A 54,637-nucleotide genomic window follows, 5' to 3' on the forward strand; every position below is an offset into this window, starting at 1 on the left:
CGTACTCAATGCCTATTTATTTGAAGATAGGATGCAGGTACGTATCCTTACAGAAGAGTGGATGGAGGATTATAATAAGCTACGGCCTCATGAGGCGCTTAACAACCAAACTCCACTAGCCCGGAAGATGCAAGGACAAAATAGCACCTAGTTTTTCTTTTCAGGCTCCAGGGTTTATAGGTCAAAACAAAAAAGTAATTTTAAGTAGTTAGGTTTGCCCCAGTCCGATAATAGGGAGGGTTACAGTGCATTTCTAATGATCACAATTGATATTTGGAAGTTTTTGGACTTAGATTCATATTCATTTATGTACGAAAATGATGACACGGAGCAAGGGCTTGTCGATGGAATGTCAAGAATGAATGAAGCGTTCAGTTACTTAACCGAAAAAGGCAATTTGTGATTCAAAATAGCGAACCTGATTTGGATTGCTCTGAAAGCGCGGTCACAAATGTGATCAATTTCGCTTTGGTTTGAGAATACTTTGAATGAATTACAAATTGGTAAAAAAATCCAATTATAAATCATGGCTGCATTTCTGTCTGAGAAATAATACTCTTAGCGATAATTTGGGTATCAAAATCTGTAATTAGGGCAACAATAGCAGTTTTTGCATCTTCTATTAGCGTATGTGTCAGTTTAATAGGTCTATCGACAACTGCCCCAAATTCTGGAAAGCGATCGCAAAAAGCTTTATCCGCTTTTCCTTCTGAATGGACGAGTTTATGTCTTAATTCAAAAAAAGGGAGGGCTGCATTTATTTTTGTCTCATCAATATCCAGTCCTAGCTTTTTACCCATCTTCAAAATTAAATCTTTTGTTTTTTTCTCATTCTCGAGCTGTCTGAAAATCGATGATGCTATAGACTCTAGAATTTTTGAATAGTTACCAAGTTCTATAATTTCTTTTGAAGTATATGTTCTATTATGTTCTCCTAGCAACCTATCACTATTTACCCCCTTTTTAGTTGCCGCTTTTAAGACTTCTTGAAAGTACGTAGTTGTTGCTTCATAAATGCTTTTAATAAATGCTGAACGAATAGATGCTTTAAGATGGTTAACAGCGAGTTTTCTTCGATGATCTGAATTTGCACCAGTTGAGAATCTTTTATGTTTTGATGGATCAACATAGTCAAACAAGAAATCTGTTAGATCAGTTTTTGTTCTTCCATTTATTACACACGACTTAATTATATCAACAAACTCCAAGTCAGAATCTAAATGGGATGAGTTATTTAGAAATTTAATGAAAAATTTGCTCTTCATTATAATGGTTTAAAAGGGTGATTTTTTTACTTCAAAGCATAGATTAAAAGCGAATGCCGTGACGCTGAAGATGATTTGCTCTAATGTCCATCATGATATTAGTGGCAGCTTCTTCATTATCTGCTTTCACCTTTATGGAAATTTAATTTTCCATTTGTCGCATCGAACGAAATAGCATTATTAAACATGCTTACAAAGTCCAATTCATAGCTCTCTGGAACCTCTACAGGTGGCAATTCTGGTTGGTTATTTTTAAACCCAAAACGATAAATTTTCATAGTATTTTTTTCCAAAAAAACAGATTGAATAGAATTAATACAAGAGGAAATTTCCCCATTTTTAATAGGATAGTTACTAATAGAGTGCTAATTTCCTGAGGCCAAAGAAACATTTAACCAAATTGGATTCGAACCCAATTACCTTGTAAATCAACAATATCTGAAAATCGCCAAAACGACCCAAAACAACAAAACCCGCTCTCAGAGCGGGTTTTCATTTGTTTGTAGAACAACCTGGATTCGAACCAAGACTAACAGAGTCAGAGTCTGGTGTGCTACCGTTACACTATTGTTCTATCTAACCTTTAGATTTGGGTTGCAAATATAGCGGGATTTTTACAAAAGCGGAGGATTTTTTTGCTCCGCCAGCACTTTTTCCTTCTGCTCTTCGGGAACCAGCAGGGTAAGCGTGGTACCCGTGTTGCCCGATTGGATTTCCAGCTTCGCTTTAATCAGCTCGGCGCGCTGGTACATACTCTGCAGGCCCAGCCCGCTCGAGCCGTTGGCGCCCGGCGTATGCGAAAAGCCTTTGCCATTGTCGGTGATAATCATTTTAAACAGCTTTTCGCTGCAGGTAATGCCGATATGCAGGTGTGTGGCTTCCGAGTGCTTGATCGTATTTTGGATCGCTTCCTGCGCAATGCGGATCACCATCAGTTCCTTCTCGCCCGAAAGCTGGTCGTGGTAGCCGGTGGCCGCCAGGTTGCAGATGATGCCCCTGGAAGCGTTGATCCACTTTACCTCGCGGTTCATGAATTCCAGCAGGCCTTTGTTCTTAAGGTAATCGGTATTGAGCGAGTGGCTGATGTTGCGGGTATCCACGATCAGGTTATCGAGCATGCTGCCAGCCTGCTCGAGCAAAGGCAGCTGTTCGGGTACGGCTTGTTTGCCGATCATCCTTAAGGTCATGCGGGTAAGGCTGAGCATCTGGCTGATGTTGTCGTGGATCTCTACGGAGATCAGGCTCATGGTACGGTCCCGCTCCTTCACCTGGGCTTGCAGCAGCTCATTGGCCTGCCGGTTCTGTTTGTTCTTCTGCACAATCAGGGTAATGATCAGGAAAAAGGCAAAAACCACCATCAGCAAGGTGATGGTGACGAAAAAGGGCACCAGGCTATCATCATTCATTGATGCTTTTCATTTTGGGGTATAACAGAAACACAAGACCGAAAGACAGGTAGGTAAGGATGGCTACAAAAACAAGGCTGATATTAAGGATCGGTATTTTTTCTGTGATCCCCTTTCTGAAATAATCATATAAACCCCAGCAAGAAAGTGTACCACACCAGTTAAAAACAAAAATGCAGGGAATCCAGAAATGAACCTGCTCGTGCAATCTTATCGTAGTATTGGGGAGCAGCAGCCGGTAAAAGGAATAAAGCGACATACAGACGACGCTGATACATTCCAGGAAAATATAAAGCGTATTCAAGGTGGCCAGCGGCTGGTACCAGATAGAATTGGCTACGCCCGTCAGGATAACGATCGCTGCAATTAAATAGCCTATATGGTGCTTGCGGAAAACATCAATGCTGTAGTTAAAATACATACTGATGAAGGCAAAACCGACAAACCGGGTTACCGCATAAACCGGCATATTGTTATGATACCTGACCGAAGCATATCTTGCTACCAGCTCCGTTAGCAAGCCAGACCATACCAGGATACAGATAAAGCGGGAGGCTTTATCTACTTTTTTATACCGGAAAGCCAATAGAACTGCGAGACAAATCAATAACCCAAAGTACACTGGTATAAGGACCTTGTATAGATGGTGTGTAATACTCATCTCGCCTTTTAATGAAGATACATATCTGATGCCGTGCCAACAACCTCGCAAGCGGTGGGGCACGGAATAGCCTGGTCGACAACCATGTTACCCGGAGCAAAAATGTAATTGCTTTCTCCATTAAAGCCGGCGAGAATAACGGTCAGCTTCCCCGACTTGTAGCCGCAGTTCACACCCTGGTTGCCGGTGTTGATATAAGTAAGCGTGTGCGCCAGCATGATCTTCACTTTCTTGATCGACGGGTTAGACAGGTATTCCCGTATCGCATCGGCATCCATAATAAAGGACTGCACATTCATATTATTGTCGGCATCGGCATTGATGCTGGACAGGTAGCTTCCCAGCATTTTGTTAGCTGTATCTACAGAGATAAAAAACGGGTTGGATCCACCGCCCGGGGTACCGGCGACCGCAGCATTGGCGGCAGAAGGGGAGGGATTGGCAGACGCTCCCTGGGCCAGTCCCTTTGAGGACAGAGCGCAGCAAGCTAAAAGGAACAGGAGGCTTTTAAGAGATAAATGTTTCATCGGACTATTATTGTAACGGTTAAAAAAAGGTAATAACTATTTAATGATGTATGGGCAGCGCCATCGTATCGATGGTAACCAGGCCCGACTTGATAGCGAAAACAGCCAGACCCACCCTGCTGTTCACCCCCAGCTTACGGAAAAGGCTGTCGCGGTAACCTTCTACGCTTTTCTGTGTGGTTTTCATCAATGAGGCGATCTGGAAATATGTGAGATCGCTGATACAATGTTTCATGAACTGCAGCTCGCGTTCGGTAATGCGGGGCTCTTTCTTTTTATCCTTGACCACCACGGCCATTTTCTCCACGAAGAAGTCGCTGTAGTACATACCTTGCTCCTTAATGGCTACCAAGGCTCTTTTGATCTCTTCAGGGTCACAGTCTTTGGAAAGGTAGCCGTTGGCGCCATAGCGGATCATTTTACATACATACAATTCATCCATAAAGGTAGTAAGTACAAGTATTTTTATGCCTTCCCAGCGTTCTTTAAGCATCTGAACGGTTTCGAAGCCATTCATCACGGGCATGTTGATGTCGAGGATCGCCACGTCCGGCTTGGTTTCCAGGGCTTCGATCGCATCAATCAGCTCTTTTCCGTTCGCAGCCTGTACCACGACTTCGATACCACCCAGGCCGGTCAGGAACGCAGCCACTGTTTTACGCACGGTGGTATGGTCGTCGGCGAAGGCCACCAGGATTTTCCTGCCCTCTGCATTGTCTTTCTGTATCATTCGGGAAAATGTTTACTTGGTTAAAAATGTAAAAATAGAGCGTTTCCGGCTAACTTTTTACAGGCAAAAACCTGTAACAAATCGAGAGATTATCCATAACAAACTAGGGGCAATAATAGTGTCCCTGTGGGCCCGGCAGCCGAGCGGGCAAAATGTTTTGCAATATGTCCGGATCCAAAGAAAAAATGTCTCTGATCCGCACGACAACTATTCTGTTCCCGGATCGTTGAAAGAAGCAAACGGAGGATCATGAATCGTGTCAAATGGTTGCTGCCGCTGCTTTTCCTGCTGGCAGCCTGCTCGGATAGGGGGACAGGAAAAGAAGCGCAAAGCCCCGCCGATACCGGCACTACAGTGCCGGAAGATGTGGTGCCCGAATCCCTTAAGCCGGCTGCCGTCGATTCTGCCGATAGTCCCGGTTAATGGGAGGCGGCGAAAAATTCATGCGAAAAAGTTAATTATTAAGTTTTTCCCTGAAAAATTACCAGGTAAAAGCCTTTTCCTTTATCTTTACGCAGCCAATCTCAGATTAGATATTATCTAATATAACCTTCTTTTCCCTGGTATATCCTTTTCTGCGATAAGCTACCCGCTCAGTTGCTAAAGTACACATTATGTCTATTGATCATTTTGAAAAGGTGCTTTAGCTTTGCATTCAGAATACAAGAGGAACAAAAGCGGTTGACGTACCGCAAAATTCCCATCAAATAGGTGCCATAGTTTTGGTGTTTGGTTTATAAGCTACCTTTCCAGGTAGCTTTTTTGTTTTTCCGGGAGCTTCCCCACTTGCATGATGAATTTTGGCCCTGTATTATAAAAATAACCTGAATAAATCACAGGTTTTTACCTGTAGTTTATATGCATATCCTGTTTTACATTTGTCTTGGATACAAATTATAAGCAAAACCAAACGCCGAAACGAAGGAGCATTGTTACAATGCTCCTTTTTTCATGCCCGGCGTATATGCGCCAGCTACGCAAAAAACCGCATCAAGTGAAAACCTTGGGAATTACAGTAGGCGCGTGGAATAATGTTATGAAGATTTCAGCCATAAACGAAAGGGTAAGATAGCATCATCCGGGCCGGCATTGCTTATACCAGTTGTGAAGGGTTGGCAGATGATGGAATAAAAAAGCAGGCAGCGGAGCTGCCTGCTTTTTTATAGAAATTATACGGTATCAGATCACTGCGAGCGAACGGCCGCTCAGCAACAGCGCAATAATAATGCCGCCCACGATGATGCGGTAAATACCAAACAGCTTGAACCCGTTTTTGCTCAGGAAAGAGATAAAGGTGCGGATAGCGATCATGGCAACGATAAACGCTACGACATTGCCTACAGCGAGCAGCTTGATCTGTTCTCCTGTAAAGGTGGCGCCTTCCGCTTTATAGAAATCGTACATCTTCTTGGCTGTTGCGGCAAACATGGTAGGTACCGCCAGGAAGAATGAAAATTCGGCTGCCGCCTTGCGGGTAAGCTTCTGCGACATACCGCCCACGATGGTCGCGGCCGAGCGGGACACACCGGGGATCATGGCGATACACTGGAACAGGCCGATGATGAACGCCGTAGGATAGCCGATCCGGTCGGCATTGTCTTCCTTCGGCTTGTTGAAAAGATTGTCGACAAACAGCAATACGATACCGCCCAGCACCAGCGAGATCCCCACCGTCATAGGGCTTTCCAGCAGCTCGTCGATCTTGTCGCTGAACAGCACGCCAAACACGGCAGCGGGAATGAAAGCGGTGACCAGCTTGAGGTAGAAGCCTATGCTGCGGAAAAATCTTTTGAAATACAGCACCAGCACGGAAAGAATGGCGCCGAATTGTATGGCTACGGTGAACAGCTTGACAAATTCGTCTTTCTGGATACCCATAACCGAGCTGCCGATGATCATATGTCCCGTGGAAGAGATGGGCAGGAATTCGGTGATGCCTTCGATCACGGCGAGAATAATGGCTTGAACTAAAGTCATGACGAAAAAAACGGCAGGTGGTTTCCTGCCGGGCGTAAAAATAAAAAGATTAGGGAATATTCAGGTACTTATGCGTCTGCAGCGATAGCTGCCATTGCGGATGCTGCTGAATATAGTCGATGATCAGCGGCGTCATGGCTTCGCGCTTATCCCATTCGGGCTGCAGGTACAGCTTGCAGCCTGGCTTTACCTGCGCGGCAAATTCTTCGGCCCATTTAAAATCGGATTTATTGAAGACCACTACTTTCAGCTCATCGGCCAGGGGCAGATTGCCCGGCAGCGGCGCCTTGAATTTTTTAGGGGACAACGTTACCCAGTCCCAATCGCCTGTAAGCGGGCTGGAGGCCGAGGTCTCGACATGGGTACGCAGCCCGGCTGCTTTCAGGGTCTGTGTAATGGGAACAAGATCATACATGGAAGGCTCGCCGCCGGTCACCACCACAATCTTGCCGGGGTGTGCACCGGCCAGCTCGGCCATGGTTTCTGTACTCATCAGCGGATGGGCAGCTGCGTCCCAGCTTTCCTTTACATCACACCATACGCAGCCCACATCGCAGCCGCCAAGGCGTATAAAGTAAGCCGCCTGTCCCGAATAAAAACCTTCGCCCTGCAGGGTGTAGAAGTGCTCCATAACCGGGTAGCTGACCGTAGTTGCCTCTGCTGTCTTCATCATCGCTTCTTTTATTTGTCTTTTGCTGCCAGCAGCGTGTTCTTCATCAGGGCGCAGATGGTCATCTTGCCCACACCGCCGGGCACGGGAGTAATGTAGCTGCATTTGCCCGCTACGGCGTCAAAATCCACATCGCCTACCAGACGGAAGCCGCTTTTTTTGCTGCTGTCCTCTATGCGGTTAATGCCGACGTCGATCACAATGGCGCCTTCTTTCACCATATCGGCCGTAACATAGTGCGGGCGGCCGATGGCTGCCACCACGATGTCTGCCTGCAGGCATAGTTCTTTCAGGTTACGGGTTTTTGAATGGCATAAGGTAACCGTGCAGTTGCCGGGATTGCTGTTGCGGCTCAGCAGGATGCTCATGGGCGTACCCACAATATTGCTGCGGCCGATCACCACACAATGTTTGCCGGCAGTATCGATGTCATAGTGTTCCAGCATCATCATGATCCCGTTGGGTGTTGCCGAGATAAAGGTCTGCTGGCCCAGCACCATGCGGCCCAGGCTGATGGGGTGGAAGCCGTCCACATCCTTTTCGGGATGAATGGTATTGATCACCTTCTCCTCTGAAATATGCTTGGGCAACGGCAGCTGTACCAATATGCCATCCACTGCCGGATCGGCGTTGAGCGCGGCGATATGGCCCAGCAGCTCAGCTTCGCTCGTTTGTTCTTCCAGGCGTAGCAAGGTGGATCCGAAACCGATCTGCTCGCAGGTCTTTACTTTAGATGCGACATAAGTCTGGCTGGCCGGGTCGCCTCCGACAAGAATAGCGGCCAGGTGCGGTGTTTTTTTGCCGTCCTGCTTCAGTTGGTTCACCTCTTCGGCAATCCCGGCAAGTATCGCCTCCGATACTTTTTTCCCGTCTAATAGTTGCATACTGCAAAGGTAAAAAATAAAACTGCGCGGGCCAGCGGCCCGCGCAGTTTTAAGGAATATAAGATCAGAATTTGAAACCCAGGGTAAGCGCTACCAGGTTGTTGCCGTAGTCCAGGTTAGCCAGGCCTACCGGTATTTTACGTACGCCCATGGCTGCATTATCCTGCATCAGCAAAGGATAGCCGTATTCCGACTGTTTCTGCATGATATGTACATAAGCCAGGTCGACGAAAAAGCCTCCGAAACGGGCGCCCACACCAGCAGACAAGTCCATACGCTGGCCGTCAAAGAGATCGGATTGCTTAAAGGGGCTGGTATAGTAGGCAAAGCCCAGGCGGCCCATAAAGTTGCTCAGCTTGCCTTCGACACCTACACGGAAGTTGTGGGTGCCCCTGTAGGTATCTTTGATGGCCTGATTCAGCGCATTTTCATAGTCGTTAAAGCTGTTGTCGCGGAAATTATACCGCATAGAACTATAAGCGGCATATTCGTAATCTGCAGTAACAAAACCGTATTTACCCATAAAGGCTGTAGCGCTCAGCACCGCTCTCCAGGGTGTACGCAGCGAATAGTCGAACTGGTATTGCGCCGAAGGCTGCTTGAAGCTGACGGGGTCGGTATCGCCGCCACCCAGCGAAGCTTTATAGCCTTCAGTATTGGTCGTCATGTTGTAGTCGCTGATATCGGTAAAGGAAGTCCAGGTAGGCGTATGGAAAGAAGCGCCTACCCTTACGATATCGTTGATTACATAAATAGCGCCCAGCTTGGCATTGAAGCCAAGACCGGTAGTCGACAGCAGCTCATTATAGCTTAGGTAGTCGAAATCGTTGTTGGGGTTGCCTGTCGCATCTTTTTCGGTGTAATTGGTGGTGCGGTCGTACTTATATGAAGTGAGCGCCAGCGATGCACCCAGCATCAGCTTTTCCATGTAATTGCCGCCGAGGCTAAGGCTCCATTCGTTGATGCCGCCTTTCGAGCTCCAGGATTTGGATTGGTTCAGCGAACCGCCCTGGCTGATGATATTGTTGTAAGGAATGGAGTTCCTGTCCTGGTCGAGCACATAACCTTCATAGGCCAGGAAGCCGAAGGGCGGCGCCAGCTGATCGGAAATGCCGTTATACTTGGCGTCGGCAGCAAATTCTTCCGTGATCGAGCTGAGGCTGTTGTTTCCTGCATAGTAGCCATTGGCAGTGAAATCGGCAATGCGGTTGAAGCCGATCCCTATCGAAAAAGCTTTCCAGCCGCTGCTTTCATACTCATTGCCCCTGGCCGATTTGGTGAAGACGGCGCCAAAATTACTGAGATTAAGACGCGTGCGGTCGTCGCTGGCCGTGCTGCCCAGGTAAGTGCTTTTTATCTTGTTCAATCTCAATACCGGTGTGACGGTAATCTCGGAGCTGCGGTAGACACCGATACCAGCGGGGTTAATGCTGAGCGACGAAAAGTCGGCGCCATAAGAGCCGCCGGCGCCGCCAAGACTGAGGGAGCGTGCGGTGCCCGCCCCGGTTACCTGCCCGTAACGGAGGGCGTCCAGCTCACTTTGTGCCGATGCTGTTGCCGGAAGGAACAGGCCGGCTGCCAGGATAAGGTTCAAATATTTGTTCATGTCAAAAGGCTGATTAGTCGATGCTTAGACAAAGGTACGAGGCATAACGTTTAATTCCCTGAAGCGGATATTTTCGGGATGTTAATTAGGAATTCCTGTGGCATATTTTTCTATGTAACGAACGGATCGCGATAACCCTGCCACGGATATATAATTGCATACAGGTCTGTTGCAGCGGGGTTTAGCTTTGTTCCTGTAAAAATATCTCCTTAGTCCGCTAAAATTTTATCTATGAGACGTTCTGCCCTGTATTTTACCGGCCTCGCTTCGGCCCTGTTATCGTTGTTCCTGGCCTCCTGCGGCAACAAGTCCATGGACCTGGCCAAAGAGCTTGCGTCAAGCTATACCCACGACGGCAAGACCATTTCGGCTGAAGGCAAGCTGGCTACCAATATGATGGTATGGGGCACCGGGCAAACGCTCGATATGAATCTGGAAATGCAGGCCGCGCTGGACAATACCAGGCGGGAGCGGATCACCGATATCGTTCTGCCTTACGGTACCGGGAAGAATAGTGTAAAGATCAATGTACCCGATACGGCACGGCGTTTTGAAGACAAGGATGTATTCATCTATGATAAGAACGGCGAAAAGATCAGCACAAGCGATAAGGTGCGCATTACCGGAACCGTAACTTATACGGCCAAAGGCCCTAAAAAGGAATCCGGAAGTCATGTGACGATCACCGTACCCAAGCCCGGGAAAGAAGAAGGCGACGGCAACGACTACAGCTACAAGATCACCAATGTAATGATCGAAAAGCTATAAGCCTTGTTTATGTGTTCAAATGGTCGGGCTGCCTTTTACGGCAGCCCGACCATTTAATTGCCAGAGGGCATCAGTAAAGGCAGATGACCGGAGTGACAGGAGCACAATTGAGAAGACTATAAATAAGCCTGCGGGATGGCCTGCCTTTACACCCTTCCGGCTTTGATTTCTTCTACCACTCCCGGATCGAGCAGCGTGCTGGTATCGCCCAGGCTATCGAGCGCGCCTTCGGCGATCTTGCGCAGGATACGGCGCATGATCTTTCCGCTGCGTGTTTTGGGCAGCCCGCTTACAAACTGGATCTTGTCGGGCTTGGCGATCGCGCCGATAAGATGGGTAACGGTTTGCAGGATGGCTTTGCGGGCTTCCTCTCCGGGCGTATGTTCCGGGTCGCAGACCACGAAGGCATAAACGCCCTGGCCCTTGATGTCGTGCGGATAGCCGACAATAGCGCTTTCGATCACCGAAGGGTCGCTGTTGATCGCGTTTTCCACTTCTGCGGTGCCGATCCTATGCCCGCTCACATTCAGCACATCGTCTACGCGGCCGGTAATGCGGTAATTACCTTTATCGTCCCGGTAGCAGCCGTCGCCGCTGAAATAGAGGCCGGGATAAGCCGCAAAATAGTTTTGCCGGAACCGCTCATGATCGCCATAGGTAGTGCGGAACATGCCCGGCCAGGGAAAGCGGATACACAGGTTGCCGGAGGTAATGCTGCTGCCGTCTTCCTGCTTTACGGGCTGTGCCGGCGCGCCTTTTTCATCGACCAGCACGGGTTGTATGCCCGGAAGCGGAAGCGTGGCAAAGGTGGGTATGGCGGGCGTTACGCCGGCGAGGTTGGAGATAAGGATACCACCGTTTTCGGTCTGCCACCAGGTATCGACGAGGGGGCAGCGGCCTTTGCCGATATGCTCGTGAAACCATTGCCAGGCTTCTTCGTTGATCGGCTCACCTACCGATCCCAGCACCTTCAGCGAGCTGAGATCATGGCCTTCTATCGGTTCCGTACCGAAGCTCATCAGGCTGCGAATGGCCGTAGGCGCGGTGTACAGGATGTTTACCCGGTGCTTGTCCACGATATCCCAGAAACGGCCGGCATCGGGCCATGTAGGAATCCCTTCGAAGATGAGCGTAGTTGCGCCTGCCAGCAAAGGGCCGTATACAATATAGCTGTGCCCGGTGATCCAGCCGATATCGGCCGTGCAGAAATATACATCGCCGGGCTGGTACTGGAATACATTGACAAAAGAATAGCTGGCGTAGACCATATACCCGCCGCAGGTATGTACCACACCCTTGGGCTTGCCGGTGGAGCCCGAAGTGTACAGGATGAACAGAGGATCTTCCGCATCCATACTCTCGGCCGGGAAGAAAGGTTTGCCCGCTGCTGCTACCTGTTTGACCTCTTCATCCCAGTAGCAGTCGCGGCCCTCCTTCATGCTTATGGCTGTGCCGGTATGGCGCAGCACGATTACTTTTTTCACGAAGGCACATTGCTCCAGGGCTTCATCTATCACGCTTTTGAGCGGGATGGCCTTATTGCCGCGATGCGCGCCGTCGGCCGTGATCACAAACGCGGCCTGCGCATCCTCCAGCCGGTCGGTAATGCTGCGGGCGCTGAAGCCGCCGAAAACAATGGAATGTATGGCGCCGATACGGGCGCAGGCCAGGGTGGCGATAGCAAGCTCGGGCACCATACCCATATAAATACAGACACGGTCGCCCTTTTGTACACCATTACGCCGCAGCACATGGCACAATTGCATCACCTTATCCAGGAGCTGGCGGTAGCTGAGGGTAAGTCCCTCCGACCCGGGATCGTTGGGCTCCCATATGATCGCCGGCCGGTCGCCCTGCTGCTCCAGGTGACGGTCCAGGCAATTTTCGGTGATGTTGAGCCGGCCACCCCTGAACCATTCGATACGAGGTTCTTCAAAACTCCAGTCCAGCACCTTTTCCCAGGGCTTGTGCCATTGGAAATGGCCGGCGACTTCGGCCCAGAAACCTTCAGGATTTTCCACACTTTCGCGGTAGTGGGCATCATACTGCTCTTTTGATTGTATCTGGTAGGGGTAAGCCATAGATGAGAAGCGTCTTTTTGCTCCTCAAATTAAACAATTCGCGCCAGTCCCGCTTGCCACCTGTGGCGGCAGTAGTAAAACTTAACATTAATCAACCGGTTACAGGAAGCCGGCCGGCAAAGGTCCGACCCCTTATCGGGGTATTTTGAAAGGGATAATTGCCGTATGATCTATTTATGATTTTTACCCTTATATTTGCACTGTATCATTCCGTGGATAGGGGGCTTCCACGATGCTGCTTCACTTTTTCGCCTGCCGGAGACACCGCAGGATAATATTTACGTTTTTCTTTCAATGAAATATAATACAACGCGCGACAAGCTGATCATGCCGGAGTACGGCAGGAATATACAGCAGATGGTAGAATACATGCGTACCATCGAAGATCCCGTAAAACGCCAGAAGAATGCCCGCGCCATCATCGAGCTGATGGGCATTTTGAATCCTCATCTGAAGAATGTAGAGGACTTCCGCCATAAGCTCTGGGATCACCTTTACCTCATCGCCGATTTTGACCTCGAAGTCGAATCACCCTACCCCACACCAACAAAAGAAAAGCTGTTCCGTAAGCCGGATCCGCTGCCTTATCCCAGGTCCCAGCAGAAAAAGCAAAGACACCTCGGCAAGAACCTGGCTGCCGTTATTGAGAAGGCGCTGAAGGAGTCCGATGAGGAAAAACGCAGGGGCTTTACCCAGTCTATCGCCTACTATATGAAGCTGGCCTATGCCAACTGGCACAAAGAGCCGGTGCATGACGATATGATCAAAGAAGAGCTGTCGGAGATCACCAACGGCGAGCTGAACTATACGGCTACAGGCGTAAAGGTGAAATTCGACAACCGGAATAACCTCAACAGCGGTAACGTGCATAAGAAAAATGCCAGCGCTAATAATAAGAACCGGAATCAGAATAACAACAACAACCGGAACAACAATAACCGGAACCAGAATAACCGGAATAACAATAATAAAAACCGTAACAAAGGTGGCAGGCCGAATATGTAATAGCTTGCTGTAAAAGATAAGCGGGACCGACATTCGTCGGCCCCGCTTATCTTTTTATCTAAACCGGTTCCTGCTACAGTGCAGTTTCCAGCACCGGCAGCGGGCGGGGGGCAATTTCCTTTACCGCAGTAGCTATAGCCCGGATATGATCGGGCGTAGTGCCACAGCAGCCCCCTACAATATTGATCCAGCCATTGCGGGCAAAGCCGGCAATGATTGCGGCGGTATCTTCCGGTGTTTCATCGTATTCGCCCATAGCATTGGGCAGACCCGCGTTGGGATAACAGCTTACATAGCAGGCGGCGATCTGGGCCAGCTCTTCTACGTGCGGCTTCATTTGGGCGCCGCCCAGGGCACAGTTCAGGCCTATGCTTACCGGCAGGACATGCGCCACCGATATATAGAAAGCCTCCAGCGTCTGACCGCTAAGGGTGCGGCCTGAAGCATCGGTAATGGTGCCGGAGATCATGACCGGCAGCTCCAGTCCTGTTTCATCGAAGAAACGACGGATAGCGAAAAGCGCGGCTTTGGCATTCAGCGTATCGAATATCGTTTCGACCAGGAGGATATCGGCTCCACCTTCCACCAGGCCTTTTACCTGATCAAAATAAGCTTGTGATACTTCGTCAAAAGTAACCGCACGGTAGCCGGGATTGTTGACATCGGGGGACAGGGATAAAGTCTTGTTCATGGGACCGATGGCACCCGCCACAAATTTGGGTCCCGATCCCGGATGCGCTTCCTGGTATTCGGCGATGGCCTGCCTGGCCACCTTTGCCGAAGCCACATTCATCTCGTAGGACAGCTCCTGCATATCGTAGTCTGCCATCGAGATCACCTGCGCGCTGAAAGTATTGGTTTCGATAATATCGGCTCCCGCTTCCAGGTATTCGCGGTGGATCGCTTTAATGATCTGGGGCTGGGTAATCGACAGGAGGTCGTTGTTCCCTTTAAGGTCGCAATGCCAGTCGCCGAAGCGCTGGCCGCGGTAGTCGGCCTCCTGCAGCTTATAGCGCTGGATCATCGTACCCATAGCGCCGTCGATGATCACGATGCGCTGTTCCAGCAATTCCGTCAGTTGCTTTTTTACAGACATACTCAAAAAATAAAGTGCAAGTTACAGGATTAATCTATTGTAAATGTTTTACGGCAACCCATACCTGCCGCTTGCCGTGACGGGTACGGTATTCTACCAGGGCAATGTCGATCTTCCGTTTCAATACAGTTACCTTTTTACTGGCCGGCAAGCTGATTACTTTCCCCGCAGCCCGTAAGGCCTGCAGCTTCTTCTCATCCCTCAAAACGGAATACTCGGTCATTTCGGCATAGCACCGCTCGTCAACAGCGGAAAGGCATTCTGTTTTGGTAGTGTATTGCTCGCCTTCCTTCGCCGGTTTATCGCAGGAAAAGAGGCCCAGTAGTAAAAAAGCGGAAAGGAATAAGGAAATCAGGGTTCGGTTCAGCATCCTTCAAAGTTAACCCATACGGCGCAAACATCGTTGACAGCGGGTCGCAATAGGCCTATCAAGAAGTTATATATGCCTGCGATACAACCGCTCCGGAGCCTTAGGCTTCTGCGTTGGTCGCCGGTGCGCCCGTCTGGTTTAGGATGGCTTTTTCCAGCTGCTGCAGGCGGCGCAGCGGCGGGTTGAAATAATGGGTGGGATTGAAAGTGCGGGCAGCGTGCAGCTCCATATGGATGAATTCAGGGATGTTCCTGACGAACATGCATCCTTCCCGCCACTCCTGTATCAGGATGGGTGTGGTATCAAAAAAATGCTGCAGGCGGTCGGCCTCTTTCAATACTTCAGGATGCTGCGGATGCTGCTTGATCATATGGCGAAGATACGGAAATATGGTTTGTTGCCTTGTAGAGACGTTGCATGCAGCGTCTCTACAAGGCAACAACGGTATGCAATGTCTCTGCAAGCAACACATGCAACGTCTTTATTCCAGGGCATAAACGGCGAAAGAAGCCAGCCAGTGTTCGCCACCATAGCCGCCGGTCACGTGGGGCAGGGTTTGGGTAAGGAACTGAGCGGCGGCGGTAGTAAAGCGTTTTTTCCATTTATGGTTTGCGGGTAGCTGACGGGCAATACCCTTCATGCACCAGGCACGGGTGAAGGAAAGACCGTCCAGATGCACGATCTGGTAATCGCTGCGGTCGCTTACGGTAGGCAGGCTGCAGATGCGGGCAATGCTGCGCTCTTCATAGAAGCCATCGAGCCAGGTCACAAAAGCTTTGGTGGGGAGTATGCGCCGCATGAGGTCGGCGATTTCGAGACTGGGAGAGAAAAAATCGCTGCCGTCGGGCTCCAGGTAAGCCGGAGTGGCTTTGCCGTCTTTGTAGAAATAAAGCGACTTGTCGATCACCTGCCGTTCAAACGCCGTGTCTTTGACGGCCCGGGCCCAGTCCAGGGCAAACACCATGGCGAAGGCAGTATTGGGATGTACACCGGTCCGGTTGGGATAAGTTTGCTTGGGCAGGTAGGCTTTCCACAGGCGTAGTATTTCCACTGTAAGCGGTTGCAGGGCTTCGTGCCAGCGACGACCGCTGGCATCGTTCCAGGTAGCCAGCTCTTCATCGAGCTTCAACAGCCAGGCCCATCCGTAGGTACGTTCAAAAGTGTTGCCGACGCTGTAGCGGGTAAAGTAAGCGGCTTCGGCCGCCATCTTATCTTTTTGAAAGGTGCCGTCGAGCACTTTGACGATCTGCTCCCTGTTGGAGAGCGCCGGGAACGTCTTCAGCAGCCGCACCAGCATCCAATGACCATGTACGCTGCTATGCCAGTCGAAGCAGCCGTAAAACGCAGGATGCAGCTCTACCGGCAGCAGGCGCGCATCTGAGGCGCTGTCTGCCGTGTGGGAAGTCTTATTGGGAAACTGCTGGTTGATGCAACGCAGGGGTAATGCCGCCAGCTGTGCCGCAACCGCTTCGGTAAGCACAGGCGCTTCCTGCGCGCTCAAAGACAAGGGGAGTCCTGCTGCGATCAGCAGGAAAAAAAACGTCAGCCTGTAAATCATGTCAGAATGGTTTGCCGTAAAAATAGAAAAGAATGCGGGAACATCGGGCGCCAGGCATATGTGCGGGACCCCCTGGAACAAAAAGAGCTGAGGCCTGGCCTCAGCTCTTTTTACAGCAGCATTGCTACTAGGTTTTCTTTGCTTTTTTCTTTTCCGTGAATTCGATCACCTCAGCTATATTACTGTGGTCAAGTCCTTTGCCCAGGATCTTTTTCTTATCATCGAGCAGGTACATCTTTGGTGTGCTGTACACATCATATTTGGAACGGTAATCGGTCTTGTTGCGTGCATCCACCACATTGGCCCATTCCTGCAGCTTCAGCTGCTCTACTGTTTTCTGTATGTCGGTCAGGTCGCCTTCCGTGGATACTGCGTATATTTTTACGCCTTTTGCTTTAAGCACTTTACGGTAAACCGAATCCAGCTGTGGGATTTCTTTCATGCAGTGGCCGCATTCCCTGGACCAGAAGACCAGCAAGGTATATTTACCTTCCTGCTGGCTGAGCGGTTTATCCTGCAGGCTCCAGATGTCCTGCATCAGCAGCTCCGGCGCTGTATTGCCCAGCACGTTGGGCGCTATTTTCTTGGCCCTGTCCTCGTACTTGGCAAGGCTGGCCGAATCCAGCCAATAGGCGTCGCCTTTCATGTAGTAGTTCTCCACCAGGTGCACAAAGGCTTCGTCCATACCCATTACCTTGCTGCGTTCGGCATTGCCGGCCAGCCAGTGCAGGGTATATTTGAACAGCTCTTTCGACTTGCGGGTACGGGCGAGCATTACATCCGCTTCACGGTTCATCGAATCAGGCAAAGGCATTACCATCCGGTTGAAATACTCGTCCAGCTTGGCGTCGTACACCGGTGAGTAGATCAGGCGGTCGTCTTTGAAGTCGAACTGATCCCAGTAGTGCTGCTTATAGTAATGATAGGCAAATTCTGTATCCACCGTTTTGGTGCCGGCCAGGTAATGTGTGCCTTCCGGCACTTCGGGTACCGCCAGGGCTTTGAATACCGTGCTGATGTAAGTGCCGGGATATTTGGCTGCATAATCTTTACGGTAAGCTGTCAGCTCCTTGGATAATACACCCGACCTGTCGCGAACCTTCTGCGTATCAGCAGCGCTTTTGGCACTCTTAAGCTCTTCTATCAGCGCCTGCTGCTTCTTGCCATAGCCCATCAGGAACTTTTCGTAGGCTACATAGCGCGTATTCTCTTCGCTGCCTTTGAAGGTAATGTTGGCCGGCATGTCGGTCGTATCGACATTGATCGTCATCGCATCACCGTTATTGAGGATAAACTCGGTGAACTTCGTCCGGTTGTCGAACAGCAGGAGGTAAATGCCGCCCAGCACGCTGTCTTTCGACTCGATGATCGCTGTGCGTTTGTTGATCACGCGGCCCGAATCTGTTTTATAGATGGTCGGCAGGGCCTTGGCATAATAGTGGGCCAGGTAGACAAAAGAGTCTGTTACATCCTGTTTGAATTTCACTTCGATCTTGTATCCGTCCCTGGCAAAGGCAGTCAGGCCCAGGGCCGCACAGATACCGCTTAATAGTAATTTTTTCATTCCTGGTCGTATAGTTACAGATTTGTTTTTGATGGGATCCAAAGATAGCAGAATCGGATCAGCCCTTATGTTTTCTTGCTGTCAGTTCAATCACTTCGTTAATATTGCTGTGGTCGAGGCCTTTCCCGATGATCTTCATATGCTCGTCAAACAGGTAGATCTTGGGTGTGGAATAGGCGTCGTACTTTTCTCTGAAGCCGGTATTATTATTGATGTCGGCCACGTTGATCCATTCGCCGATCTTGTTGCTGTTGATGAACTGCTGGATTTCCGACAGCTCTCCTCCTGCGGCAACGGAATAGATCTTCACCCCTTTTTCTTTTAAGGTTGACCGGTACACCGAATCGAGGAGCGGCACTTCTTTTTTGCAATGACCGCAATCATACGACCATACGATAAGCACGGTATACGGGGCTTTCACATCGTGTAGCGGCATATCCTTCAGCGTAAAGACATCCTGCATATTCAGGTCGGGCGCGGTATTGCCCAATACATTCGGCCGTATTTTCCGTGCACGGTCGGTATACCATTCCAGGTCTTTATCCGAAAGCCAGTAGGCTGCGCCTTTCATGTAGTATTCTTCCACCAGGTGTACAAAGACCTCATCCATACCCATCACCTTACTTTGCAGGGCATTGGTCGCCAGTGTACGCAAGGTGTAGCGGAACAGCTCTTTCGTTCCTTTGGTGGCTTTCAGTATTTTGTCGGCTTCGGCATTGATGCTGTCGGGGATCTGGTATATCCATTTGCTAAAGTAGTCGTTCAGCTTGGTATCGTAAATCGGCGTTTGCATCAGGCGGTCGTCGCGGAAATTGAACTGATCCCAGTAATGGTCTTTCATGTATTGATAAGCATAAAGACTATCGACCGTTTTTCCGTCTTCGAGGTAGTGCTCCTTTTCCGGAGGCTCCGGTGTTTTCAGCGCCAGGAAAATATTGCTCAGCAGGGTATTGGGATATTTTTTTACATAGGCGCTGCGGTAGTCGGCCTGTTCGCTGAACAGTGTCTTCAGCTCCTGGTCGATCTTTACTGAGTCGGCCCGGATCTTGGCCTGGCCTCTTTTTTCGGTAAGGGCTTTATTCCGGTTGGCCAGCGTTTCCATCAGCTTGTTGTAGACCATGTAGCGCTCGTTTTCGGGGCTTCCTGTAAAGGATAAACCGCTGTTCCCGCTGCCGTTGTCGACCGTGAAGCGAAAGTTGTCGCCGTTATTGAGCAGGAATTCTGCCAGCTTGCTGTTATGATTATATACGACCATGAAAACGCCGCCCAGCTGCTCTTTGCTGCTTTCAAAGACAACCTTGCGTTTGCCGGTAACCCTGGCCGAATCCTGCCGGTATACGGTAGGCAAGTGTTTCCCGAAATAGTGTTCCAGGTAAACCACCGAATCCGGTATATCCTCTTTAAAGGTAACCTCGATCCGGTAACCGTCCTTTGCCCGGGTGGTCAGGCTGCCAAGCAGGAACAAAGCAATGGGGGCAAGCTTTTTCATAAAACGATCTTTTCAGGCAAAGGGTTTGGTTTTTCTGTACGGCCGGGAGGCCGGCCGGTTCGTTCAAAGCTAAATAACGATTAAACGTAACAAGAAAAATCAAGCTACCTTTGCAAAGGATTAACAAGCAAGATTTACATTGGCCAGAAAAAATAAAAAGACGGTTCTAAACGGGATAAGGTTGGAGCGTTACGCCGCGGAAGGCAAATCCATAGCGCATCTTGAAGATGGTAAAACACTTTTCGTAGAAGGTGCTGTACCGGGAGATATTGCCGAAGTGCTGGTGCTTAAGAATAAGAAAAGCTATGCAGAAGGTAAGGCCCTGAAAGTGGAAATACCTTCTGCCGACAGGGTAACCCCTTTTTGCGAGCACTTCGGTATTTGCGGCGGCTGCAAATGGCAGATGCTCCCTTACGAAAAGCAGCTCGAGTACAAACAGATACAGGTAACCGATCAGCTGACCCGTATCGGGCATGTGGCGCTGCCGCCGATCGAGCCCATTGCTGGCAGCGGTTTGCAAAGGCATTACCGCAACAAGCTTGAATTTACCTTCAGCGAGCTGAGCTATCTTACCCGTGAGGAGATCGCAGCGGCAGGGGAAGACGAGATTGCCAGGAAGCCCGCCCTGGGCTTTCATGCACCGGGCATGTTTGATAAAGTAGTCGATATCCGTACCTGCCATCTGCAGCCGGAGCCGACCAACAAGATTAAGAACCTGCTGCGCGAGATCGCGCTGGAACAGGGGCTGCCTTTCTACGATCACCGGCAGCAGGACGGCTGGTTGCGGAATGTAGTGATCCGCGTGGCGACTACAGGCGAGGTAATGGTCAACCTGATCGTCAAATACGATCGGGAGGAGCTGAAGATGATGCTTGATACCCTGCTGAAGGAAGTGCCTGAGATCACCTCGCTGCATTATACGATCAATCCCAAGATGAACGATACGATCTATGATCTTACGGTTCATACGTACAAGGGCAAAGGCTATATAGAAGAATACCTCGAAGATTTCCGCTTCAAGATCTCGCCTAAATCCTTTTTCCAGACCAATACGCGGCAGGCCGAGCGTCTTTACCAGATCACCAGGGATTTTGCCGGGCTTACCGGCAATGAAGTGGTTTACGATCTTTATTGCGGTACCGGCAGCATCGGTATCTTCCTCTCAAAAGGGGCGAAAAAGATCATTGGTATCGAGGCGGTGCCCGATGCTATTGAAGATGCCAAACTTAATGCGGAATGGAACGGCCTGCAGCATTGCCAGTTTTACGCCGGCGATGTATCGGATATCGCTACCGATGCCTTCTTCGAAGCGCATGGCCGGCCTGATGTGATCATTACCGATCCGCCGCGAGCCGGGATGCATGAGAAGCTGATCCAGCAGCTGTTGCGGATGCGCGCCCCAAGGGTTGTCTATGTCAGCTGCAATCCTGCTACCCAGGCCCGGGATCTGCAATTGCTCGATGAAGCCTATAAGGTGCTACGGCTGCAGCCTGTCGACATGTTCCCCCATACCCACCACATAGAGAATGTGGCGTTGCTGGAGCTGCGATAAAGCGATAATAATAAAAAGCGAAGGGCTGTGATCATCGCAGCCCTTCGCTTTTTGCATACATGCTTATGCGCAACGGCAGGAAAGATTCTCCGTAGCAGGGATACATTTGTCGGTACAGCGGGAGATCTGGTGCGTGAACACGCAAACCACCGCAGTCTGTCCGCCGTTGATTTGCTGTTGTGCGGCATCATCCAGGGGAACAATTGTTGTTTTCCGGATCACGAGCTTTTGCAGTGCAGGCTTTTGCTTTTTCATATCGGTTGATTTATTTGGGTGAAACAATCCGGGTATGAAGCTAGAAATATTTGCATACAAGCGCGCTGCTATTAATATTTATTTACCAATTGCGGCTGGCGCCGTCTGCTTCCGCTTGTGCCTAGCGCCTGATCACGAACCGGGCGCTTTGCTGCCGTCCATTCAGCTGCTGCTCCAGCAGGTAAGTGCCGGCAGGTAATTGACTTACGTTGATCTGCAGCAGCACTTCTGTGGCCGAGGCCTTCAGGGTAAAGGTCTTATGGATTAGCTCGCGGCCGCTCATATCCCTGATGTAGACCTGTGCTGTTCCCGCTTTTTCGGCCAGTACGTAGATGCTGACTTGATCGCTTACGGGGTTAGGGTGGAACTTCAGGTCCTGGTCCTCCTTTTGCTGCACGGCCGCGGCGCCCCTTTCCGAAGCCTGCGGAGCTGCCGCTGCATTACCTCCGCCGAGTCTAAAGCTTACCGGGAGGGTGTAATAAACAGCGACGGCTTTTCCGTTTTGTCTTCCCGGTATAAAAGCGGGCATGGCTTGCAGTACCCGCAGCACTTCGGCATCACATTCGGGATCCAGGCCGCGCATGATCGCTATATCACTGAGCGTGCCGGTAGGACTTACCACGAATTGCGCGATCACTCTTCCCTGTATACCCGCTTTGCGGGCAGCATCGGGATAGCGCAGGTTTTCAGAGAGGTACCGGGCAAGGTCTACAGAAGGCTGCGGCATATCTTCAACCGACGTAAAGATCTTACCTGCTGCTGTTTCAACGGATCTGCTGTTGTCTGTCGCTTTAGCATTCTCCTTCGCCAGCCTGAAGCTAACCGGCACCGTATAATACACATTTACCGCCTTCCCGGCCTGTCTTCCCGGTGTAAAGGCGGGCAGGGCTTGTAGTACCCGCAGCACTTCGGCGTCACATTCGGGATGGATGCCCCGTTGGATAGCCACATCTTCTACCGCCCCGTTTTTGCTCACTACAAATTGCGCGACGACACGTCCCTCGATGCCGGCTTTTTTTGCCGCTTCCGGATAACGCAGGTTTTTGGAGAGATAGTCCGTAATGTTTACTGAGGGTTGTGGCATTACCTCCACGGAAGAATAGATCTTTTCTGCCTGGGCTTGTTGCGCGCCAGCTGTATGACTCCATAAAATGCTGAAGGCTGTCAGCAAGCCTGCGGCAGCGCTTCTGAAGCGCGGGTAGTATTTGTTTGTTAGATACATCTGGATAGATTTTTAAAGGATGAAAAAATCAAAGGGTTGTGGATTGTCTTTGCTGCAGACAAAGGCGCTCCATCAGCCGGCTGAGTTCAACCCCCGGCTGTGCTGCTCCTTTAAGCGGCAGCTTTTTTATAGCAAATAAGATGGTCTCCCGGTGAAAGCCGGGTATTTTCTATAGCGGTTAATTAACGAATCCGGCGGCCGATCAGTTGTTTATCGCCGGTTGTTCCGTATCCTGGAGCCTGAAGCTTACCGGGAGGGTGTAATAGACCCGTACAGGTTGGCCAGCCTGGCGGCCCGGTTTCCACTTGGGCATAGTCTTTACCACGCGCACGGCCTCTTCGCCACAACCGCCTCCGATATCCCTCATGAGGTTAATATCGGTAATGCTGCCGTCTCTGTCAACCACAAACTGGAGCACAGCCCTACCCTGTATACTTTGTTTTTTTGCTTCTTCGGGATAACGGATATTTTCCCGCAAGTATTTCATTACATCGAAGGGCGGTTGCGGCATATCTTCTACAGAGGTAAATGTTTTGTTCTCTGGAATGCTTGCCGGTGGCTTGTCTGCCGGAACCAACGTCGCCGTGGGTTCGGCCGTAGCCTCCGCAGCAGACGATTGTGGTACGGAGGCCACAGGTGCCGCATCGGGCCTGACCTGCCGGGGTTGTTGCTCCCGGATAGCCCTTGCAGCAACAGCTTTCGCCGGTTGCGACTGAGCCTGAACTGCCGGCATGTTTGGCAACAGTTCTGCTGGCGCGGTGCCCGCGCCGGTCAGGTGGCTAAAATTACCTCCGTTTACTGAAGGCGCTACGGTGAAGGCGCGGATGCTCTGCGCATAGATAATGACAAAGAGCATGAGCACTGTGCTGCAAAGTACAGCTCCTTTAGCAGGCCGGTTATTCACTCTTTTGCTGTGCAGCAGCATCCTGATCCTGCGGCGTAAGGGATGACGAAAGAACGGTTGCAGCAATGCAGGTCCCCTGAAGCCAAGATGTTCGCTCAGCAAGGTGCGCATGTATTGTTCCTTGTCTTGGCCAGCCAGGGCGTCGGCTTCGAATTCGTGTACCAGGCTCAGCTCCCGGCCGATCAGGTACAAAGGGATCACCGGGAAGAAAAGGCATTGGAGCAGCTGAAGCAGCAGCTTGTCGTAATGATGCCGGTAGTGCACATGCGCCTGTTCATGCGCCAGGATACCGGAATCGGCATCGTTGCCGGGGAAAATAATGGTGCAGCCGTAGCTGGCCGGTCCCTGGCCGGTATTCAGTGCCAGGCGATAGCCGTCCTGTTGGATCCATCGCTGGCGGTTCAGGAAACGGCGCAGGCTGAGCATACGGTAGCCCAGACGCAACAGCAGCACGAGTGCCATCAGGCTATAGCCGGCAAACAAGGGCGACCAGCCGGTATACCAGGGCTGATCAGCGGCACCGGCAGCAGTAAGCGTTACTTCAGGCAGGCTAACCGCCAGCAGGGTCTGTGCTACAGCGGGTGCATACCAGCCCGGAATGTCGAGGCGTATCAGCGGCAATACCAAAGCCAGCAAAGGAGTGCTCAGCAGGTACATACGGTTCCAGGTGTGGCTGCTGCGGTTGCGGAGCAGCAACAGGTAGAAGCAGAAAAAGAGGAAACCATAACAATTCGCGGCGAGAAAATAGCTGATCATGGTTACGCTTTTAAAGGGTTAGCTGTTTTGTTTCATTTCCTTCAGGAGCTCTTCCAGCTCTTTTACCGTAATGTCTTTCTCCTTGGCAAAAAAAGATAGCATATTGGCAAAGGAACCGTTGAAATAACCCTTCACCAGGTGGCGGGCCGATTGCCGGCTATATTGGTCCTTTTTTAAGGTCGGCTTGTACAGGTGCGATTTACCCATAGCCATTACCTTCACGAAGTCTTTTTCCAGCAGGATCTTCAGTATCGTGCTTACTGTATTGTAGTGCGGCTTAGGGTCGGGCAATTGGTCGATAATATCTTTGGTAAAGCCCTGCCCTATCTTCCACAAGGCTTGCATGATCTGTTCTTCGGCTTTGGTCAGCGATTTGAAATTACTCATAGCACCTTAATTTTTAAACTAAATCTTTAGTTATGCTGAACGAAGATAAAACTAAAAGATTAGTTTTACAACTAAATTTTTAGTTGATAGCTAATTTCCTGCTGGTCAGGAAAAAGAAATGCCCTGCATTGCGTTATTTTTGCAGGATGATTGAAAACCCCCAACTGGAAGTATGCTTGTCCCCCGCGCTGCTTTCGCTTTATGATACCCGGGAAACCATAGTTGTGATCATTGATGTATTCCGCGCTACTTCTACCATAGCCGCCGCGCTGCACAACGGTGCCCGTGCTGTGATCCCGGTGGCCTCAGTAGAAGACTGTATCCGGATGAAGGAAACGGTGGAAAACTGCATCACCGCAGGGGAACGGGATGGCCAGGTAGCTCCGGGCCTGCAATACGGCAATTCGCCGCTCGAATACCCTTCTGATTTTATTAAAGGAAAAACGCTGGCGCTGACAACAACGAACGGCACCAGATTGCTGCATATGGTACGGGATGCCGATACCATCGTCACCGGGTCTTTCCTTAATCTTAACGCCGTATGCCAGTACCTGCTCAAGCGGAATAAAAAGGTATTGCTGGCCTGCTCGGCCTGGAAGGACCGTGTCAATATGGAAGATACTTTGTTTGCCGGCGCGGCGACCACATTGCTCCGCGGGCATTTTACCATACATTGCGACAGCGCCCGCATTGCGGAGAGCCTCTATGCCCAATCGCAGGCCCGCCCTTCCCTGCTGGATTTCCTGCGCGACAGCTCGCATTACCGCCGCCTTTCCGGTTTTGGCCTGGAACGCGATATGGCCTATTGCATGACGCCCAACCAGCATCCCGTAGTTCCCGTATACAACGGCAAGGAGCTCGAGGTGGAAAACATCATGGGCACTTTATAAAATGTATTTCTTTTTCCCGGCAACAACATGAGAATAATATCCTACAACGTAAACGGGCTGAGAAGCGCGATGAACAAAGGCTTCGTGGACTGGCTGTCTACCGACCCCGCCGATATCATCTGCCTTCAGGAAATAAAGGCTCATAAGGAGAATGTCGACTTTGCGCGTATCGAGGCGCTGGGCTATGAAACCTACTGGTATCCTGCAGAGAAAAAAGGCTACAGCGGGGTGGCCGTATTTACCCGCATTAAGCCCGAAGCTGTTTTCTATGGCAACGGCATTATGCAAAGCGATGCGGAAGGCCGGGTGATCCGGCTCGACTTCGGTAGCATAAGCCTGGTCAATGCTTATTTTCCCAGCGGCTCCAGCGGCGAGCTGCGCCAGGCCTACAAGTACCAGTGGCTCGACGAATTCTTTGAATATATCTATAAGCTGCGCCAGGAGCGCCCCGACCTGATCGTTACCGGCGACTACAACATCTGTCACCGGCCCATCGACATTCACAATCCTGTCAGCAATAAGGACAGCAGCGGTTTTCTGCCCGAAGAGCGGGCCTGGATGGATAAATGGTTCGACAGCGGTTTCGTGGATACCTTCCGTTTTTTTAACCCCCACCCGCACCAGTACAGCTGGTGGAGCTACAGGGCCAATGCCCGGGCCAACAACAAAGGCTGGCGTATCGATTACATCAGTGTGAGCAAAAGCCTGGAAGCCCGGCTGAAGGACGCCGCGATTTATCCCGGTGTCACCCACTCCGATCATTGCCCGGTGTACGCTGCCCTGGATCTGGAACTCCAATAAAGATTTTCATAATCTTATAGGGTTAAAAAAAGCAGCCACCCGTTAAGGATGGCTGCTTCGTTTTTATCTTCTATCTGGATTAGCCCAGATGCTGCTGGATCTTCTTTTCAAAAGCGGACCGGGGGGCGGCGCCTACCTGCTTGTCTACAACCTGGCCGTTCTTGATGAACAGAACGCAGGGAATGCTGGTCACACCGTAATTTACAGACAAGTTGGGATTTTCATCCACGTTCACTTTGCCTACATTCACTTTACCCTCATATTCTTTTGAAAGCGCGTCGATGGTTGGTCCCAAAGCGATACAAGGTCCACACCAGGGAGCCCAGAAATCTACTACTGATAAATTTGCAGATTGCAGAACTTCGGCCTCGAAATTCGCATCGGTGAATACTGCTGCCATTTTATTTTTAATTTAATTTTTTACAATGAAAGGACAAAGGTAAGGGGAAACCAATAGAGCAACAATAGTGACAGCGAATAGTATTATAACAAGAGATGATTAATATGTGGATAAGTTGCTGGACCTGAACCGTAAGGCCTTTTTCAACGCCTTATAGGCCCTTCGGGAGAATTAATACCGGCCAATGCTTTATTCCGGTAGATTTGCTGCCTTATCGACCCTTATGCAGCGCACGTTCATCGATTACTATCAAATTCTGCAGGTCGGCTTCGACGCCGATGCCGCCGCGATCAAAGCTGCTTACCGCAAGCTGGCCCTGGAGCAGCATCCCGACAAGCATCCCGAAGATACGGAAGCCTATACCCGGCGCTTCCAGGAGATCACTGAAGCTTATAACGTGCTTTCCGATACAGGAAAGAAGGCGCTTTACGATATGCAATACCGGGAAAGCATGCTGGGTGAAGGTCCGCAATACATGGTTGTCTACCAGGAAGACAATACGCCGCCCGATACCGGCACCTACAAGCATAAGTACACGGCCAGGAGCGGACGACGTTTCGCCATTGTTCCCGCCGGTATGGCTATTGTCCTGGTAATGCAGGTGCTGCGCATGCTGACCCAGACGACTCCTGTGCTCCCCGACAGGAAGGGTATTGAAACCACGTCGCCTCAACAAATGCAGGAGCTCATCAGGCAGCTGGAGGCACGGCAGGCCCGCGACAGCGATATGGCTTACCCCGGCGCTCAGCCGGCAGGGAAGCCGCTACACTAAATGTTAATTATAAGGAAAATCCAAATTTATAGCTTAGCTTTACCGGGTATAAACCAAAGCTATGCCTTCCAAAGCTACTCCTCAACGTAAACGAAAAGCGCTCTACCTGCTCCTGGCTTGTGTTGTGTTTTTTACGGCTGGCTTGGCTATGCTTACCCTGGGTGCAGTAGTTCATGTTAACCCCAGGATCACCTTTGCGGGGTTCTTTAAGCTGGAACCCTATATGAATGTAGTCTCTACCCTTTTCGCTTTTCACTAATCCCTTTCTTTTTCATCCGGTACTCGGACTTCCCGGCGCCGTGCTTTGCGTTTCATTTGTTGTTTTAAAATAAAAGTTTACATTTGTCATCAGAAGTGACATTTGTTTGACACCAATAAAGACAACAGCAAATGAATACAACCCCCATATTTTTCCCGGCTAACCTTAAGTACCTGCGCGAACGCAGAAAGCTGAGCCAGGAAGAACTGGCCGGCATTCTGGGCATCAAGCGCTCGAAGCTCGCCGCGCTGGAAAGCGGCCAGACCAAATCGCCTACGACGGAAGACCTGGTCAACCTGTCCGCTTATTTCCGCATAAGCATCGATACCCTGCTGAAGATAGCGCTTAGCGGGCTGGGCGAGCTGAAGCTGAAAGAGCTGGAAGCCGGCAATGATGTGTATGTTACCGGCAGCAAGCTGCGTGTGCTCGCCATTACTGTAGATAAAGACAACCAGGAAAATGCCGAATATGTCCCTGTGAAAGCCAAAGCGGGCTACCGCTCAGGACACAACGACCCGGAGTACATTGCTACACTGCCTAAGTTTACCCTGCCCAATCTCGGCCGCGGTGGCACGTACCGTATGTTTCCTACCACCGGCGATTCCATGCTGCCCATACCCGAAGGCAGCGATGTGATCTGCCGCTTTATCCAGGACTGGTCGACGGTGAAGCCGCGCACCGTTTGTATCGTGATCCTGAAGGGCGAGCAGGACTTCGTCTTCAAACAAGTGAGCCTTCAGGCCGGGGGCCTGCTGCTGGAATCGCTCAATACCCAATATCAGCCTTATGTAGTTCCGGTATCGGAAGTGCTGGAGCTCTGGGAATTTCAGCGCTTTCTATCAGCAACCATACCCGATGTGCAGCCCGATCTGCAGAGCATTGCCAAAGCCCTGCGCGAGATACAAGGCGACATCAGCATCATCAGGAACAAAAAATAAAATTGACCGCTACCATTAAAGATATAAACGCTTATGCCGGCACAACCTATTGCCAAAAAGCTGTCGCGGGGGAAGGCCCTGCGCGGCGGCCATCCCCCTGCAGAGCAGGCCAAGCTTTTCGATGATCGCGAACAGCTGTCGCTGCCAGCCCACCTGATCGAATACACGCCGTCTTTCTTCGGGCGCGAAGAAGCGTACCGCTACTTTGAGCAGCTGGTAAGCAGCGTGCCCTGGCAGCAGCCCAGGATCATGATGTACGAAAAGGAAGTGGCCGCGCCACGGCTCTCAGCCTTCTTCGGCGAGCGGCCGCTGCGTTATGAGGACAAGCGCAGTCCACTGCCCTGGACGCCTGAGCTGCTGCAGATGAAGCATAAGATCGAAACCTATACCGGTATTACTTTTAATGGCGTGCTGCTGAACTATTACCGCGATGGTAACGATTCGGTGGCCTGGCACAGCGATAAGGATACCTTGCCCGGCATGAAGACCGAGATTGCTTCGGTAAGCCTGGGACAAGTGCGGCATTTCGACTTCCGTAGTAAAGCCGATCACAGCCTGCGGCATGCGATCGCCCTCGAGCACGGCTCGCTGCTGCTGATGAAGGGCGACCTGCAGCGGTACTGGGAGCACCGCATTGCTAAATCGCCTTTGCCCATGGGCGGACGGATCAACCTTACGTTCCGGAAGATTGGTCCATAAACATTTCCCGGCGATCTCGCATAGAAAGCCGTATTCAGCGCAGCCGCCGTTCAGACCGCTATTGCGTTCCGAGCGGCGCGGCCGAACAGGGATTCCCCAAGATCGCTGTTGTTTCAGGACAATACCAGTCTATATCCTGGTTTACAACACTGTACCTTAATTGAATACACTTATATTTTATTTTCCTTTACCTGGCTGTGATATGATAGTAATAAATTAAATTTGTTCTAGGTCAACCTGGAAGTGTATGCAAACAAGATTTGGAACGCGCAGGTTAGGTCAGCAAAAGCAGCTTGATATGGCGAAAAATAAAAAGATAAACGTTAAGGGAGTTGAGATTGTTTTGTATGAAGACAATCAGCAGGATTTTATTTCTCTTACCGATATAGCCCGGCATAAAGATGAAGAGCATACGGATACTATCATTCAGAACTGGATGAGGAACCGGAATACGATCGAGCTTTTAGGATTTTGGGAAATAATTTATAATCCCGGTTTTAAACCCCTCGAATTCGAGGGGTTTAGAAAACAGGCAGGACTCAACAGTTTTGTGATGACGCCCAAGCGATGGATAGAAAGCACCAATGCCATAGGTATTGTTTCGAAACCGGGAAGATATGGCGGAACGTTTGCCCATAAGGATATTGCGCTGGAATTTGCTTCCTGGATTTCTATAGAGTTCAAGCTGTATGTAATCAAAGAATTTCAACGCCTGAAAGACGATGAAAACAACCGGCTGCAATTAGAATGGAACCTGCAAAGAACGATTTCCAAAATCAATTACCAAATACATACAGACGCCATTAAGCAAAACCTGGTACCGAAGGAAATTACCAGGCAGCAGGCCGGTTATGTTTATGCCAGCGAAGCCGATTTATTGAATGTTGCCCTTTTCGGAATTACGGCGAAAGAATGGCGCGACGAGAATCCCGGCAAAACCGGGAACATAAGAGATTACGCCACTTTGGAGCAGCTGGTTGTCCTGAGCAATATGGAAAGCATTCATGCTTTGCTTATAGAACGGGGATGGCCGCAAGGCGAAAGATTGCTCCAGCTCAATCAGGTAGCTATAACACAAATGAAATCGCTGGTTGAAAGCAGAGCCATAAAAAGATTGCAGTAAAATTTACCGCGCGATCAAACCCCGGCGGCACTGCCCTCTGGCCGCAGCAGAAAAATTCCGGATGTGCCGGAACGTAAGGATAGCGGCCGCCGGCAAATTGTGTACCTTTAAGCCCCGGTCCTATACCGGCTAAACCAATACTTATGAGAATCGCAACATACAATGTTAATGGTGTCAACGGGCACTTGCCGGTATTGCTGCGGTGGCTGGAAGAAACGAAGCCCGATATCGTATGCCTGCAGGAGCTTAAAGCGCCGCAGGAAAAGTTTCCGGAAGAAGCGATCGCTGCCGCCGGCTACCAGGCGGTATGGCATGGGCAGAAAAGCTGGAATGGTGTTGCCATCCTCTCCCGCGGACATGTGATGACCGAAGCCCAACCCGGCCTGCCCGGTGATCCCGATGATGTGCACAGCCGCTATATCGAAGCGACGATAGAAGGCATGCGTATCTGTTGCCTGTACCTGCCCAATGGCAATCCCTTTCCGGGTCCTAAATACGATTACAAGCTGTCGTGGATCAAAAGGCTGATGCTGCGCGCCGATGAGCTGCTCACCTCCGGCCAGCAGGTATTGCTGATCGGCGATTTTAATATTATTCCTGAAGATATCGATGTCTATAAGCCTGAGCGTTGGGTGAATGACGCTTTGTTCCAGCCCGGGGTGCGCGATGCTTTCAAGGCCCTGGTAGCAAAAGGATGGACAGATGCCCTTCGAACCCTCAACCCTGGCGAAGTGGTCTACACCTTCTGGGATTATTTCCGCGACGCTTATGGACGGAATGCCGGCTTGCGTATCGACCATTTCCTGATGAGCCCTTCGGTTGCCGGCAAGCTGAAGGCAGCAGGCGTGGATAAGCATGTGCGGGGCTGGGAAAAAAGCAGCGATCATGCGCCCGTATGGGTTGAGGTGGAATAATTTTTATACCCCGGATAAAACAGATGCATGGCGGCTCCATTACGGAGCCGCTTTTCTTATAGCGCAGGCTTCTGGCGCGCTTCCAGCTTTCCCGAGGGATTGGACAGCTCCTCTTAAAGGACAATAATTAGGCCAAAAAAATATATAAGCGGTATCGTGAAGAATATGCTGCCTTTCCTCAAAACCCCGGGGGAATCTTCCGCAAGGAAGAACACATTTGCAAAAAAGGAGGCCGTATAAGGAACATAGCATACTGAATACCTGAACCAGATACCAATTATTTTTCCACAAACATCAAAACAAAAGCTCCATGCTGAAATCATTAAAACTCCTGGCGGCAGCGCTGCCTGTATTCGCTGTGGCGACCACAGATCTTAATGCGCAAACCCCGAACTTTACTACACCCAACGCTGCAGAATTTATTAACGGCAATCCCGCGGTAAGCCGGCCGGACCATACCTCCTGCTACAGTACCGGCGCTACGATTTCCGGTTATGGCGCTGCGGACCTCTACCTTTCCGCCTGGAACTCATCCGACCCCAATTATACCGGGGAGTTCCTCTGGCGCCTGACCCCGCAGGGCAATCCTACCGGACTGTTCCAGCAGGGTTCTTTTGCTTACCAGGGAGTAAGGAGCATGGAAGTCGCCACCGCGTTCAACTGGGTAACCAACAGGATGAGCTTTTTCGTCGCTTATTACAAGGTTGGCGTGGGGCACTTCCTCGATACTTATGAGCTGACCAACAGCACCGGCCCCAATCCCGTGAACTTTATTTCCTCACAGCAGCTATCGTCGGCTACTACCTATGGCCGTATCCGCATCGATGTATTCCGCTCGCATTATGCTGTTCTTGTATGGCAAGACCCCGCGCTGGGCCTTAGAACAAAGGCTTATCCCGGTGGCGGCGCCTGGAGCGGTACGTCGACGATTGCCGGCTCATTGGGTGCAATCAGCCCGGATGTGGCGCTGGGCGGCAACAATGTGATCAACGCGCACTACGTTTCCTACAACAGCGGTACAGGCGAGATCACCGAATCGGTGATCGACATCAATAATGTGCTCAGCTCGGGCGGCGTTGTTGCGCCTGCTGTAGAAGATGTCGAATTTATTGGTAATACCCTGCGCTCCGATCTTGTGCTGGACTGCCCCGATCTGTACGATGTGGATAACTGGGCTTATACCTATACCGATCGTAGGGAGGTCTTCGTCCGCATTATGGATCATCATACCATAGGTGGAACAACTACGGTCCGCGTCAATTCCGGCGTATTGGGCAATCAGCCTACCGCCAACATCCACAAGGCTTATGCACCGGCCCTGCACTATGGCACCGGCGCTACCGGTGGACCAATCGGCCAAATCACCGTGGGCTGGTATACCACCGACGGCAGCAGCACTAATGGCTACATTGCCCTGGAGATGCGTGAGGATGGCAGCGCGCTGATCAGCAATCCCGATTACATGGCGCTGCCCAACGCTTTTACGGCCAACACTTACCCCACAAATCCGGGTATTGCCTTTAGCAGGAATACCCTGCATGCACCGGGTTTCCTGTATGCCACTTATTACGACTTCGATGCTTCGGGCAGCAGCGCGCAATTGCATCATGCCTTCCATCTCTGGGGAGACGTGGTATTCCGCGGGGTGAACGAGACAGAGCCAGGTAAGGGTGTAGCCGGAGCAGTAATTACCGGTACCTGTCCCAACCCTTTCAGCGATGTGCTGCATACTTCGGTAGCGCTGCAGGAAGAGGCCTCCGTACAGCTGGAGCTGTTCGACATGACCGGCCGCAGGGTATGGCAATACCAGGCTGCATTAGGCAAAGGCACGCATTCGCTTGAAGCAGCGGGATTAAAAAAGCTGAGCACGGGTACCTACATGCTGATCACTTCCGTAAACGGCAGCAAGCTGCAGGCGCAGAAAGTGGTGAAGCAATAAGCTACAATACACTCAATACACTATTAATAAACCAGGCTTCTCGGAGCCTGGTTTTTTTATGAAAGAAGTTCCCTTTATTAAATTGCTTTAACGGTCTCTCCGGTCTCTGCGCCCCTTGTTCGTTCGAAAAAGGCAAGAAATGTTTTCACCCGCCCGCGCATCATTTATCAGGAGGATAAACAATTGTTGCGGAGTGGCAAAGGATAAATTTCAGTATATTTGATATGTAATCACCAAACCACAATAACATGAAAAAAGCCAAACTTGCCCTGCCTGCTTTGAAATTAAAAAAGCAAACCATCACTCCCCTTGAATCCGGATCAGTTGCCGGAGGCGCGCCCTTTACACAAACCTGCATCCAGACCGGCGCCTGCACGCCCACCTGTACTCTGGATGGTACGATTGCTTCGAGATATGTAAGCAATTGCTGTGTTACCCTGCGTTGTCCTGTCGGATAGCCGACAGTTCCTGATGGAATACAGAAAGCCGCCGGCTTTCTGTATCTAGTGCTGCCTGCTATTGTTATCCGACTTCCCATCATGCAGCAACATCACCGGTAGTACAGAATCACTGGGCGAACAGGAGGCGTAACATACTTGTGCTTATGTTCTGCTTGCCTCAGCGCATTTCTACGATCTGGATATGATTGCCGCAGGTGTCGTCAAAGATGGCGATCTTCACCGTACCCATTTCTGTCGGTTGTATGCTGAAGGCGACACCGAGGCTTAGCAGCCGTTCATATTCCTGCTGCACATCTTCGACGTTGAATTGCGTGTAAGGAATACCGGCGTTAAAAAGCGCTTCCTGGTAAACCCTGGCCGGCTCGAAATGATTGGGAGCGGGCTCCAGCAACAGCTCCGGGCCATCCTGCTCTTCTTTGCTGACTACGGTCAGCCAACGGTCTTCACCTAAAGGCACGTCCGTCTTTTTGACGAAGCCCAGCTTACCAGTGTAAAAGTTCAGCGCTGTTTCCTGGTTCCTTACCGGGATGCTAATGATCTTTACTTTCATTTTCTACAGGTTTAGATATGATGCTGCAAAGTTTCGGAGCCTGTGCTGATTTGGCTTTGCGAAAATTGCTCTTTTTGAAATGCTGTCGGTGTTTTCCCTGTTCTGCTTTTGAATAAGGTGCTGAAGGAGGCCGGGCTTTCAAAGCCAATCGCAAAGCAGGTCTCGCTTATCGTCATGCCCAGCTTCAGGAAGGTCTTCGATCTTTCGATCCGCTTGTCCGTCAGGTACTGCATGGGCGTTTGCCCGTAGTATTTTTTGAATAGCCGCAATAAATGGTATTTCGAAATGAATCCCGTGTGTGCCAGCAGATCGAGGCTCAGTTCTCTATCATAATGATGGTTGATATAGCTCCGTATCCCGATCACGGCATTAAGCTGTCCCTGGTTGGCATAGATCGTGCTCCTGATCCGTTTTATTTCGCTTTCATAAAATGTCATACTGCAGTATTCGTATCCTTTGCGAAGGTAGCGCAGTTCTCTCACCCCTGTTGGCCTATTCCCGACAGGCAAACATAGCAGGAACTTTTCCAGTCATTCGTTGTTAAACGAATTTTATGCGCAAAAGAACAGGCCGGTTTAAAATTGTCTGCTTGTTCCCTTGCCTGCATAACCATGTTGTTTTTTGGAAATAACTATGGCAGGGGCAAGCGGTTTACCGAAAACAGAACAGGATGGATAAGATGCATAAGCCGGTGGCAGGTGCAGCAGTAGCAGGCTTGCCCCTGCTGCGCAGCGCTGATGTCCGTAAAGGCGCTTTTAACACCAGATACCAGAATCCGGATAAGAAACGCCTCTGCCATGTGAAAAAATTGTGTCGGGCACAACATCTGTGCGCGCTTTCCGTTATCTTGCAATACCGGACATTCTCTTTCTCTTTTCAGCAATGTAGGCTGCAATGTGCAATTGATCCTGTTCTATTTTCTCATCTTCAATTGCCCTTGTAATGGCCGTAGTTGCGTTCTTTATTGCCCATTGGTACCTGTGCTTGTTTAGCCAGACCTTCTTCCTGCACCGGTATGCCGCGCACGGAAGCTTCAAAATGTCCCGATTCTGGGAGCGTTTCTTCTTCATTTTCTGCTATATCGCTCAGGGGGCATCCTATATAAGTCCCAGGGCTTATGCGATCGTTCACAGGATGCATCACGCTTTTACAGATACGGAGGAAGATCCCCATTCTCCTGTGCACTCGGCTAATGTATTTGCTATGATGTGGCGCACGCGGGCCTTTATCCTGGGCGTACTACGCAATACAATGCCCGTAGAGCAGCGATTTTCTAAAAACGTGCCCGATTGGAAAACCTTCGATCTTATAGCCAGCCATCCCGTTTCGAGACTGGGATGGATTGCCGCCTATATCGCGTTTTATATTGCTTTTGCCCCTTCTGCATGGTTTTACCTGCTGCTGCCGGTACATGCTGCCATGGGCGCGGTACAGGGCGCTATCGTGAACTGGAATGCACACAGGCGGGGATACAGGAACTTCGAGGTCAATAACCATTCGGAGAACCTGATGCGGATCGACGTTTTCTTTTTAGGGGAATCGTATCACAACAACCACCATAAATTTCCCTCCAGGGTAAACATGGCTATGCGGAAGTTTGAATTTGATCCGACCTACCAGCTGATCCGCTTCTTTAACCGGGTCGGTATTCTGCGGCTGACGGCCAAGGATACCGCCAAAGCAGGGATGGAGTCAAAGCACTTGCTGCCGGCGGAATGAGACGTAAGAAAACTTTCCGTGGAATCATTGTAATTGAAAAGCATGCCCACCGGCATGCTTTTATCTTTGCTGCGTCCTGCACCGTAACTTCCTGTCGTGTAAAAAGGCTTCGGCAGTTGTCTTTTGAAAATGGCGTCTAGCCTTGTTTCCGCACCAGGATCGCTTTCATGCCTTTCTGTCCTCTCGCTATTTCGAAGGTGACTTTGTCGTGTTCCCTGACCGGTGTGGAAAGGTCGCTGTTATGTACAAAATAGCTGTCACCGCTGTCGGCGGCTTTAATAAAGCCGAATCCCTTTGCCGCATCGAAAAAGGTAACGACACCTTGCTTTTCGGGCGACTCCTTTTCGCTGTTTCCCGACGCCTCGAGCGAGATGTCTTCCAGTTTGATTTCTTTCCTGCGGCGGGGATCCGGCGGATGAGCAGACAGGTTTCCGTTCTCATCCACATAGGCCATCATATCTTCAAGGTCTTTGCCTTTGCTGGTATTGGATTGGCGCAGCTCTTTCTTTTCGGCTTTCGCCTTTCTTTTTTCATTTTTCTTTTTGGCAATTTCTTTCTTGCCACTGGTTTCGTGTGATCTTCCCATTAAGTAGATTAAGATGATAAATTGGCTGTTCTGATTAAATAAGCGAGACAGAAATAGAGGATACCGGCAAAGAAAGCCCGGGCGTCTAAAGGATGAATCAGCAATATAGAGGAGAGGACAGCTTTAAAGCAAAGTTCGGATTATTCGGCGATAAATCCTACTTGCTGCCGGGTTGCTGCCTTTATTGGCCCATAAAGGAATCATGAGCCGGGCAGAAGTGCATAAATGCCCCCACAATCTTTTCCTAACTTTGCCAGGCGACTGAAGAACGAAACAGAAAGATTATGTCCATAACCAAAGAATCGGAATTGCTGGGCATGCAGAGAGCAGCTGAAGCGGTTGCCTGCACCCTGAAGGAAATGACCCGCTATGCCCGGCCTGGCATGAGCACGAAGGACCTTGACGCATTTGGCGCGAAGCTCCTGTCGGATTTCGGCGCAAGATCGGCGCCCTATCTGACCTATAAATTCCCCGGCTGGACCTGCATCAGCGTCGGCCATGAATTTTGTCACGGTATTCCCAGGCAAGGGCGTATCCTGGAAGAAGGCGACCTGGTCAATATCGACGTTTCTGCCGAGCTGGATGGGTTCTGGGCCGATAACGGCGCTTCCTTTGTGCTGGGCGCAGATGTGCACCAACACCAGAAACTGGTCGATGCCTCAAAAAACATCCTGCAGAAGGCGATCAGCAACATAAAGGGCGGTGTAAAGATTGCAGACATCGGCCACCTGATGGAAACCGAAGCCCGGAAGCAAGGCTATAAGGTGATCAAAAACCTTGGCGGACACGGCATCGGGCGCAGCCTTCACGAAGCCCCCGACGAATTGCTGAACTACAGGAACCGCTACGACCAGAGGCGATTCAGAAAGAATTCGGTAGTTGCTATAGAGACATTCATCTCAACATCATCAACTTATGCCGTAGAGCTGAACGATGGCTGGACCATGGTGGGCAATAAAGGCGGCTACATGGCGCAGCACGAGCATACCATCGTGGTTACCGACGGCGAGCCGGTCATACTTACGGAAAGGAACGGGATATGGAATTAAGCGGCTATCCGCACGAGGGAAAGGTTGCTGCTTTCCGCCTGGTGCGTTTAACCGGAAAGTAACGTCCGGATAGGGAGGTTTTTTATGCTGACAGCGTAAATTTGAAAGACAAAAACCAAACTATTTATGAAAAAAGCCAAATTGAACCTGCCGGCGTTAAAGCTGCGGAAGTACATTATTGTCGACCTTAAGGGCGACCAGGTCAAAGGCGGAGGCCCTATCTCCGTGGGTTGTCCTCCTACCGATCCGGGGCCTATTACCGGTACTGTAGGTACGGTAAGGTGCACCATCTTTAATAGCTGTGATTCCTGCACCTTCAATTGCTGCGCTTAAGCCTGTTGAGAAAAGCATTTTATTCAGGGATAAAGCCACCCCGGTAGCTTTATCCCTGAATTTTGCCCGCTTGAAGATTTTAGATAGCCACATCATCCCTTTGCCTGTGCTTTAATGTCCTTTACTTCCAGGACCGGCTGGCTGTATCCTTTCGCAACGCAATTGATCATGGCCAGGCCTACTTCCTGCATCGTCGAGATCCAATTAGGTGCAACCAGGTACCACAAAGGCGATAAGGCGTTAAATACGCTATAAATGAACTGTACATTCTTTTGTCCCTTTACCGGCTGCATAAAGCCGGGGCGAAAATTGTATATTGCTTTAAAGGGAAGCTTCAGCAAAGCGTTCTCGGTGCGTCCTTTTACCCTGGCCCACATGACCTTTCCCTGTTCGGTGCTGTCGGTACGGCTTCCGGAGACATAGATGAAGGTCATGGCAGGATTGATCTGCGACAGGATCTCCGCAAAGGGAACAACAAAATCAAATGTCTTCCGGGTAAACGATTCCTCGTTTTCCCCTACTGAGCTTACACCTGCGCAAAAGAAGCAGGCATCGTAGTGCTTCAGCTGTTCCTTATTCCCGCCGATAGCTGAAAAATCTTTTACGATCAGCGTTTTCAGCTTCTCATGTTTCAGGGCCAGTGGCCTCCTGTTGATCATAAGCACTTCTGTAACAGAAGGATGTTCCAGGCAAACCAGCAGAACGCCTTCGCCTACCATACCTGTAGCGCCGGTGATGATTATTTTCATGCTTCTTTATTTTACGATACCGGGTTGATCAAATCATTTGCCGTAGCTAAAAGCGCTTCTTCTGCATGCCGGGCTTCCATTCTGACACCGTTATGGACCTTCGCTGCTCTGCCTTTCCACCACAGTGTCTCCGGGAAAATATTGTTCTTGTCTCGGCCAAATAACCTCAGCTATTGTGGGCGAAGACCCTCCAGCAGCAGCGCAATCTGCTTTACCAATTCTGTGTCTACTGGTTTTGTATCCGGCCGTTCCTGCAGGGCCCTTAAATTCCGCTCATCATCCGGTTCGAAAACGAGTTCCTGGCCATCTACGTTCACAAAGAACTTATAATCGTAGGCTGCTGTGACCAGGCGGCCGTTAAAAAATCTTTCCGCTCCCTTAAAAGAAACGGGTAATTCAAAATAATGTTCCATGGTTCAATATATGCTCCCGCGAATTTATTCAATCCATCCCGCTTGGAGCGCGCAAGTTTTCCACGGGGCATTTTCATTGAGGTTCTTATCACCTTCGCCGGCCTGTGCACGCCATGTTTATCAAGGCCAAATAAAAAACCGATCAGAAAAGATCGGTTTTTTAAGCAATGGCGGCACAAACAGCCGGGTCAGGTCAGGTCGTGGATCCCGGCCTCGGGCGCCTGTTCCTGTACCAGCCTGATGCCCTTGTCGCGATCGGTGCTGGCACGATAGGTTTCGCTGGTGCCAATCACGCTGCCGTTGGCTGCCTTAAGGTTGAAGTAATACTGGCCATTGGCCGCATACAGCCGCTCGTAGCGGGCATCGTAGGGCGCATTGGTCTTTACCGCGGTGATGCCGTTCTCGCAGCCGCTCTTTGACCGGTATTCCTCGCCGCGGAGAATAATCCTGCCGTTCCCCGAAGCGCGTAAGTGGTAAATGTAGGCGCCGTCGGAGGATCGTTTGATTTCAAATGTAGCCATCGTATCTTTTTTTATCGTTATGAAAACAGGAGCTTCCGGCTGGGCATGTTCGCGTTTCCGGTATAGGGATTTATCGTTCCGGCTGCAGGCATCGGGATACCAGCCCTGCCTTCAGTGCAGCTTTCGAAAGCGCGGGCGACCGCCGGCTTTATATTGTATGTTTTTGGTACAGCAACATTTTCAGGATAAAGAAATAATAAGAAGGGGTTAACGGTGCTGCCAGCAGTAGCCCGTGCTGCCGGCTACTTTCCGCTTACAGGTGCCGCCATTTTTCGTCGGGTAGCCGCAATAATGGGAACCGGAAGAGCTGCTGTAGCTGGTTGAAGTGTCGGTTGTTTGTGGTATTACTTCTGTTTTAGTGCAGCTGATCATCATTATCGCTGCCAGCATCAACGTGGCGATGTTTTTCATGAGATTTGTTTTTTGTGAAAGGATAAAATGGTTGGTCCGGATGGCTTATATTTTCTTTTCGTTGACCAGTCGCCAGTAATGTGCGCCCAGCGCGGTCAGCCGGCAGGTCTTGCTGTTCATGGCTGCATCGTACATATGCTTCTCGCCTACCGGCTCTACCAGCCCTGCCGCCTGCATTTTCTGCAGCGTGCTGAAAACGGCGGTATGCGTATCATTGGAAAAGGGCGCTACATACCGGTGCCCTACCCGCGGATCATTGGTCGATTCATAAGAAGGGTCCAGCTGGTGCTCCGTATCCGAAGCGGGAAAAAGGCTGGTGATATCTTTCATGATGCCGGCCGGGATACGCGGCTGCACGCGGCGTATGGGCGTAAAGCGGCTGACATTCGTCTTGAACACAGGCCTTTGTTCCCAGGGGCCCAGCGCCTGGTCTATATAAGTATAGATGCCGGCGGGTGTAATGGTGCCGCTGATATCGGCCGCGCCGCCTTCAAGCGCCTGCAGCAGCAGGTTGGTAAAGATACCTCTGCCCCTGGTTTCCATGGCCACCTCTTCTTTCCGGCTCGCCGTCAATATGGTGATGCCTTCGTTGATATGCCCCGGGCTGCCGGGCGCCAGCACCGGCGCGGCGATGGCGCCGCTGTGGCAGCAATCCAGGATGATGATCTTATTGGTCGCCGGCGAACTGTTGGCCAGGGTAATGATATCGTTCATGGCGATACCTTCATCATAACGCCGGTGATCGGGTGTGACCAGGTAGCCGCCCAGCTCATTCATATAACCATGACCGGAGAAATAAAGCAGGGCGGTTTCGCTTTGCCCGCTGAACAGCTGCACGATCAGCTCCATCAATGCATTCTTACGCTGCAGGTCCGTTTGCAGCATCACATCGAAGTTGAGGCTGTAATCTTCGTTGCGCTCGATCAGGCTGCTGAACGCCTGCGCATCGTTAACACAGCCGCGGAGCGGGGCATCAGGATATTTATTGATCCCTACAACAAGTGCTTTTTTCATTGTTCTTAATAGTTGATTGATCGCGCAAAGGTTCTTCCCATCGGGCTTGCAGCCTATACCTATGCCTAGGTAATTTCCGGGTAAGCCGCAGCGAAATACCTAGCGCTAGGGATACTCCCGGCTGAGGCCGCGCTATACTTTTGCCCTATCAAATTCATTCTTAACCCCTTTTAAAATCGACTCTTATGAGACAAGAAAACAACCCCAATGAGCAAGCTGCAGCCCAGGCAGATCTTCCCGGCACCGAAAGCGCCTTCAACTACCTGAAGTCTTTGCCCCGCAACCATAATCGTTCCGCACTGGACAGCTACAAAAGAGGAAGGGAATCGGCCATTATTGATGATGAGGTTGCAGCAGAGTTTACCACGAACTTCCGTTCGGCAACAGAGACCTTTACGATCCCCGTATCCTGGAATCTGACCAAGTCGGCGCTGGTGAATTTATTGGGCATCACCAGCTATGATGGCTTCGGCGAAGTAAACGGTATACGCTTCTATGCGGGCATCAACACGGACAACCAGCTGACGTTGATTGCTGTTTCTACCCAGGCAGGCGATGGCTGTAGCGATGACCTTACGCTCGCAGAGAAATATCCCTACTACGATTATGCCAATCCTTGCCCGCACGACTGCAGCAATCGTGGCAATCTTAAAGTAAATGGCGGCCTGGCAGCTCCTATGACCGTCGCAGCCGTTAAATTGTAAGAGAATAAATATTTTTTTATTTTTCGGCTTAAAACCAACCACTATGACATTTACACTCTCTCTGCTATCGCAGGCCAGCGTGATCCTGCCTATTGTTACAGGATGGATAGCTTTCCGAAATCTGCCATCTCTGTTCCGACTTTTGTTCTACTTCTTTATCCTGGCCTTGATCACTGAGATACAGGCGAGAGTCTTGAATATAGTCGCCCACAATAACATGCCGGGCTTGCATATTTACACCTGGATTGAGTTTATCTCGTTTTCAGTGGCTTATTATCTCTATTTCCAAGGTAAGCGTGTAAGGGCTTTAATTGTGATCAACATCCTGCTGGCCACGGTTATCGGCGTCCTGAATGCGATTTATTGGGGCGGAATAACCGCTCCCAATATAGTTAGCCGCAGCTATTGTGCGATGTTCATTACCCTTTACACGCTTTACTTTTTTTATCTTTTGTTCAAGGGTAATGGCAACCGTTATGAATGGGAATACCCGATGTCTTGGATTGCTACGGGTGCCTTGATCTACTTTGCTAATAACCTTGGATATTTTCTTTTTAGCGAACTCTGGTATACCAAGGTTCCGAAAATCGCAAACGTTTCCTATGTGCTGCATAACTTGCTTAACATTATCGGTAACTGTTTGTTTGCTCAGTCTTTTAGATCTTTTCAAAAGCAGAAGGCGCTATCATGATCTATTTCCTTGCTGCTTTCATATTGGTGTTTTCATTGGTTACAGCAATTGTTACCTACGCTTACCTGCACCAAAAAAAAGTCGTTCAGCTGCGTACCCAGCTGCACGAGGAAGAATTGCATCGCCAGCAGGCGGTCTTTGATGCCTTGCAGGAAGGCCAGGAGCAGGAACGCACCCGTCTGGCGCAAGAGCTTCACGACGGCGTGGGCGCACGGCTGTCGGGCCTGAAGATGTACCTTGAGCACCTGAAGGCGCATACCCGGGAAAACCAGGCGCTGGTCGCAGAGATCTATACGGGCCTGGCCGAAACCCTGGAAGAAGTACGGGCCATATCGCACAACCTGCAACCCATGGTCTTCGGTAAAGGCCTGGAGCAATTGCTGCAGGAGTATGTGGGACAGCTGAATGCCAGCGATGCCTGCCAATACGACCTTCAGATCTATAATCCTCTTGGCGACCTGGACCGGACGGTGCTGCAGCACAGCTACCGCATCGTAAGCGAGCTGCTGAACAATATCCATAAGCATGCACAGGCCAGCCTGGCCTCCGTGCAGATCAGCAAGGAAGGTCCGCTTATGGAGATTGTTGTGGAAGACAACGGCATAGGCCTGGATAAGGCCAGCACCAATTCGGGGGGCATAGGTCTGAACAATATCCGCAGCCGGGTCGATGTATGCAAAGGCATGCTGAATATCGACTCTTCGGAGGCCGGGACCACCGTTATTATTGAATTACCCGTAAACACCGCATCATGAACACCCCTGTAACCCTATACCTCGTCGAGGACCACCAGATCGTTATTGATGGCCTGAAGCTGCTCTTCGGCAATGAAACCGCCTGGCAGATCATCGGTACCGCCAGCAACGTAGAGACCGCCAGGCGCGAGATCCCGCTGAAAAAGCCACAGCTGGCCCTCATCGATATCCGTATGCCACATGAGCAGGAAGGCCTGGACCTGATCCTGGGCCTCCGGAAAACCACACCGGATACGCATTACATTGTATTGTCGATGCATGCCGAGCAGCATTATATGCGGGATGCCCTGAACGGCGGCGCTTCGGCTTACCTGCTGAAAAGCGATGATAAGGAGAAGCTGCGCCATTGCCTGGAAACCGTATTGAAAGGCGAACGCTATTTTCCCCACCTGCTGCCCCAAAGGGAAAACCGCAAATCGGTATTCACGCCGAGAGAAGCGCAGATCCTCAAACTGATCGTGGAAAAGGAATATTCCACCCGGGAGATCGCCGACCTGCTGTCGCTTGCCGAGCATACCGTCAATACCCACCGGAAAAGCATCTGCCGGAAAACCAATGCCAGCACACCGTTGGGCTTTCATAAATTCCTTAAGGAAAATCATATCGAGCTCTAGTTCCTGAAAAGGATCGTCTGTTGTAACCGCTGCCGGACAAGGTTTTTGTCCCGGAAAGGATGCTTATTGCCCTGTATTTTCTAAATCATTTAAAAAACCAAGCTATGTTTTACGGATTCCTGATCCTCTTTGCTCTTGTTGCAGGCTTTATCTATGCCATCAGCAACATCGGGAAAAAAACAAAAAGAATAGCCGCGCTGAAGCTGCATTATGAGCAGCTGCTGAAGAGCGGCGATAAGCCCGCGGCCCTTGTCGCTGGCAGGGCTTATTATAGCGCCTTGCGGGACGGCAAGATGCTGACCATGTACGACGAGCAGGCGATCACCAACGATCTGAGCACTATGAGCTGAGCTTTTACCAATGATCACCGGATAAATCCTGCCTATGCATACAGACAATAACAGCCACGCCAAAGCGGGGAACAGCTTTGAATACGACGTTACCTTTTCTTTCGCGGAGGAAGATCGCCGCTTTGTAGATAATGTTGCGGCCATCCTCAGGCGTAAAAAGAAAGAAGTATTCTACGACAAATATCAGCTTATCGATACCTGGGGTAAAAATCTATATACCCATCTTGACGATATCTACCGGAACAAAGCTCGTTTTTGCGTTATGTTCATTTCCGAACATTACAAACGCAAGCTCTGGACCCGGCATGAAAGCATCAGCGCGCAGGCGAGGGCCTTTAAAGAAAATGAAGAATATATTCTTCCCTTCCGTTTCGACAATACCGAGATACCCGGGCTGCTGGACACGGTCGCCTACCTTACGGTTAATGAATATAACGAAAGGCGGCTGGCGCAGGCGATCATGGAGAAGCTGGAAATGAGCAGCCCGGCGCCGCTGCCGCTTCTGAGCAGACCCGCTATCGGCCTGTCGCCGCGACAGCAATTCTTCCGACGGCTGAGGTCAAAAGCAAAGCTGCTGCTGCTCGGGATCATCCTCCTCGGCCTGGGGATCTTCCTGCTGGCCGACCGGCTTACCCCCGTTGATACACTGGCCAGGCGAATACATGAACGCAGCCGGAGAACCATCAGGGCGATATGTGAAGACGATACATTTAGCTTCAGGTCCGGCTCCGGCGCCTGCTCCCACCATGGCGGCATTGCCCGTAAGGTCGACAGCGCCATCTATACCAAGACCATGGAAGCGTGCCTGGAAGAAGCGAAGCAAATTTCCTGGTTCGCGCCATAAGCCTAACCCATTTATTGATCAAACATAAAATTCCATTATCATGAGCTCCAAGAACATCATGCAGGCCTTGCTATGCTTTATCCTTGCCCTGGCGGCAACAGGCTGCGGCAGCGATAGTGATGAACCTTATCATCCGCAAGGCCTGAAAAGCACGCCCCCTGCCCGCTTAGCCAAAGCCAGCATCCGTTATGCAGTCTATATCGAAAATTCTGCAAGCCTGAATGGCTACCTGAAGCCCGGTGGTGACAGCAGCTTTAAAGCAAACGTGTATCACCTCATCGCGCAACTTAATGGCTCGGCAGATAAGAAGAGTATCAGCTTTTTCGACGCCAACAGTAAGATTATTCCGGTGGCGCAAGATGCCGATGCGGCACAAACGGATACCTATACCGGGCATCTTGATGAAAAGACATTCAGCAAGCGCAGCAGCGATAACGGCGGCAGCCAAAGCAAAAGTGATCTGCAGCAAATCCTCGGCACGGTGATGGACTCCACACAAGCGAACTCTGTCAATATCCTGGTCACCGACGGTATCTTCTCGCCGGGTGCCAAGGCAGATGCTGTTACCTATTTCAGCCAGCAGCAATACAGCATACAGAACCGTTTTGCAGAAAGGCTCAAGGCACATCCTTTCGCTACCCTGGTGCTGCAATTTGCCTCGGCTTTCGAGGGCTATTATTACGACCAGGAAAACAAAGGGAAGAGCGGATACTACAGCAACCGGCCCTATTACGCGATCTGTATGGGCAATGAACAGGCGCTGCAACGGCTGCTCGGCCGGGTGCAGGACCCCGCTGCCTTCCCGGGCTTTCGCGATTTCCTGTTCCTGACGGCAAAAGAGCGCTACCCAGTAAAAGCGAGGATCATAGATGCCAACGATTATTATGATTATAATGCCGACGTGCCGATGACGGTGAGTAACATGCGTGTCAACGAAAAAGACAAGCAATACCGGGTCAAGCTCAACCTAAGGCCGGACCCGCTACCGGTCAGCGAGGCTTACCTGTTGGATGCCGGTAACTACAGCATTTCAGGAGATTTCCGCGTCGAATCGGTAAAAGCGCAGTCCGGTCATCCCGGCCATTACGAGCTGGTGCTTGCTGCGCCGAAAGCTGCTCCCGGAAACCTAAGCCTGGCGCTGAAGAACCGGCTCCCGGCCTGGATCGCTGCCAGTCATACCGATACAGACAAAGGCCTCGATGCAGCGGCTTTGTCCGGAAAGACCCTGGGTATACGGAACATCCTCAATGGTATCTATGGGGCTTATTACGGACAACACACGAACCCCGAATACTTTTCCCTCACTATTTCCATTAAAGAATAAAACACAAAACCTATGAGTCTCTTCGACAAATTATTTCACCTGGCTTATTCCCCTGACCTGCACCAGCATTTGAAGGGACGAGCGACAGACTGCGAGGGCTACCACGGTGGTTCAATTTACCAGCTGACCAGCTTCGCGATCCTTGGTGTCAGCCTGCTGTTCATGCTGAATTTTTATTACGGCCTGTTCAACAATCCCCGCTTTACCCATCGGCGTATCTGGGCGCTCAATATCCTGGCGGCCTGCGGTCTTATCGGGCTCCTGGCTTATTTCAGCGCAGCTTCGGGCATGGCCGCCGGTAAGCATTGCGAAGAGCTGCACTTCGCCTTATTCGACTGCCTGCTGTTTGCCTTTACTGAAATGATCTACACTGCTGTCGTCTGTCTGATCGTCTCACTGCTGTTCAAATGGAAAAGCATTTCCAATAAAAAAATCCCCTTTTAAATCTTAAGCTATGGCTCTCTATGTTTTTGGGATCGGCGGCACCGGCGCCCGTGTGATCAAAGCCCTGACCCTGCTGATGGCTTCGGGCGTGCAGCCGGAAAACACCAACACGGTGATCCCCGTGCTTATCGATCCCGATAATGCCAACGGCGACCTGAACCGTACGCTCGAGCTGCTGCGGCTGTACCGCAACGTGCGCGCGCATACCGAGCAGGATGCCAACCATTTCTTCGGCTGCGCGCTGCGCTCCCTGTCGGATGCCGGGGAATCGGCAACGGCCAATGAATATCACTTTTCGCTGGGCAACGGCCGCAACCAGCCTTTCCGCGACCTGATCGGCCTCAATACGATGTCGCTGGCATCACAGGCCATGGCCCGGATGCTGTTTTCGGAGAGCAACCTGGAGGCCGATATGGAAGTGGGCTTTAAAGGCAATCCCAATATTGGCAGCGTAGCCCTGAACCAGTTCCGGGATTCGGACACCTACAAGGCCTTTGCCAATGCCTTTAATGACGGCGATCGCATCGTGATCATCGGCTCGATATTCGGCGGTACCGGCGCGGCCGGGTTGCCGTTGCTGGTGAAGAACCTGCGCAATGCCGATGCCTCGGTACCCAATCATATGCTGCTGAGAAACGCGCCTATAGCGGCGATCAGCGTGCTGCCCTATTTCAACGTACAGGGCGAGACCTCGATCGACAGCAATACCTTTATCTCGAAGACGAAGGCAGCGCTGGCCTATTATGCCGCCAACCTTTGCCGCAACAGCTCGCTGAATGCTCTGTACTACCTGGGCGATAAGGTTTCCAATACCCATAAGGGCGCCGATGGCGCCGCCGCCCAGCGCAACAAGGCGCATTTCATCGAGCTGGCAGCAGCGCTCGCGGTCATCGACTTTATGCAGCACGATGAGCATGAGCTGAGGGTGAGCGATGCCCGGGTGCAGACCCCGCGCTATTTTGAATATGGCCTGAAGGAAGATGCCGGCGAGATACAGTTCCGGCACCTGGGACCTCAGACCTTGTCCACTGCAGGCAAAAGCCTGGCGCAATATTTCCTGTTCCAGAAATTCCTGCGCGACTTTTATAAGGAGATGCCTGAAAAGGCCGCCTGGATGAACAACGGATCGCACAAGCTGACGATGGATGTTTTTAACCGGGGCATGCTGCGCGATCTCGACCGTTTCAACCACATCTTTAACGAATGGCTGGAAGAAATGGAACAGAGTACCACAGCCTTTAAGCCTTTCCGCAGGGATGTGCAGGGCAAGGATATCCTGAACGCCATCGTGGGCTCGGGAGAAAAGACTTCCTGGAACCCCATGGAGGCACGGGGCCTCGACCGGTACAGCAAAATACTGAGCCGCATAGAGGCGGCGCTGCCGCCCCTGGGCAACAGCGAGCGTAAGCTCTTCGCCCTGTTCTCGCAGGGGACAAAAGAAATTGTAAACGAACGCATCAACCTCTAAACTACCTTTCCTATGAGCAAAATATACCGCCTGCACAGCGGCGCCAGCGAAGCCGTGCTCGACTGGACGCAGGTCGACGGTTACCTGGATACCGCGGCCATCAACCAGATACCCGACAGCGCCGGCGCCAATGCCCGCACGCAGATCACTTCTATTCCCAGCCCCTTCGCCCGCATCGACCTGGTCAAAACGGCCTTTAAGCAGGTCGTGGCGGAAGGCAAGCCCGAGGGCATCAGCATCTTTCACAAGATCGTATCGGATACGCTGGATGTAGGCCAGGTCTTCTTCCACAGCACCAACCCGGACAGCAAGGTAGAGCTCATCGCCTGGAACCCAGGCTTGTCCTGGCGTTCGGGCAACCTTACCGAAGATGGCGAAAGTGACCTGGGACAGCTGCTGCGCTCGGATGCGCATCGCTTGTACGGCGAGACGCTGAAGATGTTCTTTGCACAGGATGCGGCTGAGTATAACTTCGACAAGCTGCAGCAGTTTTACCTGCTCAACTATAAGAATGGTCCGGGCAGGCTGAATATCATCGGCGGTACTTCACCGGCAACTTTGTTTTTCTCTTCGGCCAACAACCTCAGCTATGTAGACCTGCGGTATAAGAATGATAAGCTGTTCGATGAAGATTTCTGCCCCCTTCCCGAACGCAGCGAAGATTATATCCTGTTCCTGTATGCCCTGCGGGAAGCCATGCCCGGCTTCCGGACCGACTTTAAAGCCGTGGATGACTACCTGGAGCTGTGCCTGCAGTTCCTGGACCAGGCAACCCGGCAAAAGGTGCTGGCCCTGAACCGGGACAGCTACAGGCAAAGCTATGGCAGCATCGCGCTGGCCGGCGAGGGCAACCATCCCGAGATCCTTGGCTTTGAGCTCCGCGGGATCAAGACCGATCATGGTAAGCCGGAAAAGGAAAGCGACTTCGTGATCGCGCCCACGCAGGCTATAGAAGGTTTTCCGCCCTTGGTGCTGCCTGCCTATACTTTCAACGGCAACATGAACTATGTCGACGGGCGCTGGCCGGCACAGCTTAAAGCGCCTTTTTACGATGCAAGGCCTATGTCCGAACGGATGCTTCCTGGGCAGGAGATCCGCTATCCTTACCTTACCATCAGCGACTTCCTGGAGCCTTACCTGGTGCAGCTGCCCTTCGAGCCGGACGGGGAGCGGTTCTTCAACGGCCACCTGCCTTCGGGAAACCAGGAAGGCTACCTGCTGCCACTAACACCTTTATTCTTCCGCTATTTCCGTTCCTCAGATTTGCTGCAGCCCATGGCCGACGGTAACCGTATGCTGGAGCTGGAACGGCTTCCGGGCTTTTCCATAAAGGTAAAGTTGCGTGTGCCGGTAAAGAATGGCCGTTATATCGATATGGAGCGGATCTACGAAACCGATAAGGCCCGTGTAGGCCATACCTCTGCCAGTCCTGAACTGAATCGCGGCATCATACGCGCACAACAATTCAGCATGGCAATCTACCCTTTCGTCAGGCGCAGTACCGACGATCATGCGGTCTATACGGTCATGCTGCTTGACCATGATGAGGCGCAGGGCACACAGCCGCAGTACCAGCTGAAATACTATAAGGATACAGCACCCGGCAAAGAGATTCCTGTTAAGGCGCAGCGGCAGAAAAGCAATAAGCGCGAACACTTCATCGATACGGTGTACGATGTGGTGCTGTCGGAGTTTGATTATATCATGATCGACAATGGCAAGGTCAGGGGCTGCCTGCTGCCTTTGTTCCCGGTTAAGCCCGGTGTCTATAAAGAATATGCTTTTGCCGTCGATTTCGGTACCACCAATACGCATATCGAATACAACGTGGATGGCGGCCTGCCCCGGCCGCTGGATATTACGGCGGAAGACCGCCAGCTGGTTACCCTGCACCTGGCCAATGATGCGACCTACAACCATCTTACGGCAGCCCGCTTCGGCAAAGGCGCGACCTTGCTGCTGGAGCAGGTGCCTAAAGAGATGATGCCGCCTTTCGTCGGTCCGGATGAGCGCTATAAATTTCCACGAAGGACCGTGATCTCCGAAGCGACAAGCATCGACCTGGTACGGCAAACCTACCCACTGGCCGACTTCTCGCTGTACTGGCATTATGAAAACGGTATGCGCGACCGGCAGCTCCGGGCGCATACCAATCTTAAGTGGGGCAGCCTGATGGATGATAAAATGATCAAGCGGATAGAAGGCTATATCGCCAACCTGGTATTGCTGATGCGCAATAAGGTGGTACTGAACGGCGGCGATCTGGCGCGCACAAAGATCACCTGGTTTTATCCCACCAGCATGTCGGACGGGCGGCTCAACCAGTTTGAAAGCATCTGGAATGAGCAGGTGGAACGCTATATGGGGACGGGTATCGAAGCCACACACCTGCCGGAGTCCGTTGCGCCTTTTTATTTCTTCCGTAAGGAGAATGCTGTAGTCTCGGGCGATAAGCCGGTGATCAACATCGATATCGGCGGCGGCACTACCGATGTAGTCGTTTACCGTGGTGAAAGCATCATTTCCTATACCTCTTTCCGCTTTGCCGGCAATGCTTTATTCGGCGACGGCTATAATAACCGCCCTGCGGGCAATGGCTTTGTACAGTTCTTCGAACGCCGCTACCGGCCCGTGCTTAAGGATACCATACTGGCGCAGTACCTGCCCGAAGAGCGGGATATCGAGCGCTCGGATGAATTTGTGACGATGCTGTTTGGCCTGCAGCAGCACCCTGACCGGGGAGAGGTTTCTTTCTCCTTTACACAGAAGCTGTTTGAAACGGACGAGCTCAAGCTGGTGCCCCTCCTGTTTATCAGCAGCATCTTCTACCATGTGGCGCGTTACCAGAAAGCACAGCATGGCGAGCTGCCGCGCTACATCACCTTCAGTGGTACGGCTTCCAAGATGTTGCGTATCCTTGACCTGAGCAAAAACCTGAGAAGCATTACCCGCCTGGCCAACCAGGTATTCAACGATGTATTCGGCTCGGAAGCGGCAGACATCAAGCTGGTCGCGGCAGAAGGACCTAAGGAAGTTACCGCGAAAGGCGGCTTGTATCAGCCGGCCGCGCCGGCGATGTCCCGCTCGGTATGGTTTGGTATGGAAGATAGTCTTGGTCCGAAATCGCTAACCTACCGCAATGTATCGGAAGAGGCAGTGCGGGAGGCCGTGGTGAAAGAGCTGAACCAGTTCATCGACCTGTTTTTCAGCTGGAGCAGCAAGCTGGACTTTGCCAGCGAGTTTGCGCTGAACACCAGGCGCTTTGCGGAATTCAAGAAATTACTGAAGACGGATCTTGATATTTTCCTGGTCGAAGGGATTGAAGAGCTGAAGCAGGAAAGCAACCTGCATGAGGACGGCCCCATAAGGGAAACGCTTTTCTTTATGCCCCTGAAAGGTGTATTGAACCAGCTCGCTTTTTCCATCATTGAAAATAACTAAAGCATGAGACTGAGATTATGGATGGTTGGCATTGCCCTGCTTTTCGCATCCTGCGACAATGGAGCGGGGAATCAGCCGCTCCGCGCTGAGGACAGCTTCTGGACCGGCCCGCTGGCCTGCCTGCTGTATGGCGTGATAGCAGGCATGGTTACAGGAGCACTCTTGTTTCACCTGACAGGGGCTAAGCCTGAAAAGAAGGCTGGCAGCGACGACCGGGACAAGGAAATAAAAGAAGCCCGTCGCGCAGCAAAGCAGGCGGAGCAGGAGCTCGCAGATAGAGAAGTAACGTTATCCGCGGCTAAGAATGAATGCAGGGTGCTGCAGCGAAAAGTAGATGAGCTGGAACGGCTGATCCAGCCCGCCATCGCAGAGCAGACTATGGAAGAGACTGCTTCGGATCAGGTCGCAGCGGAGCGGACAGATCGCCATTACTTTCTCCAGCCCACAACGGACGGGCGCTTTACCCCGGCGGGCGCTGTAGCGCGGGAGGCGGATGCCTTATATGAGCTGCGGCTTTTACCCGGCAACAACGAAGAAGCCGCTCTTAGCTTTATTGATACGCCGGGCAATGTGGCGCTTGCTGTACAGAATGAGGCCAGCTGGATACTGGTGGCTTGCGAACGCAGCAATATTGCCACAGCCAGCACTCGTTCTATCCGCACCGAAGTGCCGGGCCGGGCAGCTCGGAAGGAAGGCGAGTGGGTGATCCTGCAGAAAGCCAGGATAACGTATCAGTAAGCCTGCTGTTTTTACAGAATCGCATGTGCTCTCTGCCGCCACAAATACCGGAGAATGCATTTCCTGTAAATCATTACCGCTCATTCCGGTTTTCACTGGTGTGATGAGCTAGATCGGCCATTTTTGCCTTATCAAAATGAAAGAACTGAGTTTTGTAGTATGCTTTCACACGAAAGAAGTCCCTGACACGATTGAAATTGATCTCTTCAAAGCACGCGTCAGGGGGTACGGGAATACAGATGGTTGAGGTTTCCTCCCCAGCTTCTACGGCAACGATTAAAAAGCTACCGAAAGATCTTTCGCAGAAAACGACGGTTAGCTTATAATTATTTGATAGTAATGGGATGTAGGGAGGAACGAAGTTGGTAGTGGTTTTGAACTTCAGCTTTGGCAGAAAGCTGAAGACGGAAAGCTCGCTTTTCAGCGCATCTTCGATAATACCTTTCACTTCATCAATGCTCCAGGCAATACCTTCGAAGACTGGCCGGATGACCTGCTTGGGTGGATAAGCATCATAGTAGACTACGGCCGAATGAGCAAGCATAAAAAAGCTTCCATCCGGATACGTCCAGAATATGGGAAGGTCACTGGGATTTCTAAAATCCTTTGTATGTTTTCTATATAGTCTCCACGCATAATACAAGCATCCCAGAGAGAGCAGCGCCAGCATGTTTGCGATTGCATTGCCTTGTATTAAGCTATCTCTGTTAGATTGGCTGTACGGGCTATGAGCAAGATTAATATTGGTGTAAATAGCGAATGGCACCATAATGATCGTCGTAACGATTGCGATGGTCAGATACAATTTCTGTGCCCTGGTTACATTCCTGATAAACGCTTTAGGGGTTACTGCGGAGTTTTGGTGTAGGTTCATGGAATTGAGTTTTGTGAAAATGGAATTGGATATGTTTAGATCACTGAAAACCGAAGTACTTTATGATTCATCAATGATTACATGTCAACAGGATTTTCTACAATCACTTGCACAAAATGATCCGATCATTTAAGTTCCTTTCCCCTCGCCAGCGCACATTTTCCGGGTGTATCCTTCCTTGTGTATTACATTATATCCCCAGGGTATTCATCAGCTCTCTTGCTGCCGCAGCGCCGGCGCGATTGGCGCCAATCGTGGATGCCGATGGGCCATAGCCGGCTAAGTGGATGCGGGGCTCTTTGGCGACCATGGTGGCCAGTCTTCCCGCCATTATAATACCTCCGTTTTCTTCGCGGGGCAATACCGGCTTTAAATGTTCCAGGGCGCTTTTAAAACCGGTATTCCACAGAATGACATCCGCCTTTTCTTCCCGTCCATCTTCCCATTTCACGCCATCTCTGGTGATCTCGCTGAACATGGGAAGACGATTAAGCACGCCTCTCTTTTTCATGTCGAGGACTTCGGGCGAAAGCGGCAGACCGGTGACGGAAACCACCGATAAAGGCGGTAATCCTTTTCTTACCCTTTCTTCTACCATCGCCACGGCATTATGACCGGCGACATCATCAAAGGGCCCCTCCCTGAATTCAGGCGGACGCCGGGTAACCCAGGTCGTGGTGGTCACTTTTGAAATCTGGTCCAGCAGCTGTATGGCGGAAATACCGGCCCCTACAACGATGACATGTTTGCCCTTAAACGCATCGGCTGTTTTAAAATCTCTGGTATGCAATTGCGTTCCCCGGAACAGATCAGCGCCCGGGTATTCGGGGACATAGGGATTCTCCCAGGTGCCGGTAGCATTGATAATGCCTGAAGAAGAAAATAGAGCTGTGGCAGAATCGATATAAAACTGCTCCTGGTGTCTATAGACCTTGTCAACTTTTAGCGGGCGATAGACCTGTATGCCGAATTGTTTTTCGTACAGATCGTAGTAATGCGGTACGGCTACATTCGCACGTACTTCAGCATCATGCACCCCAAGGGTTTGTTCGAAAGACATGCCGGGCAGATCATGAATCCTGTTGACCGTGCTCAGGGTAAGCGAAGGCCAGCGGT

General features: G+C 51.0%; 62 protein-coding genes and 1 tRNA gene (1 of these 63 cut by a window edge). 30 read left to right on the plus strand and 33 right to left on the minus strand.

The genetic code is table 11. The features are described from left to right. On the plus strand, nucleotides 1-151 hold a 151-nt coding region (locus tag DZC79_RS14535; protein WP_157977165.1), incomplete at its 5' end, for an integrase core domain-containing protein. A gap of 373 nt (nucleotides 152-524) precedes the next feature. Here DZC79_RS14535 and DZC79_RS14540 read toward each other — a convergent pair. The 7 genes from DZC79_RS14540 to DZC79_RS14565 all read right to left on the minus strand — a co-directional run bounded on the left by DZC79_RS14540 (nucleotide 525) and on the right by DZC79_RS14565 (nucleotide 4,589). Next, nucleotides 525-1,265, minus strand: coding sequence for a hypothetical protein (locus DZC79_RS14540; RefSeq protein ID WP_118952334.1), 741 nt, complete (start codon nucleotides 1,263-1,265; stop codon nucleotides 525-527). A gap of 116 nt (nucleotides 1,266-1,381) precedes the next feature. Then, nucleotides 1,382-1,543, minus strand: coding sequence for a hypothetical protein (locus DZC79_RS21290; RefSeq protein WP_157977166.1), 162 nt, complete (start codon nucleotides 1,541-1,543; stop codon nucleotides 1,382-1,384). A 225-nt stretch (nucleotides 1,544-1,768) separates the two neighbouring features. Continuing rightward, nucleotides 1,769-1,839 (minus strand) — tRNA-Gln (locus DZC79_RS14545). Nucleotides 1,840-1,879: 40 nt separating this feature from the next. Next, on the minus strand, nucleotides 1,880-2,671 hold the full coding sequence (locus DZC79_RS14550) for a sensor histidine kinase (protein WP_118952335.1): 792 nt from the start codon (nucleotides 2,669-2,671) through the stop codon (nucleotides 1,880-1,882). Next, the gene (locus tag DZC79_RS14555) at nucleotides 2,664-3,140 is read right to left on the minus strand and encodes a hypothetical protein (RefSeq protein WP_157977167.1); all 477 of its coding nucleotides are present in this window, start codon (nucleotides 3,138-3,140) and stop codon (nucleotides 2,664-2,666) included. Before DZC79_RS14555 ends, DZC79_RS14550 begins: the two co-directional genes overlap by 8 nt. 200 nt (nucleotides 3,141-3,340) lie before the next feature. After that, the gene (locus DZC79_RS14560; RefSeq protein ID WP_118952337.1) at nucleotides 3,341-3,859 is read right to left on the minus strand and encodes a hypothetical protein; all 519 of its coding nucleotides are present in this window, start codon (nucleotides 3,857-3,859) and stop codon (nucleotides 3,341-3,343) included. A 40-nt stretch (nucleotides 3,860-3,899) separates the two neighbouring features. Beyond that, complete coding sequence (locus DZC79_RS14565) at nucleotides 3,900-4,589, minus strand: response regulator transcription factor (protein WP_118952338.1); 690 nt, start codon at nucleotides 4,587-4,589, stop codon at nucleotides 3,900-3,902. Between the two features lie 249 nt (nucleotides 4,590-4,838). On the opposite strand from DZC79_RS14565, the gene DZC79_RS21295 reads away from it, so the two are divergent. Continuing rightward, nucleotides 4,839-5,012: a hypothetical protein gene (locus DZC79_RS21295; RefSeq protein ID WP_157977168.1), complete on the plus strand. Its 174-nt coding sequence runs from the start codon at nucleotides 4,839-4,841 to the stop codon at nucleotides 5,010-5,012. A 756-nt stretch (nucleotides 5,013-5,768) separates the two neighbouring features. On the opposite strand, the gene DZC79_RS14570 is transcribed toward DZC79_RS21295, so the two are convergent. From DZC79_RS14570 to DZC79_RS14585, 4 genes are all read right to left on the minus strand, one after another. Continuing rightward, entirely contained in the window at nucleotides 5,769-6,566 is a 798-nt protein-coding gene (locus DZC79_RS14570) for an undecaprenyl-diphosphate phosphatase (protein ID WP_118952339.1), read from the minus strand. A 49-nt stretch (nucleotides 6,567-6,615) separates the two neighbouring features. Then, the gene (locus DZC79_RS14575) at nucleotides 6,616-7,239 is read right to left on the minus strand and encodes a 7-carboxy-7-deazaguanine synthase QueE (protein ID WP_232831837.1); all 624 of its coding nucleotides are present in this window, start codon (nucleotides 7,237-7,239) and stop codon (nucleotides 6,616-6,618) included. 8 nt (nucleotides 7,240-7,247) lie between these two features. Further along, a complete protein-coding gene (gene folD, locus DZC79_RS14580) occupies nucleotides 7,248-8,120 on the minus strand; it encodes a bifunctional methylenetetrahydrofolate dehydrogenase/methenyltetrahydrofolate cyclohydrolase FolD (protein ID WP_118952340.1) in 873 nt (290 codons plus the stop codon). 64 nt (nucleotides 8,121-8,184) lie between these two features. Next, nucleotides 8,185-9,726, minus strand: a complete 1,542-nt coding sequence (locus DZC79_RS14585) for an OmpP1/FadL family transporter (protein WP_118952341.1) — start codon at nucleotides 9,724-9,726, stop codon at nucleotides 8,185-8,187. Between the two features lie 231 nt (nucleotides 9,727-9,957). On the opposite strand from DZC79_RS14585, the gene DZC79_RS14590 reads away from it, so the two are divergent. Then, a complete protein-coding gene (locus tag DZC79_RS14590; protein WP_118952342.1) occupies nucleotides 9,958-10,494 on the plus strand; it encodes a hypothetical protein in 537 nt (178 codons plus the stop codon). A gap of 146 nt (nucleotides 10,495-10,640) precedes the next feature. Here the strand turns inward: DZC79_RS14590 and acs are convergent, their stop codons facing one another. Next, entirely contained in the window at nucleotides 10,641-12,575 is a 1,935-nt protein-coding gene (acs, locus tag DZC79_RS14595; RefSeq protein WP_118952343.1) for an acetate--CoA ligase, read from the minus strand. 294 nt (nucleotides 12,576-12,869) lie between these two features. Between acs and DZC79_RS14600 the strand changes: the two genes are divergently transcribed. After that, nucleotides 12,870-13,580 (plus strand): DUF4290 domain-containing protein, encoded by a 711-nt coding sequence (locus tag DZC79_RS14600; protein WP_118952344.1) that lies wholly within the window; start codon nucleotides 12,870-12,872, stop codon nucleotides 13,578-13,580. 73 nt (nucleotides 13,581-13,653) lie between these two features. Here DZC79_RS14600 and DZC79_RS14605 read toward each other — a convergent pair whose 3' ends face one another. The 6 genes from DZC79_RS14605 to DZC79_RS14630 form a co-directional block, all read right to left on the minus strand. Next, a complete protein-coding gene (locus DZC79_RS14605; RefSeq protein ID WP_118952345.1) occupies nucleotides 13,654-14,676 on the minus strand; it encodes a homocysteine S-methyltransferase family protein in 1,023 nt (340 codons plus the stop codon). 34 nt (nucleotides 14,677-14,710) lie between these two features. After that, a complete protein-coding gene (locus DZC79_RS14610; protein ID WP_118952346.1) occupies nucleotides 14,711-15,046 on the minus strand; it encodes a hypothetical protein in 336 nt (111 codons plus the stop codon). 100 nt (nucleotides 15,047-15,146) lie between these two features. Continuing rightward, entirely contained in the window at nucleotides 15,147-15,416 is a 270-nt protein-coding gene (locus DZC79_RS14615; protein WP_118952347.1) for a DUF6965 family protein, read from the minus strand. Nucleotides 15,417-15,527: 111 nt separating this feature from the next. Then, nucleotides 15,528-16,604, minus strand: a complete 1,077-nt coding sequence (locus DZC79_RS14620) for a DUF2891 domain-containing protein (protein ID WP_118952348.1) — start codon at nucleotides 16,602-16,604, stop codon at nucleotides 15,528-15,530. Between the two features lie 127 nt (nucleotides 16,605-16,731). Continuing rightward, nucleotides 16,732-18,168 carry a TlpA family protein disulfide reductase gene (locus tag DZC79_RS14625; protein WP_118952349.1) on the minus strand — a complete coding sequence of 479 codons (1,437 nt, stop codon included), beginning with the start codon at nucleotides 18,166-18,168 and terminating at the stop codon, nucleotides 16,732-16,734. Between the two features lie 58 nt (nucleotides 18,169-18,226). Next, nucleotides 18,227-19,657, minus strand: a complete 1,431-nt coding sequence (locus DZC79_RS14630; RefSeq protein ID WP_118952350.1) for a TlpA family protein disulfide reductase — start codon at nucleotides 19,655-19,657, stop codon at nucleotides 18,227-18,229. A 181-nt stretch (nucleotides 19,658-19,838) separates the two neighbouring features. Between DZC79_RS14630 and rlmD the strand changes: the two genes are divergently transcribed. Beyond that, nucleotides 19,839-21,209 (plus strand): 23S rRNA (uracil(1939)-C(5))-methyltransferase RlmD, encoded by a 1,371-nt coding sequence (rlmD, locus tag DZC79_RS14635; protein WP_232831838.1) that lies wholly within the window; start codon nucleotides 19,839-19,841, stop codon nucleotides 21,207-21,209. A gap of 63 nt (nucleotides 21,210-21,272) precedes the next feature. Here the strand turns inward: rlmD and DZC79_RS14640 are convergent, their stop codons facing one another. The 4 genes from DZC79_RS14640 to DZC79_RS14655 form a co-directional block, all read right to left on the minus strand. Then, complete coding sequence (locus DZC79_RS14640) at nucleotides 21,273-21,464, minus strand: class I lanthipeptide (protein ID WP_118952352.1); 192 nt, start codon at nucleotides 21,462-21,464, stop codon at nucleotides 21,273-21,275. A gap of 121 nt (nucleotides 21,465-21,585) precedes the next feature. Continuing rightward, complete coding sequence (locus DZC79_RS14645) at nucleotides 21,586-22,686, minus strand: TonB family protein (RefSeq protein WP_118952353.1); 1,101 nt, start codon at nucleotides 22,684-22,686, stop codon at nucleotides 21,586-21,588. 202 nt (nucleotides 22,687-22,888) lie between these two features. Then, nucleotides 22,889-24,346, minus strand: coding sequence for a TonB family protein (locus DZC79_RS14650; RefSeq protein ID WP_118952354.1), 1,458 nt, complete (start codon nucleotides 24,344-24,346; stop codon nucleotides 22,889-22,891). An 18-nt stretch (nucleotides 24,347-24,364) separates the two neighbouring features. Next, complete coding sequence (locus tag DZC79_RS14655; protein ID WP_118952355.1) at nucleotides 24,365-24,733, minus strand: BlaI/MecI/CopY family transcriptional regulator; 369 nt, start codon at nucleotides 24,731-24,733, stop codon at nucleotides 24,365-24,367. A 146-nt stretch (nucleotides 24,734-24,879) separates the two neighbouring features. On the opposite strand from DZC79_RS14655, the gene DZC79_RS14660 reads away from it, so the two are divergent. Both DZC79_RS14660 and DZC79_RS14665 read left to right on the plus strand, forming a co-directional pair. Next, nucleotides 24,880-25,623, plus strand: coding sequence for a 2-phosphosulfolactate phosphatase (locus tag DZC79_RS14660; RefSeq protein ID WP_118952356.1), 744 nt, complete (start codon nucleotides 24,880-24,882; stop codon nucleotides 25,621-25,623). A 27-nt stretch (nucleotides 25,624-25,650) separates the two neighbouring features. Beyond that, nucleotides 25,651-26,424, plus strand: coding sequence for an exodeoxyribonuclease III (locus tag DZC79_RS14665; RefSeq protein WP_118952357.1), 774 nt, complete (start codon nucleotides 25,651-25,653; stop codon nucleotides 26,422-26,424). A 79-nt stretch (nucleotides 26,425-26,503) separates the two neighbouring features. On the opposite strand, the gene trxA is transcribed toward DZC79_RS14665, so the two are convergent. Further along, nucleotides 26,504-26,824, minus strand: a complete 321-nt coding sequence (gene trxA, locus DZC79_RS14670; protein WP_118952358.1) for a thioredoxin — start codon at nucleotides 26,822-26,824, stop codon at nucleotides 26,504-26,506. Between the two features lie 223 nt (nucleotides 26,825-27,047). Between trxA and DZC79_RS14675 the strand changes: the two genes are divergently transcribed. The 8 genes from DZC79_RS14675 to DZC79_RS14710 all read left to right on the plus strand — a co-directional run bounded on the left by DZC79_RS14675 (nucleotide 27,048) and on the right by DZC79_RS14710 (nucleotide 33,926). Continuing rightward, nucleotides 27,048-27,596, plus strand: coding sequence for a J domain-containing protein (locus DZC79_RS14675; protein ID WP_118952359.1), 549 nt, complete (start codon nucleotides 27,048-27,050; stop codon nucleotides 27,594-27,596). A 61-nt stretch (nucleotides 27,597-27,657) separates the two neighbouring features. Then, nucleotides 27,658-27,855 (plus strand): hypothetical protein, encoded by a 198-nt coding sequence (locus DZC79_RS14680; protein WP_118952360.1) that lies wholly within the window; start codon nucleotides 27,658-27,660, stop codon nucleotides 27,853-27,855. 131 nt (nucleotides 27,856-27,986) lie between these two features. Continuing rightward, nucleotides 27,987-28,793, plus strand: a complete 807-nt coding sequence (locus tag DZC79_RS14685) for an XRE family transcriptional regulator (RefSeq protein ID WP_118952361.1) — start codon at nucleotides 27,987-27,989, stop codon at nucleotides 28,791-28,793. Nucleotides 28,794-28,826: 33 nt separating this feature from the next. After that, nucleotides 28,827-29,492 carry an alpha-ketoglutarate-dependent dioxygenase AlkB family protein gene (locus DZC79_RS14690; protein ID WP_118952362.1) on the plus strand — a complete coding sequence of 222 codons (666 nt, stop codon included), beginning with the start codon at nucleotides 28,827-28,829 and terminating at the stop codon, nucleotides 29,490-29,492. A 247-nt stretch (nucleotides 29,493-29,739) separates the two neighbouring features. After that, nucleotides 29,740-30,615 (plus strand): KilA-N domain-containing protein, encoded by an 876-nt coding sequence (locus tag DZC79_RS14695; protein WP_232831839.1) that lies wholly within the window; start codon nucleotides 29,740-29,742, stop codon nucleotides 30,613-30,615. A 143-nt stretch (nucleotides 30,616-30,758) separates the two neighbouring features. Then, entirely contained in the window at nucleotides 30,759-31,529 is a 771-nt protein-coding gene (gene xth, locus DZC79_RS14700) for an exodeoxyribonuclease III (RefSeq protein WP_118952363.1), read from the plus strand. 310 nt (nucleotides 31,530-31,839) lie between these two features. Continuing rightward, entirely contained in the window at nucleotides 31,840-33,468 is a 1,629-nt protein-coding gene (locus DZC79_RS14705; RefSeq protein WP_118952364.1) for a T9SS type A sorting domain-containing protein, read from the plus strand. Between the two features lie 248 nt (nucleotides 33,469-33,716). Beyond that, the gene (locus DZC79_RS14710; protein WP_118952365.1) at nucleotides 33,717-33,926 is read left to right on the plus strand and encodes a hypothetical protein; all 210 of its coding nucleotides are present in this window, start codon (nucleotides 33,717-33,719) and stop codon (nucleotides 33,924-33,926) included. A 160-nt stretch (nucleotides 33,927-34,086) separates the two neighbouring features. Here DZC79_RS14710 and DZC79_RS14715 read toward each other — a convergent pair whose 3' ends face one another. Both DZC79_RS14715 and DZC79_RS14720 read right to left on the minus strand, forming a co-directional pair. Then, nucleotides 34,087-34,479: a VOC family protein gene (locus tag DZC79_RS14715; RefSeq protein WP_118952366.1), complete on the minus strand. Its 393-nt coding sequence runs from the start codon at nucleotides 34,477-34,479 to the stop codon at nucleotides 34,087-34,089. An 11-nt stretch (nucleotides 34,480-34,490) separates the two neighbouring features. Continuing rightward, nucleotides 34,491-34,916, minus strand: a complete 426-nt coding sequence (locus DZC79_RS14720; RefSeq protein WP_118952367.1) for a helix-turn-helix domain-containing protein — start codon at nucleotides 34,914-34,916, stop codon at nucleotides 34,491-34,493. Nucleotides 34,917-35,149: 233 nt separating this feature from the next. On the opposite strand from DZC79_RS14720, the gene DZC79_RS21300 reads away from it, so the two are divergent. After that, nucleotides 35,150-35,422 carry a hypothetical protein gene (locus tag DZC79_RS21300; protein WP_157977169.1) on the plus strand — a complete coding sequence of 91 codons (273 nt, stop codon included), beginning with the start codon at nucleotides 35,150-35,152 and terminating at the stop codon, nucleotides 35,420-35,422. Further along, nucleotides 35,422-36,198 carry an acyl-CoA desaturase gene (locus DZC79_RS14725; RefSeq protein WP_118952368.1) on the plus strand — a complete coding sequence of 259 codons (777 nt, stop codon included), beginning with the start codon at nucleotides 35,422-35,424 and terminating at the stop codon, nucleotides 36,196-36,198. Before DZC79_RS21300 ends, DZC79_RS14725 begins: the two co-directional genes overlap by 1 nt. 136 nt (nucleotides 36,199-36,334) lie before the next feature. Here the strand turns inward: DZC79_RS14725 and DZC79_RS14730 are convergent, their stop codons facing one another. Next, on the minus strand, nucleotides 36,335-36,784 hold the full coding sequence (locus DZC79_RS14730; protein ID WP_118952369.1) for a cold-shock protein: 450 nt from the start codon (nucleotides 36,782-36,784) through the stop codon (nucleotides 36,335-36,337). A gap of 284 nt (nucleotides 36,785-37,068) precedes the next feature. On the opposite strand from DZC79_RS14730, the gene map reads away from it, so the two are divergent. Then, nucleotides 37,069-37,833, plus strand: a complete 765-nt coding sequence (map, locus tag DZC79_RS14735; RefSeq protein ID WP_118952370.1) for a type I methionyl aminopeptidase — start codon at nucleotides 37,069-37,071, stop codon at nucleotides 37,831-37,833. A 126-nt stretch (nucleotides 37,834-37,959) separates the two neighbouring features. Then, on the plus strand, nucleotides 37,960-38,166 hold the full coding sequence (locus DZC79_RS21305; RefSeq protein WP_157977170.1) for a hypothetical protein: 207 nt from the start codon (nucleotides 37,960-37,962) through the stop codon (nucleotides 38,164-38,166). 92 nt (nucleotides 38,167-38,258) lie between these two features. Here the strand turns inward: DZC79_RS21305 and DZC79_RS14745 are convergent, their stop codons facing one another. The 5 genes from DZC79_RS14745 to DZC79_RS14765 form a co-directional block, all read right to left on the minus strand. Continuing rightward, on the minus strand, nucleotides 38,259-38,915 hold the full coding sequence (locus tag DZC79_RS14745) for an NAD-dependent epimerase/dehydratase family protein (RefSeq protein WP_118952372.1): 657 nt from the start codon (nucleotides 38,913-38,915) through the stop codon (nucleotides 38,259-38,261). 170 nt (nucleotides 38,916-39,085) lie between these two features. Continuing rightward, nucleotides 39,086-39,328 (minus strand): hypothetical protein, encoded by a 243-nt coding sequence (locus tag DZC79_RS14750; protein ID WP_118952373.1) that lies wholly within the window; start codon nucleotides 39,326-39,328, stop codon nucleotides 39,086-39,088. A gap of 188 nt (nucleotides 39,329-39,516) precedes the next feature. Further along, complete coding sequence (locus DZC79_RS14755; protein WP_118952374.1) at nucleotides 39,517-39,849, minus strand: YegP family protein; 333 nt, start codon at nucleotides 39,847-39,849, stop codon at nucleotides 39,517-39,519. A 207-nt stretch (nucleotides 39,850-40,056) separates the two neighbouring features. Next, entirely contained in the window at nucleotides 40,057-40,260 is a 204-nt protein-coding gene (locus DZC79_RS14760) for a hypothetical protein (protein ID WP_118952375.1), read from the minus strand. Between the two features lie 45 nt (nucleotides 40,261-40,305). After that, entirely contained in the window at nucleotides 40,306-41,274 is a 969-nt protein-coding gene (locus DZC79_RS14765; RefSeq protein ID WP_118952376.1) for a caspase family protein, read from the minus strand. Nucleotides 41,275-41,459: 185 nt separating this feature from the next. On the opposite strand from DZC79_RS14765, the gene DZC79_RS14770 reads away from it, so the two are divergent. The 11 genes from DZC79_RS14770 to DZC79_RS14820 all read left to right on the plus strand — a co-directional run bounded on the left by DZC79_RS14770 (nucleotide 41,460) and on the right by DZC79_RS14820 (nucleotide 52,647). After that, a complete protein-coding gene (locus tag DZC79_RS14770; protein ID WP_118952377.1) occupies nucleotides 41,460-41,978 on the plus strand; it encodes a hypothetical protein in 519 nt (172 codons plus the stop codon). 43 nt (nucleotides 41,979-42,021) lie between these two features. Then, nucleotides 42,022-42,669 carry a hypothetical protein gene (locus tag DZC79_RS14775; RefSeq protein WP_118952378.1) on the plus strand — a complete coding sequence of 216 codons (648 nt, stop codon included), beginning with the start codon at nucleotides 42,022-42,024 and terminating at the stop codon, nucleotides 42,667-42,669. Next, on the plus strand, nucleotides 42,666-43,424 hold the full coding sequence (locus tag DZC79_RS14780) for a sensor histidine kinase (protein WP_118952379.1): 759 nt from the start codon (nucleotides 42,666-42,668) through the stop codon (nucleotides 43,422-43,424). The genes DZC79_RS14775 and DZC79_RS14780 overlap by 4 nt, the downstream gene beginning before the upstream one ends. Next, nucleotides 43,421-44,038 carry a response regulator gene (locus DZC79_RS14785; RefSeq protein WP_118952380.1) on the plus strand — a complete coding sequence of 206 codons (618 nt, stop codon included), beginning with the start codon at nucleotides 43,421-43,423 and terminating at the stop codon, nucleotides 44,036-44,038. The genes DZC79_RS14780 and DZC79_RS14785 overlap by 4 nt, the downstream gene beginning before the upstream one ends. 104 nt (nucleotides 44,039-44,142) lie before the next feature. Next, nucleotides 44,143-44,388 carry a hypothetical protein gene (locus DZC79_RS14790; RefSeq protein ID WP_157977171.1) on the plus strand — a complete coding sequence of 82 codons (246 nt, stop codon included), beginning with the start codon at nucleotides 44,143-44,145 and terminating at the stop codon, nucleotides 44,386-44,388. Between the two features lie 34 nt (nucleotides 44,389-44,422). Next, nucleotides 44,423-45,232, plus strand: coding sequence for a TIR domain-containing protein (locus tag DZC79_RS14795; protein WP_118952382.1), 810 nt, complete (start codon nucleotides 44,423-44,425; stop codon nucleotides 45,230-45,232). A 40-nt stretch (nucleotides 45,233-45,272) separates the two neighbouring features. Beyond that, nucleotides 45,273-46,556: a hypothetical protein gene (locus DZC79_RS14800; RefSeq protein ID WP_118952383.1), complete on the plus strand. Its 1,284-nt coding sequence runs from the start codon at nucleotides 45,273-45,275 to the stop codon at nucleotides 46,554-46,556. A gap of 12 nt (nucleotides 46,557-46,568) precedes the next feature. Continuing rightward, nucleotides 46,569-47,000 carry a hypothetical protein gene (locus DZC79_RS14805; RefSeq protein ID WP_118952384.1) on the plus strand — a complete coding sequence of 144 codons (432 nt, stop codon included), beginning with the start codon at nucleotides 46,569-46,571 and terminating at the stop codon, nucleotides 46,998-47,000. A 10-nt stretch (nucleotides 47,001-47,010) separates the two neighbouring features. After that, nucleotides 47,011-48,468, plus strand: coding sequence for a hypothetical protein (locus DZC79_RS14810; RefSeq protein ID WP_118952385.1), 1,458 nt, complete (start codon nucleotides 47,011-47,013; stop codon nucleotides 48,466-48,468). A gap of 12 nt (nucleotides 48,469-48,480) precedes the next feature. Continuing rightward, complete coding sequence (locus DZC79_RS14815) at nucleotides 48,481-51,909, plus strand: hypothetical protein (protein WP_118952386.1); 3,429 nt, start codon at nucleotides 48,481-48,483, stop codon at nucleotides 51,907-51,909. A gap of 3 nt (nucleotides 51,910-51,912) precedes the next feature. Further along, entirely contained in the window at nucleotides 51,913-52,647 is a 735-nt protein-coding gene (locus DZC79_RS14820; RefSeq protein WP_157977172.1) for a hypothetical protein, read from the plus strand. Between the two features lie 73 nt (nucleotides 52,648-52,720). On the opposite strand, the gene DZC79_RS14825 is transcribed toward DZC79_RS14820, so the two are convergent. Continuing rightward, the gene (locus DZC79_RS14825) at nucleotides 52,721-53,521 is read right to left on the minus strand and encodes a hypothetical protein (RefSeq protein WP_118952388.1); all 801 of its coding nucleotides are present in this window, start codon (nucleotides 53,519-53,521) and stop codon (nucleotides 52,721-52,723) included. Between the two features lie 190 nt (nucleotides 53,522-53,711). After that, a protein-coding gene (locus DZC79_RS14830) for an NAD(P)-binding domain-containing protein (RefSeq protein WP_118952389.1) crosses the window boundary here: on the minus strand, nucleotides 53,712-54,637 show its 3' portion. 157 nt of this gene lie beyond the right edge of the window; the window shows 926 of its 1,083 coding nt (coding positions 158-1,083); the start codon falls outside the window, past its right edge — the gene reads right to left on this strand; it ends in the stop codon at nucleotides 53,712-53,714.

The organism is Taibaiella helva (genome assembly GCF_003545695.1).
GTDB classification, from domain to species: domain Bacteria; phylum Bacteroidota; class Bacteroidia; order Chitinophagales; family Chitinophagaceae; genus Taibaiella; species Taibaiella helva.

Excerpts from the sequence above, each read along its gene's own strand:
- DZC79_RS14705 (WP_118952364.1), top strand. The coding sequence starts at position 31,840 with ATGCTGAAATCATTAAAACTCCTGGCGGCAGCGCTGCCTGTATTCGCT.
- DZC79_RS14605 (WP_118952345.1), bottom strand. The coding sequence starts at position 14,676 with ATGTCTGTAAAAAAGCAACTGACGGAATTGCTGGAACAGCGCATCGTG.
- DZC79_RS14540 (WP_118952334.1), bottom strand. The coding sequence starts at position 1,265 with ATGAAGAGCAAATTTTTCATTAAATTTCTAAATAACTCATCCCATTTA.
- DZC79_RS14625 (WP_118952349.1), bottom strand. The coding sequence starts at position 18,168 with ATGAAAAAATTACTATTAAGCGGTATCTGTGCGGCCCTGGGCCTGACT.
- DZC79_RS14790 (WP_157977171.1), top strand. The coding sequence starts at position 44,143 with ATGTTTTACGGATTCCTGATCCTCTTTGCTCTTGTTGCAGGCTTTATC.
- DZC79_RS14660 (WP_118952356.1), top strand. The coding sequence starts at position 24,880 with ATGATTGAAAACCCCCAACTGGAAGTATGCTTGTCCCCCGCGCTGCTT.
- DZC79_RS14665 (WP_118952357.1), top strand. The coding sequence starts at position 25,651 with ATGAGAATAATATCCTACAACGTAAACGGGCTGAGAAGCGCGATGAAC.
- DZC79_RS14765 (WP_118952376.1), bottom strand. The coding sequence starts at position 41,274 with ATGAAAAAAGCACTTGTTGTAGGGATCAATAAATATCCTGATGCCCCG.
- DZC79_RS14570 (WP_118952339.1), bottom strand. The coding sequence starts at position 6,566 with ATGACTTTAGTTCAAGCCATTATTCTCGCCGTGATCGAAGGCATCACC.
- DZC79_RS14695 (WP_232831839.1), top strand. The coding sequence starts at position 29,740 with ATGCAAACAAGATTTGGAACGCGCAGGTTAGGTCAGCAAAAGCAGCTT.
- DZC79_RS14560 (WP_118952337.1), bottom strand. The coding sequence starts at position 3,859 with ATGAAACATTTATCTCTTAAAAGCCTCCTGTTCCTTTTAGCTTGCTGC.
- DZC79_RS14710 (WP_118952365.1), top strand. The coding sequence starts at position 33,717 with ATGAAAAAAGCCAAACTTGCCCTGCCTGCTTTGAAATTAAAAAAGCAA.
- acs (WP_118952343.1), bottom strand. The coding sequence starts at position 12,575 with ATGGCTTACCCCTACCAGATACAATCAAAAGAGCAGTATGATGCCCAC.
- xth (WP_118952363.1), top strand. The coding sequence starts at position 30,759 with ATGAGAATCGCAACATACAATGTTAATGGTGTCAACGGGCACTTGCCG.
- DZC79_RS14805 (WP_118952384.1), top strand. The coding sequence starts at position 46,569 with ATGAGTCTCTTCGACAAATTATTTCACCTGGCTTATTCCCCTGACCTG.
- DZC79_RS14590 (WP_118952342.1), top strand. The coding sequence starts at position 9,958 with ATGAGACGTTCTGCCCTGTATTTTACCGGCCTCGCTTCGGCCCTGTTA.
- DZC79_RS14810 (WP_118952385.1), top strand. The coding sequence starts at position 47,011 with ATGGCTCTCTATGTTTTTGGGATCGGCGGCACCGGCGCCCGTGTGATC.
- DZC79_RS21305 (WP_157977170.1), top strand. The coding sequence starts at position 37,960 with ATGAAAAAAGCCAAATTGAACCTGCCGGCGTTAAAGCTGCGGAAGTAC.
- DZC79_RS14795 (WP_118952382.1), top strand. The coding sequence starts at position 44,423 with ATGCATACAGACAATAACAGCCACGCCAAAGCGGGGAACAGCTTTGAA.
- DZC79_RS14610 (WP_118952346.1), bottom strand. The coding sequence starts at position 15,046 with ATGCTGAACCGAACCCTGATTTCCTTATTCCTTTCCGCTTTTTTACTA.
- DZC79_RS14680 (WP_118952360.1), top strand. The coding sequence starts at position 27,658 with ATGCCTTCCAAAGCTACTCCTCAACGTAAACGAAAAGCGCTCTACCTG.
- DZC79_RS14690 (WP_118952362.1), top strand. The coding sequence starts at position 28,827 with ATGCCGGCACAACCTATTGCCAAAAAGCTGTCGCGGGGGAAGGCCCTG.
- DZC79_RS14620 (WP_118952348.1), bottom strand. The coding sequence starts at position 16,604 with ATGATTTACAGGCTGACGTTTTTTTTCCTGCTGATCGCAGCAGGACTC.
- DZC79_RS14730 (WP_118952369.1), bottom strand. The coding sequence starts at position 36,784 with ATGGGAAGATCACACGAAACCAGTGGCAAGAAAGAAATTGCCAAAAAG.
- DZC79_RS14655 (WP_118952355.1), bottom strand. The coding sequence starts at position 24,733 with ATGAGTAATTTCAAATCGCTGACCAAAGCCGAAGAACAGATCATGCAA.
- DZC79_RS21300 (WP_157977169.1), top strand. The coding sequence starts at position 35,150 with ATGGATAAGATGCATAAGCCGGTGGCAGGTGCAGCAGTAGCAGGCTTG.
- DZC79_RS14815 (WP_118952386.1), top strand. The coding sequence starts at position 48,481 with ATGAGCAAAATATACCGCCTGCACAGCGGCGCCAGCGAAGCCGTGCTC.
- DZC79_RS14675 (WP_118952359.1), top strand. The coding sequence starts at position 27,048 with ATGCAGCGCACGTTCATCGATTACTATCAAATTCTGCAGGTCGGCTTC.
- DZC79_RS14630 (WP_118952350.1), bottom strand. The coding sequence starts at position 19,657 with ATGAAAAAGCTTGCCCCCATTGCTTTGTTCCTGCTTGGCAGCCTGACC.
- DZC79_RS14825 (WP_118952388.1), bottom strand. The coding sequence starts at position 53,521 with ATGAACCTACACCAAAACTCCGCAGTAACCCCTAAAGCGTTTATCAGG.
- DZC79_RS14785 (WP_118952380.1), top strand. The coding sequence starts at position 43,421 with ATGAACACCCCTGTAACCCTATACCTCGTCGAGGACCACCAGATCGTT.
- DZC79_RS14600 (WP_118952344.1), top strand. The coding sequence starts at position 12,870 with ATGAAATATAATACAACGCGCGACAAGCTGATCATGCCGGAGTACGGC.
- DZC79_RS14685 (WP_118952361.1), top strand. The coding sequence starts at position 27,987 with ATGAATACAACCCCCATATTTTTCCCGGCTAACCTTAAGTACCTGCGC.
- DZC79_RS14640 (WP_118952352.1), bottom strand. The coding sequence starts at position 21,464 with ATGAAAAAGCAAAAGCCTGCACTGCAAAAGCTCGTGATCCGGAAAACA.
- DZC79_RS14725 (WP_118952368.1), top strand. The coding sequence starts at position 35,422 with ATGGCCGTAGTTGCGTTCTTTATTGCCCATTGGTACCTGTGCTTGTTT.
- DZC79_RS14565 (WP_118952338.1), bottom strand. The coding sequence starts at position 4,589 with ATGATACAGAAAGACAATGCAGAGGGCAGGAAAATCCTGGTGGCCTTC.
- DZC79_RS14775 (WP_118952378.1), top strand. The coding sequence starts at position 42,022 with ATGACATTTACACTCTCTCTGCTATCGCAGGCCAGCGTGATCCTGCCT.
- DZC79_RS14585 (WP_118952341.1), bottom strand. The coding sequence starts at position 9,726 with ATGAACAAATATTTGAACCTTATCCTGGCAGCCGGCCTGTTCCTTCCG.
- DZC79_RS14760 (WP_118952375.1), bottom strand. The coding sequence starts at position 40,260 with ATGAAAAACATCGCCACGTTGATGCTGGCAGCGATAATGATGATCAGC.
- DZC79_RS14820 (WP_157977172.1), top strand. The coding sequence starts at position 51,913 with ATGAGACTGAGATTATGGATGGTTGGCATTGCCCTGCTTTTCGCATCC.
- DZC79_RS14780 (WP_118952379.1), top strand. The coding sequence starts at position 42,666 with ATGATCTATTTCCTTGCTGCTTTCATATTGGTGTTTTCATTGGTTACA.
- DZC79_RS14750 (WP_118952373.1), bottom strand. The coding sequence starts at position 39,328 with ATGGAACATTATTTTGAATTACCCGTTTCTTTTAAGGGAGCGGAAAGA.
- DZC79_RS21295 (WP_157977168.1), top strand. The coding sequence starts at position 4,839 with ATGAATCGTGTCAAATGGTTGCTGCCGCTGCTTTTCCTGCTGGCAGCC.
- DZC79_RS14745 (WP_118952372.1), bottom strand. The coding sequence starts at position 38,915 with ATGAAAATAATCATCACCGGCGCTACAGGTATGGTAGGCGAAGGCGTT.
- DZC79_RS14615 (WP_118952347.1), bottom strand. The coding sequence starts at position 15,416 with ATGATCAAGCAGCATCCGCAGCATCCTGAAGTATTGAAAGAGGCCGAC.
- DZC79_RS14715 (WP_118952366.1), bottom strand. The coding sequence starts at position 34,479 with ATGAAAGTAAAGATCATTAGCATCCCGGTAAGGAACCAGGAAACAGCG.
- trxA (WP_118952358.1), bottom strand. The coding sequence starts at position 26,824 with ATGGCAGCAGTATTCACCGATGCGAATTTCGAGGCCGAAGTTCTGCAA.
- DZC79_RS14800 (WP_118952383.1), top strand. The coding sequence starts at position 45,273 with ATGAGCTCCAAGAACATCATGCAGGCCTTGCTATGCTTTATCCTTGCC.
- DZC79_RS14550 (WP_118952335.1), bottom strand. The coding sequence starts at position 2,671 with ATGAATGATGATAGCCTGGTGCCCTTTTTCGTCACCATCACCTTGCTG.
- DZC79_RS14645 (WP_118952353.1), bottom strand. The coding sequence starts at position 22,686 with ATGTATCTAACAAACAAATACTACCCGCGCTTCAGAAGCGCTGCCGCA.
- DZC79_RS14650 (WP_118952354.1), bottom strand. The coding sequence starts at position 24,346 with ATGATCAGCTATTTTCTCGCCGCGAATTGTTATGGTTTCCTCTTTTTC.
- map (WP_118952370.1), top strand. The coding sequence starts at position 37,069 with ATGTCCATAACCAAAGAATCGGAATTGCTGGGCATGCAGAGAGCAGCT.
- DZC79_RS14555 (WP_157977167.1), bottom strand. The coding sequence starts at position 3,140 with ATGCCGGTTTATGCGGTAACCCGGTTTGTCGGTTTTGCCTTCATCAGT.
- DZC79_RS14755 (WP_118952374.1), bottom strand. The coding sequence starts at position 39,849 with ATGGCTACATTTGAAATCAAACGATCCTCCGACGGCGCCTACATTTAC.
- DZC79_RS14720 (WP_118952367.1), bottom strand. The coding sequence starts at position 34,916 with ATGACATTTTATGAAAGCGAAATAAAACGGATCAGGAGCACGATCTAT.
- DZC79_RS21290 (WP_157977166.1), bottom strand. The coding sequence starts at position 1,543 with ATGAAAATTTATCGTTTTGGGTTTAAAAATAACCAACCAGAATTGCCA.
- DZC79_RS14770 (WP_118952377.1), top strand. The coding sequence starts at position 41,460 with ATGAGACAAGAAAACAACCCCAATGAGCAAGCTGCAGCCCAGGCAGAT.
- folD (WP_118952340.1), bottom strand. The coding sequence starts at position 8,120 with ATGCAACTATTAGACGGGAAAAAAGTATCGGAGGCGATACTTGCCGGG.
- DZC79_RS14575 (WP_232831837.1), bottom strand. The coding sequence starts at position 7,239 with ATGATGAAGACAGCAGAGGCAACTACGGTCAGCTACCCGGTTATGGAG.